The following is a 56,235-nucleotide window of genomic DNA, read 5'->3' as shown; positions in this document are numbered from 1 at the left end:
CGAAGTCGGCGGCGAACGAATCGGGGTCTTCATTGACCAGGAAGTTGACGTCGCCCTGGCGATAGACGGTAATCGGACGCTGCTTGTGCTTGAGCACCGCGCTGAAGCCCATCTTCCGGAAGTACTCGTGCAGCTCCTGGCCACGGCCGGCAGGGGCGGCGAATTCGACGAACTCGAAGCCGTCGATGCCCATCGGGTTCTCGAAGGTGGTGACCTGCATGCCGGGGTTGGGGTGCGAGGCGGTCGGGACTGCGGTATTCATGGCGTGGCTCCGAATCGGTACCGCATCGGTACAAACCAGGTGCGGGCAGGTAGGGACCCGGCGAGAATGCAGGGTCTGGACCCACCCCTTATAGTTACACTTGAAACCACCAGCAAGGTGCACCGCAACATGAGCCCCGATCCCGCCTCGACCCGCCTGCGTGCCTCGCACGTCCTGCTCGACCTGGAACAGTTCCTGCCGTACCGGCTGAGCGTGCTGTCCAACCGGGTCAGCGGCAACATCGCCAAGCTGTACGGTGATCGTTACGGTCTGGCGATTCCCGAGTGGCGGGTCATCACCATCCTGGCGCTGTACCCGGGCTCCTCGGCCAGCGAGGTCTCCGACCGCACGGCGATGGACAAGGTGGCGGTCAGCCGCGCCGTGGCCCGCCTGCTGGAGCGCGGCTTCATCAAGCGCGAGACCCACGGCGATGACCGCCGCCGCTCGGTGCTGGCGCTGTCCGCGGCCGGTTTCGAGGTGTACGAGACCATCGCGCCGATGGTGATCGAGATCACCCGCAAGCTGATGTCGGTGCTGAGCGAGGAGGAGGAACAGCTGCTGGAAAAGCTGATCCTGCGCCTGGCCGGTGACGGCCTGGAGCGGATGGGCGAAGGCGTCTGAAAGAAAAAGGGGACGGAGGGGATTAAGTCGTAATGAGTACAGGTGTGCCTGAAACGACTTAATCCCCTCCGTCCCCTTTTTTCAGCTCAGGTGCTTGCGCCGCGCGTGGATCCACGGCACCGCCAGCGCCGCGATGGCACCACCGGCGAAGCCAAGTGATGCAGCAACCGTGGCCGCCTCGACCGCACCGGGCAGCGCCAGCGCCGCCGCCACCAGCAGCAGCGACGGCAGGCCGACGAAGGTGCCCAGGAAGAAATGCCAACGCGGTGACCAGGTGTTGAGCTGCAGCAGGCTGACCGGTTGCCAGGCTTCGGATGCGGCCTCTTCGGCGATCTTCGCCACGGCCTTGCCCAGATCCACTTCCGGCAGCGCGCGCCCCTGCCGTGCGGTTGCCAACAGCTCGGCCACGGCCTCCACAGGCGGGAAACTGGACGGCCACGCGACCGGCGCCGGCACGCCATACGCGGTCAGCAGCGGCACGCTCAGCCACGGCGCCACCAGCGGGCGCATGCGACGGCGACCATGCACGCACCAGATCTGCGACTGGCCGTGCGCGGTGACGCTGTACAGCGCCAGTTCGTTGGCCGGCGGGTAGCCGAGCATGGTCACCCGTGCCGCCAGGCTGTCCTGGCCCATCGCGCGCAGGAAACCGGGGCGGCTACGCCCCTCCTGCATCCACGCCAGGCCGAGTGCACCCACCAGATAGGCCTCGGCCACGTCCTTGCTGCCGGCGGTGGCGCGTTCGTCGCTAGCCAGGTACCAGGCCAGCGATTTCGGTTCGGCGACATCGTCCAGGCCCCAGCGGCTGTCGTCACCCAGCACATGGCGCACCGGCAGGCGCGCCGGCGCGGTTTCGCCACGTTCGCCGGGTTGCAGGAACGGCAGCACGCCCTGGATGAAGGTGGACAGTTCAATCGCGCGCACGCCATGGCCCTGCCACTCCGGTGGCAGCAGCCCGGCCAGCTGGCCATCGGTGGCCAGTGCATCGAGCCGCGATTTCTGCTCGACCAGTTTCTGCACCGCACCCTTCAGCACCACGTTGTCGGGCAGCGCGATCTGCGGTAGGCGATGGCGCGGCGGTGCCAGGTCGACGGTGGCCTCGCCGGTACCGGCGTCATCCAGCAGCGCCTCCTGCGGCGGCAGGGTCACGCCCTCGCCTGCTCCACCCTCGGCCAGCTCACTGGCGGGTCCGGGCAATCGTTCGGCGTGGTCGCTGTGCATGGGCGTTCCGGAAGGTTGCATCGACGGGATGTCGACTGAGGTCCTTGCCGGTAACGGCGAGCGCGTTGCGATATTGAGATGCCGATTCCGGGAATGTGACCGCAACCACAGTAGATCCACGCCATGCGTGGATGCACTTCTGTGCCGACCAACGGTCGGCACCCACCGGGGATGGCGGTCAGCGGTCGGCATCCGCCGGGGTTGGCGGTCAGCGGTTGGCATCCGCCGGGGTTGGCGGTCAGCGGTTGGCACCCACCCACTACCACCCCTGCCGGCCAGCGGCCGGCGCTCCCCTATTCCGGTTTGTCGGGTGCCCACTGCTTGAGGAACGCGCTCACCCGCGCAGGCTGGAACGCCTCGCCCCTGCGCAGCTCAGCGGTCGCCTGCGACACCAGCAGGCCACCATCGGCGTCCAGCACCAGCAGATGCGGATAGTCGCGTTCCATCACCGGGAACTGGGCAAGGAACGCGGTGTTGGGCTGCTCGTCGCTGGCGTTGACCTTCACCCACACGTAGTGGGCATCGCGGAAGCGACGCAGGTCGCCGTTGCCTTCCACCACATCGTCCAGCGCCCGGCAGCGCTCACAGGCGGCGTTGCCGATCTCCAGCAGGATGCGCTTCTTGCCCCGCTGGGCTTCCACCTTGGCGGTGGCCAGGTCATCGGCGGGGTTGCGGGCCGGGTCGAACTGCGCACCGAGCCCGGCGATGGCGGCGATGTCCGCCGCCACCGGGGTGTTGCCCGAGGCCACCGGTTCGCTGGGGTCAGCGACCGGTGGCTCGGTGGGTCGGGTATCCAGGGGCTGCGTGGGCTCGGCGGTCGCAGGTGGTTGCGGTTGGGAACAGGCGCCGATCAGCGCCGCACAGACCACCACTACCGCAGTACCGAGCTTGCTACGCATGCCTTCTACCCTCTCATCATCATTTGACGCCGTGCATCAGCTTGTTGATCAGCGGGGCGATCAGGAACAGCACCACGCCGGAGCCGATCAGGGCCCAGAACCCGAAGGTATACCCCTTCAGGGCCGACTCGACCGTCATGCCGCCTTCACCACTGACCACGCCAGCGAAGATGCCCGACAGGTTGTTGCCGATGCCGGTGGACAGGAACCAGCCGCCCATGCCGAAGCCGACCAGGCGCACCGGGGCCAGCTTGGTCACCATCGACAGGCCGATCGGCGACAGGCACAGCTCACCCACCGACTGGATGACGTAGACCATGAACAGGGTCCAGAACGGGATCTTGCCGTCCACCACCATCTGCGACAGGGCGAACATCAGCAGCGCGAAGGCGGCGCCGTTGAACAGCAGGCCCAGGCCGAACTTGCGCGGGATGGACGGATTGGCGCGGCCCATGGCGACCCAGATCCAGGCGATCACCGGGGCAAGGGTGATGATCGCCACCGAGTTGACCGACTGGAACCACGCGGTCGGGAAGGTCCAGCTGCCGAACTGGCGGTTGACGATGTTCTCGGCCAGGAAGGTGAACGAGCTGCCGGCCTGCTCGAAGAACATCCAGAACATCACGTTGAAGGCGAAGATGATCAGCATGGCGATCACGCGGTCGCGCTGCACCTTGCCTTCGCGGATGCCCTCGACCAGCAGCAGTACGGCCAGCGCGGTGAACATCGCACCCAGGATCCAGGCCAGCGCGGTGGCGCCGGTGGCCAGCAGGAAGTACGCGACCGGGATGGCAACCACGGCACCGGCCAGCACCATGATGATGCGGCCGAAACCTTCAGCGCCGGCCGGCGGTGCGCCGATGCCCTTCAGGCCGGCACGACCGATGTAGAACCACACCAGCGAGATCAGCATGCCTACGCCCGAGGCGATGAACACGACCTTGTAGGACGGCATCGCATCGGTACCGAACACCTTGCGGGCCAGGTACTCGGTCAGCACCGGGGCGATCATCGCGCCGATGTTGATGCCCATGTAGAAGATGGTGAAGCCCGAATCGCGGCGCTCGTCCTTCAGCCCGTACAGCTTGCCGACCATGGTCGAGATGTTGGGCTTGAACAGGCCGTTGCCGACGATGATCGTGGCCAGGCCGAGCTTGAAGATGTGCTCCTGCGGCAGCGAGATCATGAACAGGCCGGCGGCCATGATGATCGCGCCGGTCAGGATCGAGCGCTGGTAGCCCAGTACCCGGTCGGCCACGTAGCCACCGAAGATCGCCGCGGCGTACACCAGGGCCAGGTAGGCGCCATAGATGCGGCTGGCGTCGCCTTCACCGGCAGCGCTGCCGTTGTAGAACTGGGCGACGATGTACAGCACCAAGGCCCAGCGGATGCCGTAGAACGCAAAGCGTTCCCAGAACTCGGTCATGAACAGCATCCACAACGGGCGCGGGTGGCCCAGCGTGGTCTTGAAGTCCGGCAGCGCCGGCTCTGGGGTGTTCGCAGTGGCGTTTACGCTCATGCGGATTTCCTGGTTCGGTGGATGACGAGCACGTCCGCTGTGCAGTTGAAGCAACGCGCGAGGATCACCGACTTCTGGCGTTCACGTCAAATACACGCCGTTTGAGGCAGGTGGCAGCCTGCTCCCTGAACTTGCATCTGAAACGATCCAGCCGCCGGCTGGGATCCAAGCTGAATGGGGATCAACCCAGCGCTGTCGGGGGCGCGGCCTGCAGGCTGGTGCGCACCTGGAACAGCTCGGGGAAGAAGGTCAGCTCCAGTGCCTTGGCCAGGAAGCCCACGCCGGACGAGCCACCAGTGCCGCGCTTGAAGCCGATCACCCGCATCACCGTGCGCATGTGGCGGAAGCGCCACAGCTGGAAGGCGGTCTCCAGGTCCACCAGGTCCTCGCACAGCGCGTACTCGCGCCAGTAGCGGTCGGTGTCCTGGTAGATGCGTTCGAAGACCGGCTGCAATGCGTCGTCAGCCACGTGCGGCTGGGTCCAGTCATGGGCCTCGTAGACCGCCGGCACGGCATGGCCGAAGCGGGCCAGGTACTTCAGGAACTCCTCGTACAGGCTGGGCGCCTCCAGCACGCTGCGCAGCTGCGCCTGCCCGGCCGCATCGTGCTCGAACACCTGCAGCATCTGCGCGTTCTTGTTGCCCAGCAGGAACTCGATGTAGCGGTACTGCAGCGACTGGAAGCCCGACGACGGGCCCAGCACGTCGCGGAAGCCCATGTACTCGGACGGGGTCAGCGTTTCCAGCACCGACCACTGCTCGGTCAGCTGGCGCAGCACCTGCTTGCTGCGCGCCAGCACCTTGCGGCACTGCCAGACTTCATCGCGCTGCAGGAAGCCGATTGCGGCACGCAGCTCATGGCCCAGCAGCTTCAGCCACAGCTCCGAGGTCTGGTGCTGGATGATGAAGAGCATCTCGTCATGGTGCGGTGGGCTGGACAGCGGCTGCTGCGCGCTGAGCAACTGGTCCAGCCGCAGGTAGCCGCCGTAGGTGAGGCGTCCCTGCAGGTCGGTGTGGATGCCGGCTTCGAGATCGCGTTGGTTGTTGTCGACGGACATGGGCGGGACCAGATCGGGGGCGGCAAGGGTAGCGCGTTGCCGCCGCGCTGGCAGCCGCCGGGTCCATACCGGAGCGTGCGGTTGGCCGTGGAGCATCGGCCGATCCCGGGCCTGCGCGTGGAACCGTCCAGGCCGTTGTACTGGCGGTCAGCCAGAGGCGTATTCTGATGCTTTGCAGCAACGACTGAATACGTTGTTGTTATTGGCCCCCCACCCGCCGGCAGGGGTAAAACGGGGAATCCCCGTGTTGCGGCGCAGGAAGGCTATTCCGTACGCGTTCCTTAACATGGCGATTCATATCATTTGTAACTTCTCTGTCGAAGGTGCAGTACGCAATGACGGTTGCCGCTGAATTCAAGATCGAATACCTGCAGTACCTGGACACGGACGGCACGCTCGTCCGTGACGACCTGCCCGCGTCGCTGCGCGACCCCAAGGTCCTGGTACCGCTGTTCAAGCAGATGCTGTTCGTACGCACGTTCGACAGCAAATCCATCGCGCTGCAGCGCACCGGCAAGCTGGGCACCTATGCCGCCTGCCTGGGCCATGAAGCCGCGCACGTGGGTATCGGCGCGGCGATGCAGAAGGACGACGTGTTCGCGCCTTCGTACCGCGAGTATGGCGCGATGTTCATGCGTGGCGTGCGCCCGCACGACGTGCTGATGTACTGGGGCGGCGACGAACGCGGCAACGATTACGGCGGCAACGCGGCCAAGGACTTCCCGTTCTGCGTGCCGATCTCCACCCAGTGCCTGCATGCCGCAGGCGCGGCGCTGAAGTTCAAGCTCAACAAGGAACCGCAGATCGCGGTGGCGGTGTGCGGCGACGGCGGCAGCTCCAAGACCGACTTCTACGCAGCACTGAATTCGGCCGGCGCCTACAAGCTCCCGCTGATCCTGTGCATCGTCAACAACGGCTGGGCCATCTCGGTTCCGCGTTCGGCCCAGACCGGTGCCGAAACACTGGCGCAGAAGGGCCTGGCCGGCGGCCTGCACTGCCTGCAGGTGGATGGCAATGACCTGATCGCGGTGCTGGCGGCCATGGAGCAGGCGCGCGAACGTGCGCTGGCCGGCGACGGCGGCACCGTGCTGGAACTGATGACCTACCGCCTGTCCGACCACACCACCGCCGACGACGCGCGCCGCTACCGCGACGACGCCGAAGTGAAGGATGCCTGGCAGCGCGAGCCGATGCTGCGCCTGCGCAAGTACCTGATCAACGCCGGTGTGTGGAGCGAGGACGAGGAAAGCGCCTGGGTCGCCGAGTGCGGCACGCGCGTGGACGAGGAAGTGAACCTGTACCTCAACACGCCGGTGCAGCCGGTCGAGGCGATGTTCGACTTCCTGTATGCCGATCCGCCGCCGGACCTGCTGGCCCAGCGTGCCCAGGCGATCGCCCTGGAGAAGCGCCATGGATGAGATCAAGAACGGCGCGCCCGGCGCGCACACCAACGCCGCCGACAGCGCTGCGGTCGCGCGCGGAGAAGAGAGCATGACCACCACCCCGATCACCCTCATCGAAGCCATCACCCAGGCGCTGGCCTGGGAGCTGGAACACGACCCGTCGGTGCTGGTGCTGGGCGAGGACGTGGGCGTCAACGGCGGCGTGTTCCGCGCCACTGCCGGTCTGCAGCAGCGCTTCGGCTCGGACCGCATCCTCGACACCCCGCTGGATGAAACCACCATCGCCGGCCTGACGATTGGTCTTGCCGCGCAGGGCATGAAGCCGGTGGCAGAAGCCCAGTTCGATGGCTTCATGTACCCGATGGTCGACCATATCGTCTGCCACGCCGCACGCCTGCGTTACCGTACCCGTGGCCGCCTGCACTGCCCGATGGTGCTGCGCGTGCCGTGGGGCGGTGGCATCCGCGCGCCGGAACACCACAGCGAAGCCAACGAGGCGATCTTCACCAACGTGCCGGGCCTGCGCGTGGTGCTGCCGTCGTCGCCGCAGCGCGCCTACGGCCTGCTGCTGGCCGCGATCCGCGAGCCGGATCCGGTGATCTACATGGAGCCCAAGCGCATCTACCGCCAGTACAAGGAAGTGGTCGTCAACGACGGCGAAGCCTTGCCGCTGGACGTCTGCTTCGTGCTGCGCGACGGCACCGACGTGACCCTGGTGACCTGGGGCGCGCAGGTGAAGGAAGCGCTGGAAGCGGCCGACAAGCTGGCCGGCGAAGGCATCAGTGCCGAAGTCATCGACGTGGCCACGCTGCGTCCGCTGGACTTCGCCACCATCGCCGAATCGGTGGCCAAGACTGGCCGCTGCGTGATCGTGCAGGAGGCCCCGAAAACCGCGGGCTTCGGCGCCGAGATCGCCGCGCGCCTGGCCGAGGAATCGATCTACGACCTGCTGGCCCCGGTCGAGCGCGTCACTGGCTACGACACCCACATTCCGCTGTTCCGCCTGGAAATGAAGTACCTGCCGAGCGTTGAGCGGATCGTGGCTGCGGCCAAGCGCGCGGTGGCGGCCGGCTGACATGCGGGCCCGCCTTCTGGGGGCTTACCGCAGCCAGTATCCCAACCCGCTCCGGTTCCACACCGGCCAGATCGTCGAAGTAGGTGTGCGTGACGAGGAATGGCCGGCGTTTGCCTGGGTACGCACCAACGATGGGCGCGCTGGCTGGGCGCCCATCGCCTGGTTGCAGCTGCTGGACGAGGGTCGCGCCGAAGCGCTGTGCGACTACGACGCCCGCGAGCTGGATGTGGAAAGCGGCGAGATGGTGAAGCTTCATCACGAACACGGCGGGTGGTGGTGGTCCGAGCGCGCCAATGGCGCGACGGGTTGGCTGCCGGCCCGCGAACTGGAACTGCTGGAAGAGAACTGCAAATGAGCCAGACCAAGAACTTCAACCTGCCCGACCTGGGCGAAGGCCTGCCGGACGCGACCATCGTCGAGTGGTTCGTCAAGGAAGGCGATGTGATCAAACTGGACGAGCCGCTGGTGTCGATGGAGACCGCAAAGGCCGTGGTGGAAGTGCCCTCGCCGTTCTCCGGCAAGGTGCTGAAGCTGTCCGGCGGTGCCGGCGACATCATCCCGACCGGCTCGGTGCTGGCCAGCTTCGAACTGGACCCGAACCTGCCGCAGCGTGCCGATGGCCAGGACACCGGCCACAGCCATGGTCATGCCGCACCGGCCACGCCGGCTGCCGCACCGACCCCGCCGCCGCTGCCGGCTGCGGCCGCTCCGGTTGCCGCCGAGGAAGCCAAGCCCGCCGCTGCCGAGCGCGATGATGCCGGTACTGTGGTCGGCGCCATGCAGAGCTCCAACGCCGTGCATGCCGAACAGGCGCTGGCCGTCGGTGGCGTCAAGGCCGTGCCGGCCGTGCGTGCGATGGCGCGCAAGCTGGGCGTGGACCTGAGCCGCGTGGCCGCTACCGGGACCGATGGCGCGGTCACCATGGCCGACGTCAAGCAGGCCGCCGCCAACGGCACCGCCAAGCTCGGCGCAGCGCCGGCACCGGTTGCCGCTGCTGCCTATGCCGCGCCGGCCCCGGCGCAGGTGTCTGCCCCGGTGCAGAGCGAAGCCCGCACCCCGCTGTCTGCCGCCGGCAAGCCGATGCGCACCCAGCCGCCGGGCGTGGTCGCCAAGGGCCAGCCGGAACCGCTGAAGGGCGTGCGCCGCAACATGGCCCGCGTGATGGCCGATGCGCACAGCAAGGTCGTGCCGACCACGCTGAACGACGACGCCGACATCCACGCCTGGCTGCCGGGCAACGACGTCACCGCGCGCCTGGTGCGCGCCATCGTCGTTGCCGCACAGAAGGTGCCGGCGATGAACGCCTGGTTCGACGGCGAAGCACTGACCCGCACCCTGCACGCGCAGGTGGACATCGGCATCGCCGTGGACACCGACGACGGCCTGTTCGTGCCGGCCCTGCGCAATGCCGACATGCTCGATGCACGCGGCATCCGCGAAGGCGTCAATCGCCTGCGCGAGCAGGTGGAATCGCGTTCGATCGCCGCCTCGGAACTGAGTGGCTACACCATCTCGCTGTCCAACTTCGGCATGTTCGCCGGCCGCTACGCGACCCCGGTCGTGGTGCCGCCGTGCGTGGCCATCGTCGGTGCCGGCCGTGCCCGCCACCAGATGACCCCGGTGATGGGCGGCGTGGAAGCGCACAAGGTGATCCCGCTGTCGGTCACCTTCGACCACCGCGCAGCCACTGGCGGTGAAGCCGCCCGCTTCCTGCGCGCGATGATGGACGACCTGGCACTGGCCAGCTGATCGGCCACCTGACCGGTGGGTGCCAACCGTTGGTTGGCGCATGAAACTGACTGGTGAGTGCCAACCTTGGTTGGCACATGAATTGGAGAAACGCCGGGCACTGCCCGGCGTTTTTTTGTGCCCGCTCCACTGTAGAGCCGAGCCCATGCTCGGCTTGCTTCATGCTTTCATCTACGCATGGCGTGGATCTACTGAAAAGCGGCCGAGCATGGGCTCGGCTCTACAGAATTCGTGCGATCAATCGCGCGCGACCAAACCCTCGGCGCGACTGTAGACACGCAGGCGGTGACCATCAGGGTCGGCACCGACGAAGGTGTGGCCGAATTCCAGTGTCACCGGTTCCAGCAGAATCCGCACGCCGAGCCCGCGCCACGCATCGTGCATCTGCTGCACGGTCTCCGGGTTGGCGACCACCATCGCCAGTTCGGCGGCACCGGCCTGCGCGGACACCGGCGGTTGCACGTCGTCGCGCTGCCACAGGCCCAGTGCGGCGCCATCGCCGAGCAGGAACAGGGCGAAGCCGGGCGACTGCTCGACCGGCGGCTTGCCGAGGATGCCGCTGTAGAAAGTGGCGCTGGTGGCGACGTCGCGCACGTACTGCAGCAGGGTGCTGGGCGTGAACATGGGGAAGCTCCGTTGTTGGGAGCGCTCATGGTGGTACTGGCCTGCTGACAGATTCTGTCAGCATATTCGACTGTCGGTAGAGTCGTCTGTCGGTAGAGTCGACTGTTAGTCGACTGCTCTTCCTTCAACGCGCTTGAAACCCCGCGCTGCGCGCGATAGTCGACTAACAGTCGACTCTACCCCGCCGCCCGCTCCCCGCTGTTGCTGTGGCTACGAACGGTCCAACCAGTCCGGCGCGATGCCCTGCGCCTTCTGCCAGCGCCGCAGCAGCGTGGCGCGCGGCACGAGGTAGCGATCCTCCAGCACGCGCACCTGGCGGATGCGGTCCAGGCGGAAATGGCGGAAGTCCTCGCGGCCTTCGCACCACGCCGCCAGCATCGGCACTTCATCGAAGTAGCCCAGCGCGAACGGCCAGACAATGCGCTCGGTACGTTGGCCCTGCGCATCCTGGTAGCCGAACTGCAGGCGTTGTTGCGCGCTCACCGCTTCGCGCACAGCCTGCAGGCGTGCAGCAGGTACCTTGGCCGCAGCGCGCGAAGGGCCAACGCGCAGGCCGCTATCACGCAAGGCTTCCCGGCGTGCTGCGGGCAGCACATGCGCGATACGCGCCAAAGCATCACGCGCGGCCTCAGCCAGCGCCGGCTCGGTGCGGGCCGCAACCCAGCGCAGGCCAAGCACCAATGCATCGATCTCGGCGGGCGGCAGGATCATCGGCGGCAGGGTATCGCTCGGCGCCAGCTGGTAGCCGACGCCGGCCTCACCACGCAGGTCGGCGCCTTGCTCGCGCAGGGTCTCGATATCGCGATACAGCGTGCGCAGGCTGATGCCCAGCGCTTCGGCCAGCACCTGCCCGGCCACCGGCCGCCGATGGCGGCGCAGCAGCTGTTGAAGCTGGGTCAGACGCAGCGCACGCGACATCAGCCGGCCAGCGCGCTCGATGCCACCACGTGTTCACCCGGTTGCGGGGCGAGTGCGGCCTCGACCAGTGCCTTGGCAATTTCGCTGGCCGGATTGATCCGCCACGCCCGTGGCAGTACTGGCCCCAGTGCGCCGAGTACCGTCAATGCGAAACGCTCGCCGCGACGCACCTCGTTGCGCTCACCCCCGATCAGCCCTGGGCGGACCAGGGTCAACGAGTTGAAGCCCTGCGCACGCAGGTCACGCTCCAGCTCGCCCTTCACCCGGCTGTAGAAGATCGACGACTGCGGGTTGGCACCGGCTGCGGAATTCAGCACATAGGTCTGCGCCCCCTGTGCTTTTGCCAGGCGTGCGAACGCCAGCGGGTAGTCATGATCGATGCGATGGAAGGCCTCGCGGCTGCCGGCCTGGGCCATGGTGCTGCCCAGCGCGCAGATGATCGCGTCCACGCGCGCCCATTCGGGCGAAGTAGGCAACGCGTCGAATGCCAGTACCGGGTTCTCCAGCTTCCCGTGAGTCAACGCCAGCGGGCGGCGGGTCGGGGCAACCACGGCGCCGCAGCGCGGGTCGTCCAGCAGCCTGCGCAGGGTCAGCCCACCGACCAGGCCGGTCGCCCCCAGCAACATCACGCGCATCACCACCTCCACTGCGGCATCCTGTCGCCCATCCTAGCCGTTCAAGCCCTCGGCGGCCGCGCCGATATGCTGGAACCAGTCCCTGCCAGCCCCAGGATTCGCTCCATGACGGACCAGCCCGACCACCGCCCTGCCCCCGGTACCGCCCTTGGGCCGCCGGCACGCGTGCGCGCGGTGGTGGACGATGGGCGGGGTGACCGCGTAGTGCTGCAGGGCGGCGGTGGCGTGGCGCTGCAGCAGCTGTTCGCGGGCGCCGATGCGCCGGAACCGCTGCTGGCGGCGTTCGCCAACGGCATGGCCACCCTGCCCGGCGAACTGGGCGACATGGGCGACCGCCTGCAGTCCGCACAGGCCAGCGCCGATTGGCCGCGCTATGGGCGCGCGATGCGGCAGCTGATCGACAAGTACATCCGCACCATCGAGCAGCATTCGCCGGACGGGCAGCCGGAAAGCCTGCGCCTGTCCGAGCAGTTGCGGCTGCTGCTGGGCGGTGCGGTGGTGGCCCTGCTGCAGCACGACCCGGATCTGCGCGAACAGGCGCAGGCCCTGGCCACGCGCCTCCGCCAGTGGCAACCGGGTACCGCACTGGAGCCGATCGAACAGGGCGTGCGCGAACTCGGCCACCAGGTCGGTGTGCGTGCCGAGAGCTGGCAGGAGCAGCAGGCGCTGCTGCTGGAGCTGTTCGCGTTGCTGCTGGAGAACGTGAGCGAGCTGCTGGATGACCGCAGCTGGCTGCAGGGCCAGATCGCGGCGGTGCGCCAGTTGCTGGACGGTCCGTTGGAAGCCGAAGCGGTCGAGCGCACCCGCGCCGAGTTGCGCGAAGTGATCTACAAGCAGGGCCTGCTGCGCCAGGGCATTGATGATTCGAAGGCCGCGATGCGCGGGTTGATGGGCGAGTTCATCGAGCGCATGGATGGCATGGCCACCAGCACCGGTGAATACCACGACCGCATCGGCAGCTACGCGCTGCAGCTGCGCGAGGCACGCAGCATCGCCGACCTCAACCAGCTGCTGCAGGAGGTGATGCGCGATACCGGCAAGGTGCAGCAGCAGGCTGCGCAGGCCCGCGATCACCTGGCCAGCGCGCGGCAGGAAGTGGAACGCGCAGAGCAACGCATTGCCGAGCTGGAGCAGGAACTGCGTGCTGCCGGTGACCTGGCGCGTATCGATCCGCTGACCCAGGCACTGAATCGCCGCGGCCTGGACGAACTGCTGCAGCGTGAACTGGCGCGTGCCGCGCGCAACAACTCACCGCTGGGCGTGGCCGTGATCGACCTGGATGATTTCCACCTGACCAACGAGGCGCACGGTCACGCGGGTGGCGATGCTTTGCTGCAGCACCTGGTGGCCGTGTGCAAGCTGCTGCTGCGCGCCACCGACGGCATCGCACGGTTGGGCGGCGACGAGTTCGTTCTGGTACTGCCGGAAACCCAGGGCGCCGACAGCATGGCCACCGTGCAGCGCCTGCAGCGTTCGCTGGCGCATCGCGTGCTGACCGTGCAGGACCGGCGCGTGCCGGTGCATTTCAGCGCCGGGCTGGCGCAGTGGCAGCCCGGTGACGATACCGAAACCCTGCTGCGCCGCGCCGATGACGCGCTGTATGCGGCCAAGCGGCAAGGCAAGAACCGGGTGCAGGCGGGCTGATGATCCAGCGTGCAGACGCTGTAGCGCCCGAGCCCATGCTCGGGCGGCGGCGCGCAGCGCCGTAGAGCAGCCGAGCGTGGGCTCGGCTCTACAGATCATTTCCCGCGCAGCTTCTGGAACCCGGTCACCGCTGCCAGCACGATGGCGCCGGCGATGATGCCGACCACCATGTTGCCCACCGCGCTCACCAGCCAGCCCCACTGCCCCTCGCCGCCCAGCGCCTGCACCGCGTGGTGCAGCGCCGGCACGTTGTGCACCAGGATGCCGCCACCGACCAGGAACATGGCGATGGTGCCAGCCACCGACAGGAACTTCATCAGCCACGGCGCCGAGGCCACCAGGCCGCGACCGAAGGCGGCAATGGCACCGCCCTTGCGCGACAGGTACAGCCCAACGTCATCGAGCTTGACGATGCCCGCCACCAGTCCGTAGACGAACACGGTCATCGCCAGTGCGACCACGCTCAGCGTGAGGATCTGGTTGGTGAACGACGCAGTGGCGACCACGCCCAGGGTGAGCACGATGATCTCGGCCGAAAGGATGAAGTCGGTGCGGATCGCGCCCTTCACCTTGTCCTTCTCCCACGCGACCATGTCCACCTGCGCGTCAGCCAGCGCCTTGCGGCGTTCGGCCTGGCGCTCGGCATCGTCGTCGGAGGAATGCAGGAAGCGGTGCGCCAGCTTCTCCACGCCTTCGAAGCACAGGAAGGCGCCGCCGATCATCATCAGCGGCACGATCAGCGGCACGTTCCAGCCGCGGCTGCGCAGCCAGGCTTCCAACGCACTGATCGCCAGGGCCGCCGGCACCAGGATGACCTTGTTGACCAGCGAGCCCTTGGCCACCGCCCACACCACTGGCAGCTCGCGGTTGGCGTTGACCCCGGTCACCTGCTGCGCGTTCAGCGCCAGATCGTCGCCCAGCACACCGGCGGTCTTCTTCGCGGCGACCTTGGTCAGCACCGAGACATCGTCGAGGAGGGTGGCGATATCGTCGAGCAGGGCGAACAGGCTGGCACCGGCCATGGGAAGTCCAGAGAGGGAATGAGCGGATTCTGACCGATCCGGTGTGGACTGCGGAAGACGTCGGATTCACCGCGTGCCCACCGCCCCCCGGCGACACTGCGGAATCCGGACATTGCCGGCCCGTGGCCGGCGCTACCTGTCTTCGTCGCATGGGAGTTCCGCTTGAGCAATCCGCCCACCGCCAATGGCAATCCTCCGCTGGTCAAAGGCATGAACCGGCGCAGCCAGATCCTGCGCCTGCTGATGCGCTATCGCCATTCAGGGGTGTTCTCGGGCATGAACCTGGATGCCGCAGGCAATCCAGCCGACGTTCCCGCGGACGGCAACCCGGAACAGTTCGTCAGCGATCTGGAAGCGCTGGGCCCGACCTTCGTCAAGCTGGGCCAGATGCTGTCCACGCGCCCGGACATGGTGCCGGTAGAGTTCGCCACGGCGCTGGAGCGCATGCAGGAAAAGGTAGCGCCGATTCCCGTCGAGCGCATCCACGCCATCATCGAGCAGGAGCTGGGCGTAGGGGTGAACAAGCTGTTTGCCGCGTTCGACCCCGAGCCGCTGGGCTGCGCATCGATCGCGCAGGTGCATCGGGCCGTGCTGCACGACGGACGCCAGGTGGCGGTGAAGGTGCAGAAGCCTGAAGTGGCCGCACAACTTCGCTCGGACCTGGAGGCGCTGCGCAGCTTCGCGCTGGCCGCCGACCACCTGACCCAGGTGGGCCGCCGCGTGCGTCTGCGCGACTGGCTCAACGAATTCGCCAAGACCCTGATGCAGGAGCTGGACTACCACGCCGAGGCCGAGAACCTGGCCCGTTTCGGCCGGCACCTGAAGCCGTTCCGCCGCCTGTGGATACCGCAGCCGCTGTGGGACTACAGCAGCCAGCGCGTGCTGACCATGGAACTGGCCACCGGCGTGCGCGTGGATGCGATTCCCGATGTGCGCCGCACCGAACAATCGATGGACCCGCTGGCGGCGGCGCTGATCCGCGGCTACCTGGACCAGATCTTCGTGCACGGCGAGATCCACGCCGACCCGCACCCCGGCAACCTGCGGGTGATGCCCGATGGACGGCTGGCGATCTTCGACCTGGGCATGGTCGCGCACATGCCGCCGCGCCTGCGCGAGCGCCTGCTGAAGATCCTGTTCGCCGCGGTCGATGGGCGTGGCGAGGAAGTGGCTGACGACCTGATCAGCATCAGCACGCGGCTGGAGGCGTTCGACGAGGAACGTTATCTGCGCGAGACCGGCCAGTTGATCGCGCGTTACGCCGCCAGCGGCACGTTCTCCGAAGGCCGCGTGGTGTTGGACATGGTGCGCATCGCCACCGCCTGCGGGCTGCGCACGCCGCCGGAACTGAGCCTGCTGGGCAAGGCACTGCTCAACCTGGAAACCGTATGCCGCTTGCTGGCACCCGAACTGGATACCCGCCGCATCGTCGAGCGCCAGCTGCAGCATGTGATGCGTGCGCGCCTGAAAAAATCACTGTCCGCAGCCAACGTCGCCAGCGAGGCGATGGAGCTGCAGCAGCTGCTGCGTGATGGGCCGCGCAAGCTGTCGGACATCATGGCGCTGCTGGCCGAGAACCGCCTGCAGATGAAGGTGACGGGCCTGGAAGAATCGCGGCTGATGGAGAACCTGCAGAAGATCGCCAACCGCGTGGCGGCCGGCATCATCAGCGCGGCATTGATCATGGCCGCCGCGATGATGATGAAGATCGACACCGGCTGGCACCTGTTCGGCTATCCGCTCATCGCCCTGATTCTGTTGTTCATCGGCGTGGTGCTCGGCCTTGGCATCGTAACCAGTGCATTGCTGTTCGACCGTCGTGCGCGGGCACGCGAAGAACGCGGGCATCGCTAGCGAATCTGGGAAAAAACACGCATTCATGCGGTTTTTAATGTAATCCAACGAAGCCTTTCACGCTCGTTTTACCTTCTGAGCGCGATTGCGCGCGCGTCATTTCAACAAACATTTCAGTCAGGTTCGTGCATGCACTATCGGGTCATCGGCCTGTCACATGCATGTGCTTGCGGCAGCGCCGGTCGGATGGACACGCGTCGGTACGACGTCCATCACCACCACCCCGTCACTGCCGAAGCTGCCTATGCTCTGGATACTGCTGCTGTCGTTGTTGCTGCTGTGCTGGTTGTTCCTCGCGTCCGAGAAATGGGTGTGGTGGAAGGCCAGTGCGTTCTCGCTGCTGCTGCTCATGCTCAGCGCATGGTGGCTGATCGACAAGCTGTCCGGTGATGGGCTCAACGCTGCCACCCTTTATCACCTCGGCGCCGACATGGAAGGCGCCGGTGTCTCCGACTTCAAGGGCTACATCGCCGGCTTCATCGTGCTGGCGCTGGTCTCGCTGCTGCCGCTGTTCGCCACGCGGGTGAAGCGCTGGCGCCGGCCCGGCCACGGTGGCGCGCTGTTCGCGGGCTTCGCGGCCGTGTGGGTGGCCACGATCATGATCAGCCCGCTGGCCCGCGACGGCCAACGCCTGTACCAGCAGCTGCGCCCGGTCGACTTCTCCCGCATCGCCCCCGAGTATCAAGTGCCGACGCAGCCCTTGCAGCGCCCACGCAACATCGTCTGGATCTACGGCGAGAGCCTGGAGCGCACCTACCTGGACGAGAACGTGTTCCCGGGCCTGATGCCCAATCTCAACCGCCTGGCCACGAAGTCGCTGGACGTGCGCGGCCTTGCCTCGGCCGAAGGCAGCGGCTGGACCATCGCCGGTCTGGTGTCGTCGATGTGCGGCGTGCCGCTGACCACCTCGCAGGGCGATGAAAACAGCATGGACCGGATGGGTAGCTTCCTGCCCAAGGCAGTGTGCCTGGGCGACTACCTGAAGCAGCAGGGCTATACCAACCATTACCTGGGCGGAGCCAACGGCCAGTTCGCCGGCAAGGGCCAGTTCCTGGCCAGCCACGGTTTTGACGAAGTGCATGACCTCGCCTGGTTCAAGCAACAGAAAAAGATCGGTCGCATCCACTACTCGGCCTGGGGCGTGCACGACGACGTGCTGCTGGATACCGCCTACCAGCGCTTCGAACAGCTCTCGCGCGCCGGCTCGCCGTTCATGCTCACCACGCTCACCATGGACACCCACCACCCGGCGGGCCATCTGCCGGTGTCGTGCAAGGGCGAGCGCTACCAGAGCCAGTACGGCAACATCAACATGCTCAACGCGCTCAAATGCAGTGACCGGCTGATCTCGCAGCTGGTCGAACGCATCCAGGCCAGCCCGTACGGCAAGGACACACTGATCGTGATCGCCTCCGACCACCTGGCGATGCCCAACGATCTGACCCACATCCTGACCCGGCAGAAGCGCGAGAACCTGCTGCTGTTCCTGGGCGATGGCGTTGCGCCGCAGCAGCTCAGCGCCGACGCCGGCACCACGCTGGATTCGGGTGCGACTCTGCTCAGCCTGCTGGACCCGAACCTGAAGACGATGGGCTTCGGCCGTTCACTGATCGACCCGCAACGCGCGCCCAGCGCCAGTGTGGCCGCCCAGCGTGATGGCGGCCGAGATTACCCGCAGTACCTCGCCTTCGCCCGCTCGCTGTGGCTGGGTGAGCCGACCCGCGAACTGAGGATCGACGGCGATGACCAGGTGGTGGTGGGCCTGCAGCACGTGCAGCCGCCGGTGCTGCTAGAGTACGACAAGGACTGGGGCCTGAAGTCCGTGTATCTGGAGAACACCTCGCGCCAGTTTGATGATGCCGACCCGGACAACACCCTGGCCTATGTCGATCGCTGCACCGCGTTCGAGGACGGCTCGGCCGACGGCGACTGGTGTGCGCTGCTGGTCAACCGCGACAACGGCATCAAGCTGTACCGCGACAACGATCTGCGCGGTGGCATCGCGGTGGATGCACCGCTGGATGCGCTCCAGGGCCCGCGCCCGAGCGTGCGCCAGGCACACATGATCACCCAGAAGGGCCGCCGCACCCGTGCCGGCCAGTACATGCTGCAGCTGGTGGCGAGCACGCGCCCGGATCGCGGCTTCTGGATCGAAGCAGTGTCGTCGCAGCGCAAGGTGGTGCTGGCCCAGCAGTGGGTGCAGCCCGATGCCGACGGCAAGATCAACGTGACGTTCGGGCTGGACCACGAAGTGGATGATCTGGAGATCCGCGCGTGGTTGAACCATGCCGAGAAGCTGGCGGTGGATACGTTCGCACTGGTGCCGTCGCGCAGCCGACCGCGAGGATAGGGTTCTTTGCAGGGCTGCGCCCTGCACCCGCCGAAGCAACGGCCGAAGCAAGAGCAACAGCAACGGCAACAGCGGGCATTCCGTGGTTTGGCGGTGTGGGTCCGGTTGCGGGGGGCGCTGCAAGTACGTCCATGTAAGCTCGGTCGCCGCATCCATGCGGCTCACGCCCCCGCAACCGGCCCCACACCGCCTTCGACAGTTTGCTGCGGTCTGTTGGACATGCCGATGGGATCAGATCCGTTTTCCGGAGAAAAACGGATCTGATCCCAGATTGATTTCGATATCTGACAGAAATGTCGACCAAGGTCGACACCTACCGACAGCCGCAGGAATCTGTCAGAGGTGGGGCGATGTCGGAGTGCGGGGTGTCAGCCGCATGGATGCGGCTGCCAAGCCTCCATGGACGGATTCACGGCGTCCCCGCACTCCGACATCGCCCCACCATCCCACGGAATGCACGCTGTTGCTGTTGCTTCTGCTCGTAGCGGGTGCAGGGCGCAGCCCTGCAGAACACCCCCTACTCCTGCGGATCGCGGGTGATGTGGATGTCGGTCGGGGTCGACAGCGGGATGTTCCGCTCCGCCAGGATCTGCAGCAGGCTGAAGTACAGATCGCTGCGGGTTGCATACACCTGCCGCGGGCTGGCCACGTAGGCAAAGCTGTTGATGGTGATCTGGCCACCGGCAATGCTGTCGATGTAAACCGTCGGTGCCGGCTGCTGCAACACGTTGGTGTGCGCGGTATACGCATCCAGCAGCGCCTGCCGCAGGTTGCCGACATCAGTGCTGGGCGGCACCGCGAACTGGATCTGGATGCGGCCCTGGTTGTTGCCCATCGTCATGTTGCGCACGGTCTTGGTGACCAGCTCGGAGTTGGGCACGATCAGCGTCGACTTGTCGCCCACCTGGATCTCGGTCGATCGCAGGCTGATGCGGCGGATGTCGCCCTCCTGGTCACCCAGCTTCACCCAGTCGCCGATCTTCACCGGCCGCTCGGCCAGCAGGATCAGGCCGGAGACGAAGTTCTGGGTGATCACCTGCAGGCCGAAACCGATACCCACCGACAGCGCGCTGACCAGCAATGCCAGCTTGCTCAGCTGCAGGCCCATCGCCGACAGCGCCCAGATCACCGCGATGATGATGCCCACATAGCGGGCAACGGTACTCACCGAATTGCGCGCGCCCAGGTCCAGCTCGGTCTTGGGCAGGTAGGTGTCGGTCAGCCAGCGCTGTACCAGCTGGGTAACGGCCAGGCCAGCCAGCAGCACCAGCACCGCCAGCACGATGCGCACCGGCTCCAGCTTGGTTCCGCCAATGTCGAATCCAGAGGTGAACAGCGAGGAGAAGCGCTCCACCACCGCGCCGATGTTGCCGAACGGTGCCACCAGCGCCAGCAGCGCGATCAGTACGACGATGGTGCGCAACGCCGCCGACAGCAGCACGCCCGCCTGTTCCAGCCGCGACACGCTCAGGCCGGTGCTGAGCAGGATGGTCTGGCCCACCTTGCTGTCGGCATTGAGCGCCCACGTGCTCAGGTCATCGACGAACTTGAACAGCAGGGTCGCGGCCAGCACCACGATGCTGCCGCCGATCAGCTGCTGGTTCACGAACTTGGCGAAATTCAGGTAGCCCATCAACGTCGCGGCGATGGCGGCCACCACCGCGACGTTGCCCGCTACGCGTGCCAGTACCAGCCAGCTGCTGCGACGCACCGGCGTTGCCGCACCCACGCCATCGGCCTGTGCCTCCAGCTTGGCCTCGGCTTCGGCGGTCTGCCGCCGATGCAGGCGCGCCAGGGTCACCAGCATGGCCATGATCAGGCCGAGGTAGGTCAGGGCAATCAGGCCGTCCAACGCCACCGTGGTGACGTCGCTGGTGCGCGTAGCCTGGTCGAGGGCCACCAGCACCGTGCTCAGCCAAGCCAGCGCCGCCGCGCCCCAGGCGTATTTGCGCAGCTTCAGCGCGGCGGTGTCGTCCAGGTTCAACAGCCGCCATGACGAGCGCTTGGGCACCAGCAGGCAGGCGCTGAGCGCGGCAATGAAGGCGGCGCGGAACGTGGCCGTCTCCAAGCCGTCGGCCACCGCCTGCAGGCGCGGCGCGATGGCATCGATGGCATCCAGCGCCGCCATCAGTACCACCGCGGCATAACCGGGCAGCAGCGTGCCCACCAGCAGCAGCCACATCGCCAGTCCGGACCGGCGCAGGCGACCGTCCGGCGCGCGCTCGGACGCGGCGAACTGCCGCCCCAGCCTACGCAGCCACAACCGCAGCGGGAACATCATCACCAGCGCGGCCAGCAGGCCCAGCAACGGCGTACCCCAGCCATTGGTGCGGATGCCGGCGACCAGCGCGTCACGCCCCTGCTCGGCCAACGGCGCAACGCGCGCGATATCGATCGGCAGGCGCTCGGCCACCTTGCTCCACAACGCAGGCGACAGCGGCGAGGCGACCTTCTGGCCCAGTTCTTCCGTACGTTGTGCGGTGCGCTGCTGCTCGATGTCCGCCGCCAGCTGCTGTGCACGCACGGCACTGGCCTTGGCCTGCGCCACCGATGCGGCCAGCCCATCGCGCTGCTTGTTGAGGGTGCGCCGCTGCGCCGCCAGTTCGGTCGGCTCGGTGGCGCCCTCGGCAGGCGTGCCCAACTGCGCCAGCTGTTCGTCGAGGCGGTCCAGCTGCGGCTGCAGCGACTTCTCCAGCGCCTCGGCGTCACGCCGGGCCTTCGAAGCATCCTCGGACAGCATGGCCAATGTTTCGATGGCCGCGGCATCACCACGCTTGCGGTCGACTTCCTTCAGCTTCGCATCGATATCCGCCAACTGCTGCTTCGGCGTGGGGTCCTCATCCTGTGCCAGCACCGGTGCGGACAGCAGGAAGGCAGTGCACAGCAGCAGGGCCAGCCAGGGCCCCCGTGCACGGATCGATCGCAGGAAAGAAGACACGCCAGACATACCAGTTCGCGCGGACCACCGCGCCTGCGCGCGACTATACGGCACAGGCGGTCAACAGCGGATGGGCGGCCCCGTCAGCGTCGCGCGTCAGTACTTCAGGCGCAACTCTTCCACCGTCGGCTGTTGCAGGGCATACCAGTCCTGGAACTCTTCCTCGGTAATCTCATCGGGCGCGTACACCGCCACCGGGTGCCAGTCGTGGTCGGTGGGCAGCGGCTGGCGCGGGCCGGCGCGCAGGCTGTAGCTGACGCCCTCGTAGTCGACCAGGTCATCGACCTGCGGCCACTGCTCGCGTGCGAACGCGGATTCACTCTTCAACAGGATCACCTGGTACATCGGCACCTCCACCTCGGTTGGATCAGGAAAACACGGCGCTGGCGGCAGCATACCGCCACGCCGGTGACAACGGACACGCCGCAGCGGCGACGGAACGTTCTGGACACGGCCATCGCCCCGGCTTCACCCGCCCATGGCAAGGCCATCGGCATCGTGGAGGCCCACCCCTGCCACGACCGCCGATGACCGACCACCCGCCGCTGAAGACCGTCGCCGACCTCAAGCTGCCCCGCTACCTGGGCACCTGGTACGAAATCGCACGCCTGCCGATGCGCCACGAGCCGGAAGGCTGCACCGATGTGTCGGCGCACTACACCCTGCTCGACAACGGCAACGTCGGCGTCACCAACCGCTGCCGCATGGACGGCGAGATCGAAGAGGCAACCGGCGAGGCCTGCGCCGTCGACAACGACAGCGCGCGCCTGGAAGTCAGCTTCCTGCCCAAGGGCCTGCGCTGGCTGCCGTTTGCCAAGGGCGACTACTGGGTGATCCAGATCGCCCCGGACTACAGCGTTTCGCTGGTGGGCAGCCCGGATCGCAAGTACCTGTGGCTGCTGGCACGCGAGCCGCAGCTGGACGCCACCGTGCAGGAACATTATCTGGCCGCAGCGCGCCTGCAGGGCTTCGATCTGTCCGAACTGATCCAGACCCCGCATACCGGCCACCCGACCGCCTGAGCAGCACACTTCATGGACCTGAAAAGTGGCTACCCGTGGTGGGCCATACGCAACGGACTGATCCAGGCGTTCCCGCCGCTGGAAAAGGACCTGCGCTGCGACGTGCTGGTGGTCGGTGGCGGCATCACCGGTTCACTCATCGCCGACGAGCTGTCCCGGCATGGCCATGACGTGGCCTTGATCGAGCAGCGCGACATCGGCTGGGGCAGCACGGCCGCGAGCACCGCGCTGCTGCAGTACGAGATCGACACCCACCTGCTGGAGCTGGCCCAGCGCTATGGCAACGATGCGGCCGCCCTGGCCTACCGTGCCTGTGCCGATGCGATCCCGGCATTGGGCGAAGTGGCACGTGGGCTGAAGGACGTGGATTTCCAGCAGATGGACAGCCTGTATCTGGCCAGCCGGCGGCGCGACGTGCCGCGCTTGATGGCCGAAGGTGCTGCGCGCCGCGGCATTGGACTGGACGCCCGCTGGCTGGACCGCGAAGCCCTTCGCGAACGCTTCGACGTGGACGCCGGCGGCGCCCTGCTGACCCGCCAGGCGGCCCGGGTTGACCCCTACTGCCTTACCTACGGCCTGCTCAAACGGGTGCGCCGGCGCGGTGGCCATGTGCACGACCGCACGGTGCTGCACACGCTCAAGCCCGGCGCGCAGGGCGTAACCGCAATGACCGAGGCCGGCGCCACGGTCCGCGCCCGCCATGTGGTCCTGGCGATGGGCTACGCCAGCCAGCGCTGGCTCGAGCAGCGGGTCGCACGCAACCGCAGCAGCTATGCCTTCATCACTGATCCCATCGATGCGGGCGCGCTCGGCCGGCTGCGCAACACCATGGTGTGGGAGAGCGCACGCCCGTACCTGTACCTGCGCGCCACCGGCGACCGCCGCCTGCTGGTGGGCGGGCAAGATGACGCCATCGACATTCCGGCTCGCCGCGACCGGCGCGTGCAGCACAAGGCCGACAAGCTGATGGATCAGCTGCTGCACTGGTTCCCGCGTCTGGCTCCGGTACCAGCGTTCTCCTGGGCCGGCACCTTCGCTGAAACCGCCGACGGCCTGCCGTTCTTTGGCCCGCACGACCAGTGGGGGCCGCGGGTGCATTTCGCCATGGCCTACGGCGGCAACGGCATCACCTATTCGATGATCGGCGCGCAGCTGCTGCGGGCCCGGATCGAGCGGCGCAGGCATGCGCTGGAGGGATTGTTCGGATTCGGGCGGTTGTGACCTGCGGCCAGGCACGGCCTGGCTCTACCCCAATCCGGTGCCGACAGGCATCATTCAAGCAACCCCTGCTAGCGTCGGCCTGTACCGCCGCGTGTTGCGTGGCCACCTGTCCGCTGGAGCGCCGTCATGATCCGCCCCCTGACCCTGCTGCTGTGCCTGGCCCTGCCGGGAACCGTGCTGGCCCAGTCCGCCGCTGGCGCCACTGCGCCGCAGGCCGCTGGCCTGGACCTGACCCTGCCGCAGGCGCCAATGCGCTACCTCAACGACCCGGCCCTGCAGCAGGACCCGCCGGGCACGTACTACGGTGACAAGAGCGGCCCGCGCGTGCACGACGACGCGAAGATCGCCGACGTCACCGACGACAAGGTCAAGGTATCCGGCAGCTTCACCACCGGCATCGGCTATTCCAAGAACGGTGGCAACAGCCACTACAACGCCGCCACGCTGAACCTGAGCAAGAACTACACCACCGATGAGGGCAAGACCCACGGGGTCAACGTCAACATCCACGTGAGCGAAGGCAAGGGACCGGGGTTCTTCGGTCCGTATGGCGGCTACTACGGCCGCGGCCCGGGTTACTGGGATTACCCGCCGCCGTTTGGCTGGTAAGCCAGCTCCTGTAGAGCCGAGCCCATGCTCGGCTACGGTTGGCCGCAAAGCCGAGCATGGCTCGGCTCTACATGGGCAAACGTCAATCCAGCCAGCCATCGCGCTCGCTGTGCAGGATGCGGCCGTCATAACCGCTCAGGCGCACGTCCACCTTCTGGTTGCGTGCATTGCGGGCCTCCATCGACCAGGTCGCACCATCGCGTTCCAGCGAATGGATCTCGCGCAGGCCATGCGCCTGTGCCCGTGCCAGCACCTGCTCGGTGGTCAGCAGCGCGCGGCCGCTGTGCTCGTCGAAGATCTCGCCGGTCTTCGGGTCCACATAGACCTCGCTGAAGCGGCCATCAGCGCGGCTCACGTCGGCCTCCCACAGGCCGTCATCGCGCTCGATCTCGTGGATCTGGGTGTAGCCGGCCTTGCGCAGGGTCTGTTCAACCTGGGCCATGCCCAGCGGCGCGGCCTGTACGGCCGGCGCGACGGCCAGCAGGGCAACAGTGGCGAGGGTGAGTGACTTCAACATGGGGGTTCTCCTGTTCGAGTTCGTGGCCGGACCATCCCGGCAACGCCACGATGCACCCCGTGGTTAACAGCGCCTTAGCCGGCACTGTTAGCCAGCTGTTAGTCACTCCCTCCACACTCGCGCCTGTTCCTAAGCCCTGCGCCCCGATGCTCTCCACCCTGCCCCTGCTGCTGGCCCTGGCCAACGCCCCGACCGCCGCCGCGCCCGCACAGGACCCGGCGCAGCAGGTCGCGCGCCGCGCCGTGCAGCAGGGCCGTTACGTGCCGCTGGAAAGCGTGGTGCGCGATGCGCTCAAGCGCTACCCGGGCCAGCTGCTGGAAGTGGAGCTGGATGACGGCGTCTACGAAGTGGAGATCCTGCGCGGCGACGGCGTGGTGGTGGAGCTGGACTATGATGCGCGCAGCGGAAAGCTGCTGAAGACGGAGCTCGACGACTGATGCGCATCCTGTTGGCCGAAGACGATGCCGCACTGGCACAGCGCTTGGTGCCCCTGCTGGAACAGGCCGGCTATGTGGTGGAGTTGGTTGCCGATGGTCGCCAGGCCGAGGAGATCGGCCAGATCGAAGACCTGCAGGCCGCCATCGTCGACCTCGGCCTGCCCGGGCTGGACGGACTGAGCGTGATCGAGCGCTGGCGCGGCAATGGCCGCAGCTTTCCGGTGCTGGTACTGACAGCGCGCGGGCGCTGGCACGACAAACTGGCCGGCTTCGACGCCGGTGCCGACGATTACCTCACCAAGCCATTCCAGGCCGACGAACTGGTGCTGCGCCTGCGCGCCCTGATCCGCCGCAGCCATGGCCACGCCAGCCCGCGCCTGCACTGCGGCCCGCTGCAGCTGGACGTCAATGCCGGCCGCTTTGAACTGGATGGGCAGGCGCTACCCCTCAGCCCGCAGGAGTTCCGCCTGCTCAGCTATTTCATCCACCACAGTGGGCAGGTGATCGGCCGCGACCGCCTGGGCGAACAGGTGTTCGACGGCGGCCATGACCCGGACTCCAACGCACTGGACGTGCTGCTCGGACGGGTCCGCCGCAAGCTCGGCATCGACCTGATCCAGACCGTGCGCGGCCAGGGCTGGCGGCTGGCTGCGCCATGAACCGGCAACCGTCGCTACGACGGCGCCTGCTGCTGGCCGGCGGCGTCGGCCTGCTGCTGGTCTCGCTGCTGGCCAGCGCGCTGCTGGGCGAGCTGTTCAAGCGCAGCGCGCGCGACCGCCTCGACCACGAACTGCAGCAGGACATGCTGACCCTGCTGGCACAGGCCGAAGTGGATGCGGACGGGCAGCTGCGCCTGCGTCAGGAACCCAATGACGCACGCTTCCAGCGCGTGTTCTCCGGTGCCTACTGGCAGATCGCCGGTGCCGATGGCCGCGTGCTGCTGCAGTCACGCTCGCTGTGGGATGAAAGCCTACCGACGCCGGCTGCCGGCCCGGCCACGCGCAACCTGCACGGACCGTTGCAGCAGTCCCTGCGCACACGCGTGCAGCAGGTGCGACTGCCACGCGCCAGCGAACCGTTCGTAGCCGTGGTCGCCACCGATCGCAGCGCGCTGGATGCCGATGTCGCCGCGTTCCGCAAGCGCAGCGCCATCGCCCTGGGCGTACTGGTTGCGGCGTGGCTGGCGGTGCTGGCAAGCCAGGTGCACTTCGGCTTGCGCCCGCTGCATCGCCTCGGTGCGCAGCTGGAACGGGTGAGTCGCGGCGATGCGCAGCGCATCGACACGCAGGGGCTGGGCGCGGAAGTCGCACCACTGGGTGAAGAACTCAACGCGTTGCTGGACCACCAGCAACGCATGGTCGCGCGTGCGCGCACCAGTGCACAGGATCTGGCGCATGCGCTGAAGACCCCACTGAGCGTATTGGCCACCGAAGCTGACAGCGACGGCACACACTGGCGTGCCACCGTGTGCGAACAGAGCGCACGCATGCAGGCCAGCATCGACCGTTACCTGGCCGCCGGGCTGGCCGCCGACCATCGCCAGCGCACCGACGTGGCCGCTGTCGCGCAGGCGCTGTGCCGGCTGATGGCACGCGTGCATGGCGAACGTGGCATCACGTTCACGGCGGCAGGCATCGATCCGGCACTGCAGTTCGCCGGCGCCAGTGCGGATCTGGAGGAGATGCTGGGCAACCTGCTGGACAACGCCGGGCGCTGGGCGCGACAGCAGGTAGACATCACCGCAGACATCAGCGACGGACAGCTACGCATCGAAGTACGCGACGACGGCCCGGGCTTGGCCGCAGAGTCACTGTCACAGGTCACCCAGCGCGGTGTGCGGCTGGATGAGCGCGAGGGCAGCAGCGGGCTGGGCCTGGCAATCGTGGGCGATATCGCCGCCAGTTATGGCGGGCGCGTGGCGCTGGAGAATGTACAGCCGGGCCTGCGCGCGACGTTGTGGTTGCCGGTGGGGTGACGCGACCAACCCAACAGTGGGTAGTGCCGGCCGCTGGCCGGCATCCACGTGATCACCGGGAACACCCGGCGGAAGCCGGCCAGCGGCCGGCTCTACCAAGCGCCAATCCGACCGGTCGCCGTGCACCCGGTAGGTGTCGACCTTGGCCAACCCAACGGTGGGTAGTGCCGGCCGCTGGCCGGCAACCACGTGGTCGCCGGGAACGCCTTGGGGAAGCCGGCCAGCGGCCGGCTCTACCAAGCGCCAATCCGACCGGTCGCCGTACACCAAGCATCAACGGTGATGCATCCACCAGCAATCAATCGCGTCCAGCACGATGTGGATGATCAGACCGATACCGAACAACCGCGTTTTCTTCGGCACGCACAGCCCGGCATAGACCGCGATGGCCGGTGCGGTGTGCAGCGGGTGGAACCCGATGCTGCAGCGGTTTGGTGCATAGATCGGGTCGGCCAGCAGATGGTCCAGGTCGATGATCCAGCCCAGCAGCATCAGCAGCCACGCCGAGGCAAAGCGCTTGCGCCAGAACAGCCATGCCAGCAGAGCTGGCACGGCGGCATGCAGGAACAGGTGGAAGGTCGCGCGGGCGCTCATCGGCAACGGTGGCACCGGGCAGGCCCGGTGCCGTCCATCACACCAGCGGTTCGTCGGACAGGTAGGTGTAACCGGTCAGGCCGGCTTCCAGCGCGTCCGACAGTTCCTGCGCGCGTTCCGGCGACAGCTGCGCTGCAGCCACGCGCTGCGCATAGGTTGCACGCAGTTCGTCCAGGCGGTAACCCACGTAATCCAGCATCACGTCGGTGGTGTCGCCACGGCGCTGCTGGGTGATGGCGTAGCCATCGGCATCGGCCAGCACTTCCACCGCGTCGGTATCGCCGAACAGGTTGTGGATGTCGCCCAGGATTTCCTGGTAGGCGCCGACCATGAAGAAGCCGATGCGGTAGCTCTCGCCCGGCTTCATCTTGTGCAACGGCAGCGAGCTGTCCAGGCTCTCGTTCTCGACATAGGTTTCCACCATGCCGTCCGAGTCGCAGGTCATGTCGGCGATGATGCCGCGGCGGTCCGGGGTTTCGTCCAGGCGCTCGATCGGCACGATCGGGAACACCTGGTCGATCGCCCACACGTCGGGGATCGATTCGAACACGCTGAAGTTGACGAAGTACTTGTCGACCAGGCGCTCGTTCAGTTCGTCCAGCACCGGGCGATGGCTCTTCTCGTCATAGCTCAGGCGCGCACGCACGCCGTGGGCGATGGCGTAGAACAGATCGTCGATGCGCGCACGCTGCGGCAGGTCGATCTGGCCCAGCGCGTAGCTGGCCAGGCCTTCGGCATGGAAATGCTGGGCTTCCTGGAACAGTTCCACCGCCGGGCGCACGTCCAGCTCGTCATGGATCTCGCGCAGGTGGCGGATCGCCGCCGGCTCGTCGTCGTGCTGGTCCGGCACGCGGCCTTCCTGCGCCTCTTCCACTTCCGAGACGTTGGCGATCAGCACCGCGTGGTGCGCGGTCATCGCACGGCCGCACTCGGTGACGATGCGCGGCGGGGTCAGGCCGAACTCTTCGCAGGCATTGGCCAGCGGCTGCACGATGTTGCTGGCGTAGGAATGCAGGCCGTAGTTGATCGAGCAGAAGCTGCGCGAACGGGTGCCTTCGTAATCCACGCCCAGGCCACCGCCCACATCGACGTGGGTGATCTTCGCGCCCAGGCGCGACAGCTCCACGAAGTAGCGGGTGGCTTCGCGCATGCCGTTGGCGATGTCGCGCACGTTGGAGATCTGCGAGCCCATGTGGAAGTGCAGCAGGTTCAGGCAGTCGGCGTACTCGGTGTCACGCAGCGACTTCCACAGGTCCAGCAGCTGGCGCGGCGACAGGCCGAACTTGGCCTTGTCGCCACCGCTGTTCTGCCACTTGCCGGCGCCCAGCGAGGCCAGGCGCATGCGCACGCCCAGGCCCGGCTTCACGTCCAGCGCCTTGGACTCTTCCAGCACCAGCTTCAGCTCGGACGGCTTCTCGATGACGATGAAGGTCTGCAGGCCCAGCTTGCGGCCGATCAGGGCCAGGCGGATGTACTCGCGGTCCTTGTAGCCGTTGCAGACGATCAGGCCACCCGGGCGCGACAGCGCCAGCACGGCCATCAGTTCGGGCTTGCTGCCCGCTTCCAGGCCGAAGCCTTCGCCGTGGTGGCTGGCCAGGGTGCCGGCCACGCCGCGGGTCTGGTTGACCTTGATCGGGTACACGGCGGTGTAGCCGCCGCTGTACTCCCAGTCCTGCTGGGCCTGGGCGAAGGCCGCCTGCAGCTTGCCCAGGCGCTGGCCGAGGATGTCCGGGAAGCGCACCAGCAGCGGCAGCTTGGCACCGGCCGCGCGCGCAGCGTCCACCACCTTGGGCAGCGACACCACCGGGCCGTCCGCCCCGGTCGGTCTCACCACCATGTGCCCGGCCTGATCCACGTCGAAGTAACCGTCCGCCCAATGCGGGATCGAGTAGGTCTTGCGGGCTTGGTCGAGGGACCAATCGGTCATTTCAGTCGGCCTTGTTGGCAATAAAAGGGGGGGCATGATAACGCCTATGTGCCCACAGGTTCGTTATCATGCGCGCCCGCGCCCGTGACAGGTTCCAACCTGAACGGGCCGATCCGTCCGGATGTGGCATCTGTGCCACGCGGCCCCGCCCGCCAGCCCGGCTCCACCCCTCCGAACAGGACTGTTTTCCCATGACTGACAGCAACAACTGGTACATCGAACACTTCGAGCGCACCGGCTCGGCCATCGGCTACCGCATCACCGGCAAGCTGGACGAGGTGCAGTCGCCGTTCCAGAAGATCGAGATCTTCCAGACCACCGACTGGGGCAACCTGATGACCATCGACGGGGCCATCATGCTGACCAGCAAGGACAACTTCTTCTACCACGAGATGATCAGCCACCCGGTGCTGTTCACCCACGCCGCGCCCAAGCGCGTGGTGATCATCGGTGGCGGCGACTGCGGCACCCTGCGCGAAGTGCTCAAGCACAAGGGCGTGGAGAGCGTGACCCAGTGCGATATCGACGAGCAGGTCACCGTGATGGCGCGCAAGCACTTCCCGGAACTGTGCGACTCCAACGACGACGCCCGCGCCGAGCTGCTGTTCGACGACGGCGTGGCCTACATGGCCAACTGCCCGGCGGGCAGCGTGGACGTGGTGATCGTCGACTCGACCGACCCGGTCGGCCCGGGTGAAGGCCTGTTCAACAAGGCCTTCTACGAGAGCTGCTTCAAGGCCCTGAAGGACGACGGCATTCTGGTGCAGCAGTCCGAGTCGCCGCTGATGCAGCTGGAGCTGATCAACGAAATGCGCACCGAGATGGGCAAGGCCGGCTTCGGTTCGTTCAAGACCCTGCCGTTCCCGCAGCCGTGCTACCCCACCGGCTGGTGGAGCGTGACCATGGCGCGCAAGGGCGACAGCAGCTTCGACTTCCGCCAGGCCGACTCGGCCGCCAAGACCTTCAACACGCTGTACTACACCGCCGCGCTGCACACCGGCGTGCTGGTGACCCCGCCGTTCGTGCAGGCGGCACTGAAAGGTTGATCCAAACAAAAACCCGCGCTGTCGCCAGCGCGGGTTTTTGCTTTCTGTAGAGCCGAGCCATGCTCGGCTGCTGTTCGGACAGGTTGCGATAAATCAAGCCGAGCATAGGCTCGGCTCTACAGTCACAGCGCCCAGATGCCCGCGATCACCGCCACCACCAGGCCCCACTTGATCAGCTGATACGCCACCACGCTGCGCTCGCGCAGTGCCTTGGCCTTCAGGCGCACTTTGTAGACGCTGCCAAATGCCTTGTTGACGCCACCGGTCGGGTCGCCCGGCAGGTTCGGCGATGCACCACCGGCCAGCAGCGTGGCCGCCACCGCGCGGTTGAACAGCCCCGGCAGGCCGAAGCGCAGCGGGCGGGCGATATCGCAGAACAGGATCACGCGGTCCTGCTGCGTCTCGTTGTGTGCATGGTGGATGTAGGTCTCGTCGAACATCATCCACTCGCCGTCGCGCCAGCTCTTCTTGATGCCGTCCACTTCGATGTAGCAGGCATCGTCGTTGGGTGTGCTCAGGCCCAGGTGCAGGCGCAGCGAGCCGGCGAAGGGGTCGCGGTGCGGGCGCAGCTCACTACCCGGCGGCAGCTGCGCGAACATCGCCGCACGCACATCCGGGATCGACTCGATCAGCGCCGTGGTCTTCGGACACAGCGTCTTGGCCGACGGGTGCGACGGGCCGTACCACTTCAGGTAGAAGCGCTTCCAGCCACGACGGAAGAACGAATTGAAGCCGGCATCGTTGAACGTGCTGGAGGCAGCGATCTTCTGCGCGTCGCGCAGCGCCAGCGCCTCGTCGCGGATCATCTGCCAGTTCTGGCGCAGCGGCTCCAGCTGCGGGAACTCCTTGCCCGGGTCCAGGAACGGCGTGGTCGGCACCTTCGAGAACATGTACATGACCACGTTGATCGGGGCCATGAAACTGGAGTGGTCCAGCAGCTGGCGCGACCAGCGCGCGCGGACCTTGCCACGGAAGTGGATGTACAGCACGCAGGCCACGAACAGCGCTGCAATGACGATTTTGATGATCAAAGCACTTTCCTCCAGCCGCGGCCGGAACGGGAAACGGGGCGATGCACGGCCAGGCGGCCAGCACCGGTGGGGAACGCGGCAGGGGACGGGGACGTGCCGGAGGGGGCGGCCGCCGATGTCGCGGATTAACAGCTTATGGTCGGCAGGCCGTGCGCCGGGGTCAAGTTGCCCGTGCGCCGTGTTCATCCGGTTGCGAAGGAGGCGCAGGGCTGGGCGCGCAAGCTGTTGATGCTAAAGGCCAGCTGGAATAAGTGAGACAGAATTGTCCGATTCTGCGCGACGAACTGTTCCAGCCACGACCCCGACATTTCTCCGACAAATCGTGGAATAGCGAACTGGCGAGTACTAAAATTAACGAAAACTTAGTAACTCCCTGTAACACCGGTTCGTAGACGGGCAACCATAGGTTTGCGTTTTGGCTGAACCTATGGTTGCGCAAGGGCTGAGAACCTATGGTTGCAGTGACTTAGGGGCAGAGCTGACGTCCGCGGCTGATTGGCCCTCGCCAACAGCCCAGGAGGCAAGCGCCGCCGTGACATCGGTCCAACCTTGTCGGTCCTTAACAAGTAAGGAGCCCCTTTATGTGCCCTACGAGGGTTCGCGGGGAGTCGGACGAAGCATGCGGTTGGCCTTAGCGACTCAGGACTAGTAGTGGTCGACATCGCTAGAGTCTCGTCCGCTACGGGCCGTACGCTGACGCGCCTCGCTCCTCTTGAAGTTCACGGCTGCTTCATGCCAGAAGCTGACATCGCTAGGCTACCTCCGACGCTTCTCAGAGGCCTTAATATCAAGCCCGCCTTAACGCTGCATGCGGCTAAGACCGGCGGCACTCCATCTACTAAATGGGCCCTGCGTCGGGCCGGCATTGTGGAGCGTTGCCGAAGGGCTATGGAAGGTGCCGGACGACCTGGCCGAGCGTGGCCGCCAGTACGACGCGCAGCGCCTGGGCGGCGTGGCCGTGGAGCTGAAATCGCACTTGCCCATCGAGCGGCAGGCCCGCGTGATCGGGGCCACGTGGCTCGACCAGCAGTTGATCGGCGGCGGCTCGGGCCTGGGCGACCTAGGCTTTGGTGGCGAGGCCAGGCCATGCAACAGCGCGCCGACTTCCTGGCCGAACAGGCGCTGGCCGAGCGGCGCGGGCAGCGCGTGATCCTGGCGCGCAACCTGCTGGGCACGCTGCGCAACCGGGAACTGGCACAGGCCGCGAAGGACATTGCCGCTGAAACCGGCCTGGAGCATCGCCCGGTGGCCGACGGGCAGCGTGTGGCTGGCATCTACCGGCGCAGCGTCATGCTCGCCAGCGGGCGCTACGCGATGCTGGACGACGGCATGGGATTCAGGTTGGTGCCGTGGCGGCCGATGATCGAGCAGCGGCTGGGGCAGCATATCGCCGCCGTGGTGCGCGGTGGCGGCGTATCTTGGGAGCTTGGACGGCAGCGCGGGCCAAGTATTTCTTGAGACCCTTCATCTACTTGTCGAACGGCCGAGCGCCTTCATCAGCCCCGGCTTCTGGCTCGCAAAGGTGCCATAGAAGACCTCATTACCGATGAGCGTGATCGGAGCCACGCGCACGCCGGTTCGTGACTTGGCTTCCGCAGAAATCTTCGGGTCGGTCAGGTCGCGTTCTTCAAACACGATGCTCTGCTGGGACAGCCACTCCTTCAGCACCCGGCAGTCCGGGCAGGCTGGAGTGCTATAGATGATGATGCGCGGGGTGCTGGCTTGGTTCATGGTCGTGCCTTCACTTTCCCCGAGCGGCAAGCCAGCTCTTCATCATGGCGATCTCTCCTTCCTGCGCAGAGATAACCTCCTGAGCCAACTCGCGGACCTCCGGGTCCTTGCCGTACTGCAACGCCACCTTGGCCATGTCGATCGCGCCCTGGTGATGCGGGATCATGCCGCGCATAAAGTCCACATCGGCATCGCCGCTGAAGTCAATCATCATGTCGGCGTGCATGCGGTCATTGCCGGCACGGTAGGCGGTCGTCGAGGCGTCGCCCGAGCTGCCGGTCCCCGCCTGTTGGCCGCGTTCTCCAAGCCACTTATTCATCATGGCGATCTCGCCTTCCTGCGCAGAGATAACCTCCTCGGCCAACTTGCGGACCTCCGGGTCCTTGCCGTACTGCAACGCCACCTTGGCCATGTCGATCGCGCCCTGGTGGTGCGGGATCATGCCGCGCATGAAATCGACGTCGGCGTTTCCAGTGAACTGCGCTCCCATCCCCGCGTGCATCTGGTCGTTCACGGCGCGATACGCGGTCGTGGAAGGACTGTCATTGGCCGAGGCGCTGGAGGGCATCGCGTGCCCATGGTGACCTCCGCTCGCATTGGCCTGCATCACTTCACCCGACGGGACCACCTTCTTCTGAACGGCCCTCAGGCCGATGGCGACCACGACGGCGCCCGCAATGAACAACAGGCTGAACTTGTTGACTCTCATGAAAAACTCCTTGAATGAGGTTGATGGAGTCACTGTAGGGCCTCCCATTGTTGGAAGGTCAAGGCCCTCATTTCGCCGTTGATGCCGATGAAAACCCTCGGCGCAAGATCCAGTCCTTCACTTCCGCCGCCTACGACAACGCGCTGTCGAAGCTGCAGCGGTGGAGGCAGGTGATGTAGCGCCTGAGGTGACCGCTAGATGGAACACCTTCCGCATCGGCCCGATCAGCCCGGACCTAGCCGCACCGGCTTTCGCGCGGTCTGCCACAGCAGCGGCACCAAGATCAGCGCCAGGGCCGGGAAGATCATCCAGTTGACCGCCTGCCAGCCCGAGTTGTGCAGGATCGATCCCGCGAGGAACGACACGGCCGCCGTGGCGGCGAAGACGAAGAAATCGTTCATGCCCTGCGCCTTGCTGCGCTCGGCCGGGGTGTGGCAATCGGTGACCATCGCCGTCGCGCCAATGAAGCTGAAGTTCCAGCCGATGCCCAGCAGCGCCAGCGAGCCCCAGAAGTGGGACAGGCCGAGCCCGCCCAGGGCCACCACCCCGGAGGCGGCGAGCAGCACCATGCCCACGGCGGTCACGCGCTCCTTGCCGTAGCGCACCATCAGCCGCCCAGTGAAGAAGCTCGGCCCGAACATCGCCAGCAGGTGCCACTGGATTCCCAGGGCGGCGTTGTCCACCGAATGCCCGTGGTTGACCATCGCCACCGGCGCGGCGGTCATCACGAACGCCATCACCCCATAGGACACCACGCCTGCGGCCACGGCCAGCGCGTAGCGCGGCATCGCCAGGAGCTGCAGCACCGTGCGGCCGCTGTCGGCGGCGGCTTCGGCCGGGGTCTGGCGCGGCGTGCGCAGCATCAGCAAGATCGGCAGGGCGATCAGCGGCAGCAGCGCTTGGCTGAGGAAGCTGCCGACGTAGGGCGTGCCCGCTACCGCGTCGCGCGTGAAGATCACCAACTGCGGCCCGATGATGGCACCCGCGAGAGCCCCCACCATCACCCAGGAAATCGCCTTGGCCTTGAGCGCGTCCTCGGCGGTGTCGGCGGCTGCGAAGCGGTAGCTCTGCACATACGCGCCGTAGAAGCCCGCCAGGAAGGTGCCGGCGCAGAAGATCCAAAACGAGGCCAGCATGATGCCCAGCGCGGCGATCAGGCCCGAGGCCACGCCGAAGCCGACCCCGACCACGTATCCGTTGCGGCGGCCATGGCGCCGCATGATGAACGCCGCAGGCAAGGTGCCGATGGCAAGACCCAGGCCGAACAGGCTCACAGGCAAGGTGATCGAGGCCGAGTCCTTGGCAAGCTGCTGGCCGACCAGCCCGCCCAGCGACATCACGATGGGCGCGCTGGCGCCACCGAGCGCCTGCGCGGCGGTGAGAACGCCGATGTTTCGGCGCGTGATGCTCTGGTCGGTCATGGGCGGTCCTTCTTGTTCGTTTGTCTGGCCGGAATTATTACACGCATGAATATATGTTCAGTTATTAGACCATGATTCGGCCATACGATGCTCATGAACCGCCGCAGCCTGGTCGCTCCTCGCAAATCTCCCGAGCGGCAGAAGGAACAGCCTGCCGTTCCAATGCGAGCAGGTGCTCTTTCACCCGGGTCAGTTGCGCCATGCGTTCCTCGACACAGGCGAGATGGTCCCGGACAGCCTGCGTCAGCAGCTCGGGTTCCGGGGACTCGCGATGCGTCCAGCCCAGCAAGTTGCGCATGTCATCCAGGCCGATGCCCGGCGCGCGGTAGTTGCGAATCAGGTAAAGCCGCTCGACATGGGCCGGGCCATAGCGCCGGTAGTTGTTGCGGGACCGCTCGGGAGCGGGCAGCAGGCCCTCCCGTTCGTAGAACCTGATGTTCTCAGGGGCGTGCCGGTCAAGCGCGCGAGTTCACCAATCCTCATCCAGCTCTCCGCGCGCAGCGATGGGGGACGCCACCGCTGCGCGCCGGCCCTCATCCCGGCGACCGGGCGGGCTGCTGCGCCGTGGCGCCCGATTGCACCGTGTGCTCAGTCCAGCCGCCGCCCAGCGCCTTGTACAGATGGATGAGGTTGTTCAGCCGCGTCAGGCGCGTGCGCACCAGGGTCTGCTGCGTGCCGTAATGCGTGCGCTGCGCGTCGAGTACAGTGAGGTTGTTGTCCACGCCCTCCTGGAAGCGCTGCTCGGCCAGCTCGTAGGCCTTCTGGCTGGCCGCCACCAGGAGCTGCTCCGCGCGGATCTGCTCATCGAGCGTGCGCTTGCCCGCCAGGCCGTCGGCCACCTCGGCGAAGGCCGCCTGGATGGACTTCTCGTAGTTGGCGATCTCGATGCGCTTCTGTACGTGCGCCACGTCCAGGTTGGCGCGCAGCGCGCCGCCGCGGAAGATGGGCAGCGTGATCTGCGGCAGGAAGCTCCAGGCCCGCGAGCCCGAATCGAACAGGCCGTCCAGCGAAGCGCTGGCCGTGCCCGCCGAGCCCGTGAGGCTGATCATCGGGAAGAACGCGGCCCGCGCCGCGCCGATGTTGGCGTTGGCGCCGATCAGCATCTGCTCGGCGGCGCGGATGTCCGGCCGGCGCGCGAGCAGTTCGGACGGCAGGCCGCTCGGCAGGCCGGTCGGCACGATGTCGTCCGGCAGCGCCATGGCCTCGTCAAGCTGCCGGGACAGCTCCGGCGTCAGCGGCTGGCCCAACAGCAGCACCAGCGCGTTGCGGTCCTTGGCCGCCTGCCGCGTGTAGGCGGCATGGTTGGCCTCGGCGGTGCGCAGCGCGATCTCTGCGCGGCGCAGGTCGAGCTGCGTGGAGTTGCCCGCTTCCACCAGTTGGGTGGTCAGCCCGTAGGAGCGCTTCTGCGTGGCGAGGGTGTCGCTCGTCAGGCGCAGCAGTTCCTGGTCGGCACGCAGCGTGAGGTAGGCGCTGGCCACCTCGGACACCAGGCTCATCTGCGTGGCGATGCGGGTCTCGTCGAGGGCCAGGTAGGACGCCAGCGCCCGGTCGCTGAGGCTGCGGACGCGGCCCCACAGGTCCAGTTCCCAGGCGGCCGTCACCCCGGCCACGTCGTAGCGCCGGAGCACGTCGCTTTGCCCCGTGGTGCTGAGGTCGGCCGGTGCGCGCTCTGACGCGCCGCGGGCGGAAACGCCCAGGTTCGGCAGCATCTCGGCACGCTGGATACGGTACAGCGCCTGAGCCGCCTCCACGTTGAGCGCGGCCTTGCGCATGTCGCGGTTGTTCTCCAGTGAAATGCCGATCAACTGCTGCAGCAGCGGGTCGCGGAAGAAGTCCCGCCAGCCGATCTCGGCCGTGATCGCGTCGTCGGGCGTCGCGGCCGCCGGTTCCACATAGGCCGCGCCCGAGGGATAAGCCGTGTCGATCGGCGCTGCGGGCCGGTCATACTTCGGTGCCATGGAGCAGCCAGTCAACGCCGCCGCGAGGGCGAGCGGCGCCAGCGTCCTGGCGGGTCGTGTGAATGCGAAAGATGTTTTCATGTCGTATGTCCTCCTGGCCGTCATGCGTGCTGGTCGGTCATGCCGACACGGGCATGGCGCGCTTCGCGGCGCAGCGCCAGCTTGCGCACCACGACGTAGAACACCGGCGTCAGCACCAGGCCGAATACCGTCACGCCCAGCATGCCGGCGAACACCGCGATGCCCATGGCGTGGCGCATCTCGGCGCCCGCACTGCTGGCCAGCACCAGCGGCACCACGCCAGCGATGAAGGCGAACGACGTCATCAGGATCGGGCGCAGCCGCAAGCGCGCGGCTTCAAGCACGGCTGCCAGCGGATCGGCCCCTTCGCTTTCCTTCGCGCGGGCGAACTCCACGATCAGGATCGCGTTCTTGGCGGCCAGGCCGACCAGCACCACGAAACCGATCTGCGTGAAGATGTTGTTGTCCCCCCCAGAGAGCCAGACGCCGGCGATCGCCGAGAGCAGCGCCATGGGTGCAATCAGCAGCACAGCGAACGGCAGCGACCAACTGTTGTACTGGGCCGCCAGGAACAGGAAGGCGAGCAGCACCGCCAGCGCGAAGATATAGATAGCAGTATTGCCAACTCGCTTTTCCTGGAAAGTCAGGTCCGTCCATTCGTAGGTCATACCGTCCGGCAGCGATTCGCTCACGATCTTCTCAATCGCGGCGGTGGCCTGGCCGGATGAGTAGCCCGGCGCTGGCCCGCCGCTGATGTCGGCCGAGGGGAAGCCGTTGTAATGCATCACCCGGTCGGGGCCGGAACTGCGCTCGATGGTCGCGATCGCGCTCAGCGGGATCATGTCGCCCGCTGCATTGCGCACCTTGAGCATGCCTATGTCCTCAGCCTGCATGCGGAACTGCGCATCGGCTTGGGCCATTACCCGGTAGGTGCGACCGAAGCGGTTGAAGTCGTTGACGTAGAGCGAGCCAAGGTTGACCTGCAGGGTGTCGAACACCTCGGTCAGCGACACGCCCTGCGACTTGGCCTTCACCCGGTCGATGTCCACCTGCAACTGCGGCGCATTGGTCTGGAAGCTGGCGAGCATGTTCGCCAGCTCGGGCGCCTGCATGGCCTTGCCCATGATCTGGCCCTGTGCTTGTGCAAGCGCCTCGGGACCCAGGCCCGCCCGGTCCTCAATCTGCAGCTTAAAGCCGCCCATAGAACCCAGGCCCGGCACCGGCGGCGGCGGGAAGATGCCGACGAAGCCGTCCGGGATCTGGCTGAACTTGCCCATGAGCTTGCCCTGGATGGCGAAGGCCGACAGCGACGGGTCCTTGCGCTCATCGAAGGGCTTGAGCATGGCGAACATCAGCGCGGTGTTCGGCTGGTTCACCGGTCCATTGACCGACAGGCCCGGGAAGGCCACCACGCTCTCGACGCCCGGCTCAGCCAGTGCGATCTTGGTCATCTCCTTGACGACCGCCTCGGTGCGATCCAGCGAGGCGCCGGTCGGAAGCTGGGCGATGCCCACGAGGTAGTACTTGTCCTGGGCGGGCACGAAGCCCGCAGGCACCTTGTGGAAGCCCAGCCAGGTCAGGCTCAGGAAGCCGACGTAGAGCAGCAGCACGATGGCGCTGCCGCGCACCGCGCGGCGCACGCCCCCGACGTAGGAATTCGAGGCGCGGTCGAAGAAGCTGTTGAAGCGGCGGAAGAAGCCGCCGAACACGCCATCGATGATGCGCGTGACGCGATCGGGCTTGGCCGCGCCGTGGTGCGGCTTGAGCAGGATGGCGGCCAGCGCTGGCGACAGCGTAAGCGAGTTGATCGCCGACAGGATGGTCGAGAACGCGATGGTTAGCGCGAATTGGCGATAGAACTCGCCCTGCAGCCCCGACAGGAACGCCGAGGGGATGAAGACCGCTGCCAGCACCGAGGTGATGGCCAGGATCGGGCCAGTCACTTCATCCATCGCCTTGCGCGCCGCGTCCTTGGGTGATTCGCCCAGCGCTATGTGGCGCTCCACGTTCTCCACCACCACGATGGCGTCATCCACCACGATGCCGATGGACAGCACCAGTCCGAACAGCGACAGTGTGTTCAGCGAGAAACCGAACATGTGCATCACCGCGAACGTGCCGACCAGCGAGACCGGCACGGCGATCAGCGGGATGATCGACGCGCGCCAGGATTGCAGGAACAGCACCACCACGATCACCACCAGGAAGATGGCCTCCAGCAGCGTGACGGCGACGGACTGGAGCGAGGCGCGCACGAAGACCGTGGGGTCGTAGGCGACGCTATACTCAATGCCGTCGGGGAACTTGGCTTGAAGTCGGTCCATTGCCGCGCGCACCGCGCTAGACACATCCAGCGCGTTCGCGCCCGGGCTCTGGATGATCTGTATCCCCACCGCCGGCTCGCCATTGAGCAGGCTGCGCAAAGAGTAGGAATCGGCCCCCATCGAGATGCGGGCGACATCCCGCAGGCGAGTTACCTGGCCGTCGGCGCCCGTCTTCACGACGATCTCGCCGAATTGCTCCTCGCTCGACAGTCGGCCCAGAGTGTTGACCGTGACCTGGAACGCCGCCGAGGCATCCGGCTGCTGACCAACCGAACCAGCGGCAACCTGTATGTTCTGCTCGCGGATGGCGGCAACCACGTCGCTCGCGATCAGCCCACGAGCAGCGACCTTGGCGGGTTCGAGCCAGACCCGCATCGAATACTCCCCGGCGCCCCAGACTAGGACATCGCCGACGCCTGGCGTACGAGCCAGCTCATCCTTCACATGAAGTGTGGCGTAGTTGGAGACGTACAGCGGATCATATCGACCTCCAGGCGAAAGCAAATGCACCACCATGAGAACGTCCGGCGACGTTTTCTCGGTGACAACACCGATGCGCTGAACTTCAGGCGGTAGGCGCGGCAACGCCCGCGAGACCCGGTTTTGCACCTGGATCTGCGCAATGTCGGCGTTGATATGCTGCTCGAAGGAGACGGTGAGCACCATTTTCCCGTCGGTGGACATCTGAGACTGCATGTACATCATGCCTTCTACGCCGTTGATCGCCTGCTCCAGCGGTGATGCCACGGTATCGGCGATCACTTGCGGGTTGGCACCGGGATAGCTAGCGGTGACCTGCACCGTGGGAGGCGTGACCTGCGGGTATTCGCTCAGCGGCAGCTGGAAGTAGCTGATCGCGCCCGCGATCAGCATCAGCAGCGACAGGACGATGGCGAAGACCGGCCGGTTGATGAAGAAGCGGGGGAAATTCATTTGCGGGCCTCCGCCGAGCCGGCCGCGCCGTCAGCCTTGGCGGGGTCCGCGCCACCGGCCTTGGCAGGCGCCGCAGCGGGAGCCGGAGCGTTTGCCGCAGCCTTGGTCGCGCCGGCCGCGCCTGCGGCCGGTGCCGCGGGCGCCTGCATGGGCACCATGCGCGGCGTGACCGCCATGCCGGGGCGCACGAGGCCCTTGATGATGATCTTCTCACCGGCCTGCAGGCCGCCGTTGATGACGCGCAGCCCGTCCACCACCGGCCCCAGTTCGATGGGCCGGTACTGGGCCTGGTTGTTCTCGCCCACAACCAGCACGTAGTTGCGCCCTTGGTCGGTGCCCACGGCCTGATCGTCGATCAGGACGGCCTCGCGCGCCGCGCCGGTGGACAGCTTGGCCCGGACGAACATGCCGGGTGCCATGCGCCCATCCGGATTGGGCACAACGGCGCGCACGCGGATCGTGCCGGTGCTTCGGTCAATGGTGTTGCCCACGAAGTCGAGCGCGCCCCTGTGCGGGAAACCCTTGTCCGTGGTCAGCCCGACCTGCACGGGCAGCGAGGCCTTGCCGCCGGCGCCCGCAGCGGGCCGCGAGCGGCTCACGACGTTGAGGTACGTGGCTTCGTCGATGTCGAAGTACACGTGCAGCGGGTCGATGGACACGACCGTGGTCAGCAGCGTGGCCGCGCCGGCGACACCGCCGCTGACCAGGTTGCCCTCGGTCACGAGCACGCGGTCAACGCGCCCGGCGATGGGCGCCGTGACGCGGGCGTAGGACAGATCCAGCCGCGCCGCAGCGACGGCGGCCTTGGCCGCTTGCACCTGGGCCTGGCGCGCACTGCGCGCGGAGACGGCATCGTCGTAGGTCTTGCGCGCGACAGCGCCGGTCGCCACCAGGCGCTCGGCGCGGTCGAAGTCGGCCTGGGCCTGACTGGCCAGCACCTCGGCCTGTTGCAGTTGCGCCGCAGCCGTGTCGAGCGAGACCTGGAACGGCCGGGGGTCGATCTGGAACAGCAGTTGTCCCTTGCGCACCAGTCTGCCCTCGGGGACGCTCACAGCATCGACGGCGCCGCCGACCCGCGAGCGCAGCTCGACGGTCTTGGGCGCGGCCAGGAAGCCGGTGTACTCGGCCGATGGCGCGACCGTGCGGGTGATGACCTCGGCCACGGGCACCTGCGGCGCCATCGGCGCGTCCGCCGGGGGTGCCGCGGCCTTGCCCTCGTCCTTGGCGTCGCGGGCGGCAATCGCTATGCCCCCGACGGCTGCGATGACGCCTGCCACCACAACGATTCTGATTTTTTTACGCATGGAAGTGCCCCTTTCTTGGATGCAGGACTCCGGCCCTTCCGAAGCGCTCTGCAGAAATTTGTGTGGAGGCTGGGCGTTACAACGAAGGCAAGGTCAAGCCCTTTGGGTTGCCCTAGCGGGCAGGCTGCATGGACAAGGTGGTGGGGAACCCCGCGTCGTCGCCGTGGCCACTCCGACATCCAGCTCACGAATGCCGTTATGCGGTTGAACCGGTCGGTCTTGTGGGTGATTGCGAGCGCGGGAGGCTCAGGCGTCCAAGCTGCCGCCGCCCATTGCTGTGCCTGCGCGGCATCCCGGCGCCCAGGCAGGGCCCGCGATTCAGGCTGTTGCGCCCAGGCCGCATCGAGGACGTCCTTGAGGCTAACCGGCGGCGTGGGTACCGGCGCCTCGCAACCTGCCATTCGCCTGGGTGCTTGGGCCTGGTCAGTCGTCGGCTTTGTCCTCGGAAATGTGGACCGCCATGTCCTGCAGCACCTGGCTGACGTGCTGGTCCGCGATGCTGTAGAAGATGTGCTTGGCTTGGCGTTCGCCGCGCACGAGGCGCGCTCCGCGCAGCAGCCGCAGGTGATGGCTGACCAGAGACTGCGACAGGTCGAGCGCTTCGGCGATGTCCCCCACGGCGACCGAGCCATGCATGCACTGCAGCAGGATCTTCAATCGCGATTGGTCGCCCAGCAGGCGGAAGGTCTCGGCCAGAACAGCGACGTCACTTTGCGACATTGCGAGGGCATCGGTCGCCGCGTCGTGGCTGGTGGTCGAGCATTGCGCGGTGTCGGCGCTGGTGGTTTCGCGGGACGTCATGGATGCAAATCCTCAAGTGGAGTGCGAGCCGGCTCGCGCGGCCTCAATGCCTGTGACCAGGAGCGGAATGGTCGTGGTCATGGCCGTGGCTGTGCCCGCCGCCATGCTTGTGATTGCCATGATCATGGCCGCTGTGGTCATGACCGCTGTGATCGTGGCCGCTGTGGTCCTGACGCTCCGACGTGGGCTGCAAGCTGCAGACGTTCTCGTCGGTGCCCGAGTTCCAGTCGATCCCGACCGTGGCGTGTTCGATGCTGAATTGCTCTCGAAGCACCGCTTCGACGCGTTTGACCACGGCGCGTGCTTCCTCGTCCACGTTGGGGCGAACGTGCAGCGTGGCCATCGTGCGCCCGGAGGTGAGCTGCCACACGTGAACGTGGCTGACGGCCGCCAGGCCCGGCACGGCGCCCATCAGGCCTTGCTCCACCTTCTCCGGCGAAGCATCCTCCGGCGCGCCTTCCAGCAGGATGTGGATCGACTTGGCGAGCAGCTTCCATGCGCTGCGCAGGATCAGCGCCGCCACCAGGACCGACAGGATGGGATCTATCGGCGTCCAGCCCGTGAGGTAGATGACGATCGCAGCGACGATGGCGCCGACCGAGCCGAGCAGGTCGCCCATCACGTGCAGGATGGCCCCCTTCACGTTGACGTGATCGGTCTCTCCGCGGGTCATGATCCACAGCACGAGCACGTTCACCAGCAGGCCGAGCACGGCGACGATCATCATCGGGCCGGCAAGGATCACGGGCGGCGCCTGCAGCCGCTCCCACGCCTCGTAGGCGATCCAGGCGACGATCGCGAACAGGGTCACGGCGTTCAGGAAACCGGCGATGACCTCGAAGCGCAGGTAGCCGAAGGTGCGCTTGCTGTCGGCCGCGCGGCGGCCGAACCGGAATGCTGCGTAGGCCAGTGCGAGCGCCGCGGCGTCGGTCAGCATGTGGCCCGCGTCGGCCAGCAAGGCCAGCGAGCCCGACAGCACGCCTCCGACGGCCTCCACAACCATGAAGCCGAAGATCAGGAAAAAGGACAGCAGGACCTTGCGCTCGTTGGCGCTGGTCACGGTCGGGGTGTGGTCATGATCATGGTCGTGATCGTGATCGTGACCATGGTCATGTGCGTGGGATTGGGACATGGGGCCTCGGGAAACTGGGTCTTTGACTGTGGCTCAAAATATAACACATGAATATGTGTTCATGTGAATTGATTTGCACATTTGTGTCCGCGTCTCACCACGGCCGGGATGCCGCTCCGGGCAATTGCCTTAGCCTGGCTCGGCGACCATTCCCCACGCCTGGCAAGCAGCCGTTGATCTAACATCCAGTGGCAATATCCCCCCTGGGGGGATATGATTTCAGCATGGAAGACATGCATAAGCACACCACCCATCCCGACCTGGTGAAGCGGCTCAAGCGCGCCGAGGGGCATCTGCGGCACGTCATCGGGATGATCGAAGGGGGAGAAACCTGCCTCGACATCGCCCGCCAGCTCGCGGCGGTGGAAAGCGCGGTGACGGCGGCCAAGCGCGTCCTGATCCACGACCACATCGACCACTGCCTGTCCCATGACGAGGACTCCGTTCTGACCGAAATGAAGGCGCTGACCAAACTGCTCTGAGGCCGTCCGATGCTCTCCGTGCTGAAGAACCGCACCTACCGCCACCTGTTCACCGCCCAGGTGATTGCGCTCGTCGGCTCCGGCCTGATGACGGTGGCGCTCGGCCTGCTGGCCTACGAGCTGGCCGGCGCGGATGCAGGCGCGGTGCTCGGGACGGCGCTGGCCATCAAGATGCTGGCGTACGCGGGGGTCGCGCCGGTCGCGCAGGCCTTCGCCGACCGGCTCCCGCGGCGCTCGCTGCTCGTGGCGCTGGACCTCGTGCGAGCGGCCGTCGCGCTGTCCCTGCCCTTCGTCACCGAGGTCTGGCAGATCTACCTGCTGATCTTCGTTCTGCAGGCGGCGTCCGCCGGCTTCACGCCGACCTTCCAGGCCACCATCCCGGACATCCTTCCCGACGAAGAGGACTACAGGAAGGCGCTGTCGCTGTCCCGGCTGGCCTACGACCTGGAAAGCCTGATTTCCCCGATGCTGGCCGCCGCGCTGCTGACCGTCATCAACTTTCACAACCTGTTCGCAGGAACGGTGCTCGGTTTCCTCGTTTCAGCCGCTCTCGTGGTCAGCGTGCGGTTGCCCACGTCCGTCCCCGGCCGGCGCCGCGGCATCTGGGAGCGAACGACGCGCGGCACGCGCATCTACCTCGCCACGCCACGCCTGCGGGGCCTGCTGGCGATCAGCCTGGCCGTCTCGGCGGCAGGCGCGATGGTGTTCGTGAACACGGTGGTGCTCGTGAAGGCGCGTTTCGGCCTGGGCGAAGTCGAGGTGGCGTGGGCACTGGCGGCGTTCGGAGGCGGCTCGATGGTGGCCGCCTTCGTCTTGCCGTCCCTACTGGAGAAAGTAGCCGACCGACCCGCGATGCTCACCGGCGCCGCTGTCCTCGTCGTGGGCACGGCGATCGGCGCACTGCTGCCGAGCTATGTGCTGTTGCTGCCGCTGTGGCTGGTGATCGGCTTTGGCTACAGCGTGGCGCAGACGCCATCCGGCCGTCTTCTGCGCCGCTCGGCCCACGCCGAGGACCGTCCAGCGATCTTCGCGGCCCACTTCGCGCTGTCGCACGCCTGCTGGCTCATCTGCTACCCGCTGGCCGGACGCTTCGGCGCGGCCACGGGGCTGCAATCGACGTTCGTCGTCATGTCCTTGATCGGCCTGGCTGGCGTGGCGCTGGCGCTTCGGCTGTGGCCGGCCAGCGACCCGTCGGACTTGGCCCATGACCATCCGAACCTGTCGGCGGATCACCCCCACTTGCGTCAGCACGCGAACCAAGGCGGGCACCATCACGTGCTGGTCGTGGATGACTTGCACCGGATCTGACCGAAAGGATAGGCCTCACGGGACGCGGTAAGGGCTGTTTCGCACCAAGGCTAGTCGTCGCTGTTGTCCTCAACGATGTGGATGGCCATGTCCAGCAGCACCTGGCTCACGTGCTTGTCCGCTACCTCATAGAAGATCTGCTTGGACTGGCGCACGCCCCTGACCAGACGGGCTCCACGCAACAGTCGAAGGTGATGGCTGACCAACGACTGCGAGAGTTCGACGGCTTCCGCGATGTCGCTTACCGACGTGGACCCCTTCATGCAGCACAGCATGACCTTGAGCCGCGACGGATCGCCCAGGAGCCGGAAAGTCTCGGCCAGGATGGTCACGTCATTCTGTGACAGGGAGGCCAGATCGGTGCTTGGGCCCTTCGGTGGGGCACTGACTGGTTTGCGTGGAGTCATCTCTCAAAAATTCCTACCCTCGAACGGCTGTTCGTGCCCTTCAGGATCAACGAGGCTGCGACCGCTTGAGCGCGCGCACAGCCCGGGACCAGGGCGAGCCTGGCGACCAAGGCCCCTCGTTTCCCCCGTGCGCCGGGCCATTTCTGAAACCTGACAGTACCCGAAAAAAGCGCTTGACCTTCCCACGATGGTAAACCCCAAGCTCCCCCCGTGTCGAATATCAACTATGGGAAACAACCATGAGCATGCCAATAACGAGTGATGCTCGTGCCACCGCAGCAGCGATCAGCCTACCCATCGAGGGCATGACCTGCGCGAGCTGCGTCGGCCGAGTCGAGGCCGCCCTGGCCAAGGTGCCGGGCGTGGACAGCGTTTCCGTCAATCTCGCCAACGAGCGGGCGGACATCCGCCTGGCCGGTCCTGTCGATCGCATCGCGTTGATCCAGGCGGTCGAGAAGGTCGGCTACGACGTGCCGGCTGGCACCGTCGAACTGGCGGTCGAGGGCATGACCTGCGCCTCCTGCGTGGGCCGCGTCGAGAAGGCACTCAAGGCCGTGCCCGGCGTCACCGAGGCCACGGTCAACCTCGCGACCGAGCGTGCCACCGTGCGCGGCGTGGCCGCCGTGGCGGACCTGATCGCGGCCATCGAGAAGGTCGGCTACGAGGCCAACCCGGTGGATACCGGCGCGCAGGCCGACGAGGAAGCCGCCGAGAAGAAGGACGCCGAGCGCGCCGAACTCAAGCGCGACCTGACCCTGGCCGCCGTGCTGGCGCTGCCTGTGTTCGTGCTCGAAATGGGCTCGCACATGATTCCCGGCATGCATGAGTGGGTGGCTTCCACCATCGGCATCCAGCAGAGTTGGTATCTGCAGTTCGTGCTGACCCTGCTGGTGCTCGCCATTCCGGGCTGGCGCTTCTACGAGAAGGGCTTCCCGGCGCTGTTCCGCCTGGGTCCCGACATGAACTCGCTGGTCGCGGTCGGCACGGCCGCGGCCTTCGGCTATTCGATGGTCGCCACATTCGCGCCCAGTCTGCTGCCGGCCGGCACGGTGAACGTGTACTACGAGGCGGCCGCCGTCATCGTGGCGCTGATCCTGCTGGGCCGCTTTCTTGAGGCACGGGCCAAGGGCCGCACCTCCGAGGCCATCAAGCGCCTGGTCGGCCTGCAGGCCAAGGAGGCGCACGTGCTGCGCGACGGCCGCATCGTGGACATCCCGATCAACGACGTGGCGCAGGGCGACATCGTGGAAGTGCGCCCCGGCGAGCGCGTGCCGGTCGATGGTGAAGTGACCGAGGGCCGCAGCTTCGTGGACGAGTCGATGATCACCGGCGAGCCGATTCCCGTCGAAAAGGCGGAAGGCAGCACCGTGGTCGGCGGCACCGTCAACCAGAAGGGTGCGCTGACGCTGCGTGCCACCGCCGTGGGCGGTCAGACCATGCTGGCGCAGATCATCCGCATGGTCGAGCAGGCGCAAGGTTCCAAGCTGCCGATCCAGGCCGTGGTGGACAAGGTGACACTGTGGTTCGTGCCCGCCGTCATGCTGGCCGCCGTGCTGACCTTCTTGGTCTGGCTGGTGTTCGGCCCGTCGCCCGCGCTGTCCTTCGCGCTGGTCAATGCCGTGGCGGTGCTGATCATTGCCTGCCCGTGCGCCATGGGTCTGGCGACGCCGACCTCCATCATGGTCGGCACGGGCCGCGGCGCCGAGATGGGCGTACTGTTCCGCAAGGGTGAAGCCCTGCAACTGCTCAAGGACGCCAAGGTGGTGGCCGTGGACAAGACCGGCACGCTGACCGAGGGCCGCCCGGTCCTGACCGACCTGGAGATTGCCGACGGCTTTGACCGCAACCAGGTGCTGGCGAAGGTCGCCTCTGTCGAATCGCGCTCGGAGCATCCGATCGCACGCGCCATCGTCGAGTCGGCCGTGGAAGGTGGCATCGCGCTGCCGACGATGACCGACTTCGATTCGGTCACGGGCATGGGTGTGCGTGCCACCGTGGACGGCGCGCGTGTCGAGGTCGGTGCCGATCGCTTCATGCGTGAGCTGGGTTTGGACGTGAGCGGCTTCGCTCGCACGGCCGAGCGCCTGGGCAATGAGGGCAAGTCGCCGCTGTACGCCGCGATCGACGGCCGACTGGCCGCCATCATCGCGGTGGCCGATCCGATCAAGTCCAGCACGCCCGTGGCCATTGCCGCGCTGCACCAGCTCGGCCTGAAGGTGGCGATGATCACCGGCGACAACGCGCGTACCGCGCAGGCCATCGCCAAGCAACTGGGCATCGACGAGGTGGTGGCCGAAGTGCTGCCCGAGGGCAAGGTCGAAGCCGTGCGCCGCTTAAAGGCCACCCACGGCCAGATCGGCTACGTGGGTGACGGCATCAACGATGCGCCGGCGCTGGCCGAGGCCGACGTGGGCCTGGCGATCGGCACCGGCACCGACGTGGCGGTGGAGTCGGCCGACGTGGTGCTGATGTCCGGCAACCTGCAGGGTGTGCCCAACGCCATCGCGCTGTCCAAGGCCACCATCGGCAACATCCGCCAGAACCTGTTCTGGGCGTTTGGCTACAACACGGCCCTGATCCCGGTAGCTGCTGGCGTCCTATACCCCGCATACGGTGTGCTGCTGTCCCCAATTTTCGCGGCCGGAGCGATGGCGCTGTCCAGCGTGTTCGTGCTCGGCAACGCGCTGCGCCTGCGCCGCTTCCAGCCGCCGCTGGCGGCGGATACCGCTCATTGAGAAAGGAGGAACACCATGAACATCGGTGAAGCATCCAAGGCCTCGAAGGTCTCGGCCAAGATGATCCGCTACTACGAGCAGATCGGCTTGATTCCCCCGGCCGACCGGAACGATTCGGGCTACCGCGCCTATAGCCAGGACGACGTACACCGGCTGCACTTCATCCGGCGTGCGCGCGACCTCGGCTTCTCGGTGGCCGAGATCACGGACCTGCTGGGACTGTGGAACGACAAGTCGCGCCAGAGTGCCGACGTCAAGCGCCTGGCGCAGCAGCACATCTCCGAGCTGGACCGGCGCATCGCGAGCATGTTGGAGATGGCCGAGACGCTCAAGGCGCTGATCCGGTGCTGCGCCGGCGACGAACGGCCCGACTGCCCGATCCTGCACACGCTGGAGCAACTCGATACCAGCGACGACGAGCCCGAAGCGCGCACCGGCGCCGTGCCACGGCGTACAAGTGGCAACGCAGCGGCAACGAAGCCGCGTGCGCACTGAGCAGCCGGGAGAGACATGCCCAAGATCACCGTATTGCCCCATCCTGAACTGGCGCCCGAGGGCGCCGAGCTGAACGTGCCGGTCGGCACCTCGATCTGCGAGGCGCTGCTAGACAACGGCATCGAGATCGAACATGCCTGCGACATGAGCTGCGCCTGCACGACCTGCCACTGCATCGTGCGCAAGGGGTTCGATTCCCTCAACGAGGTCGAGGAGTGCGAGGACGACCTGCTTGACCGGGCCTGGGGGCTAGAGGCGCAATCGCGCCTGAGCTGCCAGGCCATCGTGGCGAACGAGGACCTGACCGTCGAGATCCCGAAATACACGATCAACCATGCCAAGGAGAACCACTAGGACCCAGCGTGCCGCCGCGGGCGCGCCGGCCTGCGGCGGGGTTGCTCTGGCAGACGGAGGACTGACGGCGTTGCAGCCTGACGACCGACCCGCGAGCCAGATGTCTACACCCCCTTGCACCACCGCCGGTTAGGCTGGAAATGTCGTCAAAGTCCTTCAATCCGTGATAGTCGGCGCTGCGGCCGGCCCGTGAAAAGTCCCACAGGAGAAGTCCAGCATGTCTGCGCCCAAACAAGCCACGCTCTACCGGATGGTCATGCCCGGCCATACCTGCCCCTACGGGCTGAAGTCGCTCGATCTGCTCAACCGCAAGGGCTACGAGGTCGAGGACAAACACTTGGCGAGCCGCGAGCAGACGGATGCGTTCAAGAAGGAGCATGGCGTCGAGACCACGCCCCAGGTCTTCATAAACGGGCGGCGCGTGGGCGGCTACGACGACCTGCGCAAATTCTTCGGCATGTCCGTGAAGGACAAGAACGCCGTGACCTACATCCCTGTGATCGCGCTGTTCGCCATGGCGGCCGCGATGGCGCTGGCGGCGAGCTGGGCGGCCTTCGGCCAGCTCTGGAGCATTCAGGCGGCAGAGTGGTTCGTGGCCTTTGCCATGTGTCTCCTGGCGCTGCAGAAGCTCAAGGACGTGGACGGCTTCGCGACGATGTTCCTCAACTACGACCTGCTGGCCAAGCGCTGGGTTCGGTATGCCTATTTCTACCCGTTCGCGGAGGCCATCGCAGGCGTCCTGATGGTCGCGGGCGTGGGGATGTGGGTGTCGATTCCGTTGGCGCTGTTCATCGGGACCGTCGGGGCCGTGTCGGTTTTCAAGGCGGTCTATGTCGATCGCCGGGAACTCAAGTGCGCCTGTGTGGGCGGGGACAGCAACGTGCCGCTGGGCTTCGTGTCCCTGACCGAGAACCTGATGATGGTGGCGATGGCCCTGTGGATGTGGGCCAAGGTCGCCTACCTTGGGATGCACTGAGCGCCGCGCCAGGTACGGCACAGCGCACGTGCTCGCATCGGCCGTCCTGTGTGCAGGCCGGCCACGACGCGGTGTTACTACGCGCGCGGCGGGAAGCCAGCTTCGCTCAGGGCCGCGGCGATCTGCTCTTGCGAGGCCGAGGTCTGGACCTCGACACGGCGGGTCGGCGGGTCCGTGACGATCTTAGCGTTGGGGTCGATCGTTTGGATCGTTTTCGTAACGGTGCGGGCGCAGCCGCCGCAGGTCATGTCTTCGAGATGGAATTGCATGGAAAACTCCTTTCGGGTTTGGGTGTTTGAAGTCTGGTCCTTGCCAAGGTTGGAAGGTCAAGCGCTATTTGCATCCCCGCTACACCAATCGGCCGAATGCTCATAGGGGCAAGGCCGTGGTGCTCTTTACCCGATCCAGCACGAAGCTTGTCTTGCAGTCCTGCACGCTGGGGTGCTTGAGCAGCGTGTCGAGCACGAAGCGAGAGTAGTGAGCCATGTTCTTGACGACCACCCGCAGCAGATAAGGCGTGTCCAAATCCAGCATCGTCGCCGCCGCCTTGGCGTCCTGGCTGTCGCCGGACGCGGCCGACCAGCGCGAGGCAGCCATCGCCAAGCGATTGGATCGGCTGTCGCGCCAAGCCGAGCGCATGGAGCGCGATCAGAACATCGCCATCGAAACGCTGGCTCTGTTCATCCGCTACTACCTCACCGTCAGCACGCCGGTTCCCGAAGCGCACCAAGAAGCGGCCCGCGCGCAGGGCAAGGCGCGATTCGAGCAGTTCACCGAGCAGCTTGGCCGCCACCTGATGCGCGGGCGCAGCCTGGCGCGTGACGTGGTGGAGGAACTGCACCCCGACCCGATGCGGATGGAGGACGCAGCGGCAGCCGCTCAAGCACGGGAGCGTGCGTCATGAGCGCCGTTCCCCAATCCATGAGCGCCACGTCGCTCGACCGGCGCATCCAGATGCTGCGCACGGCAATGGGGCCGCTGAACGCCACCGCGCTCGAAGACCCCGACGTCGTGGAAATCATGCTCAACCCGGACCGCACCCTTTGGGTGGATCGCCTGTCTGTAGCCACCTCGCATCCATGGCAGTGTTCGCTTCGGGTCGAATAGGGGCCCTAGCATTCCTGATCGCGTCGTCGGCGCCAGCTCGTCTGCTTTCGGCCGGAACCTACGCGTATGCTAGCAATCACAGTCCACAAAACCTTGTGGCGATTCAACTTGAATGGACTGCTATGCGCCAGCTTTGGATTGAAGACGAGTGATGTGGTCGAAGGCAGCGAGTTTCGCCTCCGCTTGAGACTTGTAGTTGCGGCGAGCGTGCAGGACAGTTGAGTCGTCTAGCGCAGCCAAGGTACAGGCCCATTCTCCGCCGCGCGGGTAAACGGTAATGCGGAATCCATCCGAAGTGATATGCGGATTCCCCTTTGCCGAAACTTTCCACGCACGCGCAGTCCAACGCTTGCGCTTTGCTGCGCGGCTTTTCATAGAGGCTTCACGGGCTCGCGAGGCCGCCAGGTCGCCTTCCATGTGGCCGGCACATACACACCCAACCTCGAGAACGTTCGGGTAATCTGGGTGCTCCATGTGATGGACGTAGCGGATGGTTTGCGACTCGCACATCTCGCAATCGATCTGCGGCTCTCCAAGATCCTCAATATCTACGCAAGTCCAGCCGCGATGCGGCACTCCGGCTACAGACCACTTGCCTCGCCTATGCGCGACCAGCTCTTATTCTGTCAGAGGATTAGTTACTGCCATAGACCCTGACTACCTAGTAGCCGGACCCTAGAGTCCGGTCAAATGAATTATTCACAGCGCACCTTGTGGCAGGCTATCCCCTGATACCGCTCGATCTTATGTCCGCTGCGTCCGGGTATCAAGCACATGCATACCCCCACCACGAACAGGGCGGGAGCGAGCCCTTCAGCGGAGGTCTCCCTGGAGTCGAAACTGGAGGCTAGCATCGCTCGGGCCGAAACCTGCCTCAGTGCCCGCTTCTGGCCAGAACCGGACGTTCTGCACGAGTAGCGAGCATGTCTGCAGAGAGATGGCGGTTAGGTGGTCGGGTCCCGACGCTGTACCTTACTTGGCTCCAGCGGGCTGATCCGACGAAGCGGTGGTTGGGGCCTCGGCCAGTTCAGGCGAAATGAAGTTGGCATGCACCAAGGCAAGCTGCCCACCTTCAGCAGCGTAGTACTCGGTGACCCCGCAGTTGGGCACATCGCCTTCGCGGTCAAGGTCGAGGATGGCATCCTCGTCCATGCCTTCTAGAAGGTATCGCATGCAATTCACAATCACTTGGTGCGCGACGATCATCACGCGTGCACCGGCGTGGTTCCGTTGGAGATCCCCGACAACGCCGCGTAGCCGCAAGATGACATCACACCAGCTTTCTCCGCCCGGTGGGCGAAAGTAGAACTTTCCAACCAGCCGTCTCTGCGCGGCCAGTTCCGGGAAGGTAGCGACGATGCCACTGGAGGTGTAGCGGTCCAGAACGCCGAACTCCTTCTCACGCAGGCGCTCATCAATGATTAGACGGTGGCCAGGGCCAAGCGCGTCGGCCACGGCTTGGGCGGTCTGCCTTGCACGCATGTATGGAGAAGTCAGCACGATTTGCGGGCGTTGGTGCTCGGCAAGTCCCAGTACCCAAGCACCCAGTGCTTGCGACTGGCGCTCCCCCAGCGAGGAGAGAGGCACGTCCGCGTCGCGGTGTTCCAACTCGATTAAGGTGATGTTATTTGCCTCAGCGTGGTCTCGCGCAACGTTTCCGGCGCTTTGGCCATGCCGTACCACCCAGATCCGCTCTGGCCACCGCGCGGCAACCCCCTCCATCGCACTGTTCTGCTGCATATCAATCTCCCGCTTATCTGTCCGGGCGTTGTAGCGGGCATAAAGTCCTGCAAACGACTGGGTTGAGACATGGTTGAGACCTTGTCGACGACCGAGCCACCTTATCCCCGCTTGACGAAAAGCCGATGTCCGCTGCAAGCGCTCCCTTTCGCAGCGAAGCGCTATGCCTTTGCCTAAGCCTCCACATCGCGCATTGTTAGCGCCGTTTCAAGGCCGGTTTAGTGTCGGCTGCATCGGGCACATGCGCGGCGCAAGAAGGAAGTTCTGTATGTCATTGGGGGAGAGCGCGACACTGTCATAGCATTCGAATTGACTGCACCCCAAGCGAAACCTTTCAACTTTGAAGTCTTCCCGAGCTGCTTCAATGCCCTCCCCCAAGCGAGAGCTGAGCTAGTCGCTCATCGATTCTTAACCGCGCCAGATCCAACCCCGTGTCATCGTTGGCGTAGGGTGAGCCAAACAACGGGACCTCTACCCACCAGCATTCCTGACCGGGGTGTACGTAAGGCGCATGATCGTCTAGCAGAAGGGCCTCCCCGGCGTGAGATGTAACAAATCGCAGGTCCTTAGTTGGTCCGTACCATGAAACGTAGTGAAGCTTCCCAAACCAGCTCGGGGCCACACCCTCCGCCACGAGAAGCCTACAGATTTCTCGCACTCTTGACTCCGGAACAGTCGTAAAGAGTACTAGCTGACTGAACTTGATCCGCATCGCTTCCAGGAACGCGAACAGGCCAGGGCGTGGGATCTGGCTGACCGCATTTGAGATCAGCGTTCCTTCTAGGTCCATTGCAAGAATGGTTGGTCTCATACATCCCTCTGATCTTTAGCCAGACCTGCACGAAAGTCAGACCGCTTCAGGTGCGCATGAACAACAGTCAGCAGTACGACCGTATTCCAGCGTCCATGGTAAATGGCACCCCTTGCCTAGGTGCTGACGTGCTGCCCATCCAAGTAAGATCGCACATCCCGAAGTTCGCGCAAGCCTCCGCGACAAATAAAATCCAGCACGGTGTTACCAGCAAACATGGGCGCCATGTTAGGTCGCCTTATCCAGCCATCCGCCTGAACGGGGTCAGGCAGAAGGATATGAAGAGCTTTGTAAATGCCGAGTAGATAGCTAATCCGCACCAGGACCTCGGCATCGATATGCTCGTAGGCCCCTCGCGCCCATGCCTCATAAAAAGCATCGGGTGGGCTTCCAAGCAAAGCTCTCTGCTGAGGTCCGGACAGTTGCCATCGCGCAGCGAGGTTGAAGAACGCTCTCAATGCTGAGCCTGAAAGCTCTTCGCGACTGAGCTCATCTGTAGGGATGGTCATCATGTACTCATCTTCCAATCAACCTCCCTTAGAGGCACATCGTGGCGCAGCACAACCCCACGCCTACAGGTGCGCCGACATCTCTTTCAACAGTCGGCAGCATGCCCATGCTAGCGCAATCCACAAACTGTATTGCGTACTAAATCATCTGACATGCCAGCCGCTGTAGCAGCATGCATATCAGATGATCTGATACGTGATCAGATAATCTGCGCCCCACAAGCAAGAAGATGTGCTCGCTGTTTGCAATATGAAAGAGAGTGAGTGATGCTCGCCTACATGGTGCCCTTGTCGATACAAACGCTAGCACTTCGCGCAACGACTCCTGACCAGCTCGCCGAGCAGGTGGCGGAGGAGTACGGGCTCTATGTCCGGCTCTCAGAAGTGTGGATGCTGCTTGGCTACAACAGCATCAGCGCGGCCAGGCGCGCGGCGTATGACAACCGCCTGGGAATAGCAACCTCGACCATTCCCGGCAGGAAGGGGCGCATGATCCGATCCAGGGATCTCGCCCAATGGTTGTTCAATGCATCACGCGGCGCAGATCCCGTAACCAGTCGGCGGACCGCTCAATGATCCCAATCTGCCCATGGAGGTCCTCCAGATGAGCTAAGAAGACTCTCTGGGGCAGAAAAGACAAACCCCGGCTGGCAGGCCGGGGTCTGTTTAAGGCGCAGCGATGAGAACCGCTATGCCGAATCTACCCCCTTACCCCGATAAGAATCAACCCCTAGGCATTCCGGGAGGGAGGCGGCTGCCCGCCTCCCAGTAGATAGGCAGGGTTCCATGAATCAAGAAGAACTGGCC

At 65.9% G+C, this 56,235-nt stretch carries 51 protein-coding genes and 5 pseudogenes (2 of these 56 running past the window's edge); 26 read left to right on the top strand and 30 right to left on the bottom strand.

The window, feature by feature from the left end; genetic code table 11:
* On the bottom strand, positions 1–262 hold the 5' end (the start) of the coding sequence (hppD, locus tag VG543_RS07570; RefSeq protein WP_021202657.1) for a 4-hydroxyphenylpyruvate dioxygenase. The gene continues 851 nt to the left of window position 1, outside the view; only the first 262 of its 1,113 coding nucleotides appear in the window; it begins with the start codon at positions 260–262; its stop codon lies beyond the left edge, outside the window.
* A 129-nt stretch (positions 263–391) separates the two neighbouring features.
* On the opposite strand from hppD, the gene VG543_RS07565 reads away from it, so the two are divergent.
* Positions 392–883: a MarR family winged helix-turn-helix transcriptional regulator gene (locus VG543_RS07565; protein ID WP_026347199.1), complete on the top strand. Its 492-nt coding sequence runs from the start codon at positions 392–394 to the stop codon at positions 881–883.
* 81 nt (positions 884–964) lie between these two features.
* Here VG543_RS07565 and VG543_RS07560 read toward each other — a convergent pair whose 3' ends face one another.
* From VG543_RS07560 to VG543_RS07545, 4 genes are all read right to left on the bottom strand, one after another.
* A complete protein-coding gene (locus VG543_RS07560; RefSeq protein ID WP_423178226.1) occupies positions 965–2,104 on the bottom strand; it encodes a hypothetical protein in 1,140 nt (379 codons plus the stop codon).
* Between the two features lie 293 nt (positions 2,105–2,397).
* Positions 2,398–3,003: a thioredoxin family protein gene (locus tag VG543_RS07555; RefSeq protein ID WP_019661528.1), complete on the bottom strand. Its 606-nt coding sequence runs from the start codon at positions 3,001–3,003 to the stop codon at positions 2,398–2,400.
* Between the two features lie 19 nt (positions 3,004–3,022).
* Complete coding sequence (locus tag VG543_RS07550) at positions 3,023–4,522, bottom strand: peptide MFS transporter (protein ID WP_005419890.1); 1,500 nt, start codon at positions 4,520–4,522, stop codon at positions 3,023–3,025.
* 181 nt (positions 4,523–4,703) lie between these two features.
* The gene (locus VG543_RS07545; protein WP_312542458.1) at positions 4,704–5,579 is read right to left on the bottom strand and encodes a tryptophan 2,3-dioxygenase; all 876 of its coding nucleotides are present in this window, start codon (positions 5,577–5,579) and stop codon (positions 4,704–4,706) included.
* 335 nt (positions 5,580–5,914) lie between these two features.
* Here VG543_RS07545 and pdhA point away from each other — a divergent pair, with 335 nt between their 5' ends.
* From pdhA to VG543_RS07525, 4 genes are read left to right on the top strand one after another with little or no spacing between them, the layout of a single operon-like run.
* Positions 5,915–6,997, top strand: coding sequence for a pyruvate dehydrogenase (acetyl-transferring) E1 component subunit alpha (pdhA, locus tag VG543_RS07540; RefSeq protein ID WP_021202655.1), 1,083 nt, complete (start codon positions 5,915–5,917; stop codon positions 6,995–6,997).
* On the top strand, positions 6,990–8,057 hold the full coding sequence (locus VG543_RS07535; RefSeq protein ID WP_005414714.1) for an alpha-ketoacid dehydrogenase subunit beta: 1,068 nt from the start codon (positions 6,990–6,992) through the stop codon (positions 8,055–8,057). The genes pdhA and VG543_RS07535 overlap by 8 nt, the downstream gene beginning before the upstream one ends.
* A 1-nt stretch (position 8,058) precedes the next feature.
* Complete coding sequence (locus VG543_RS07530; protein ID WP_005411349.1) at positions 8,059–8,412, top strand: SH3 domain-containing protein; 354 nt, start codon at positions 8,059–8,061, stop codon at positions 8,410–8,412.
* A complete protein-coding gene (locus tag VG543_RS07525; protein WP_329846332.1) occupies positions 8,409–9,806 on the top strand; it encodes a dihydrolipoamide acetyltransferase family protein in 1,398 nt (465 codons plus the stop codon). Before VG543_RS07530 ends, VG543_RS07525 begins: the two co-directional genes overlap by 4 nt.
* Positions 9,807–10,043: 237 nt before the next feature.
* Here VG543_RS07525 and VG543_RS07520 read toward each other — a convergent pair whose 3' ends face one another.
* The 3 genes from VG543_RS07520 to VG543_RS07510 all read right to left on the bottom strand — a co-directional run bounded on the left by VG543_RS07520 (position 10,044) and on the right by VG543_RS07510 (position 11,983).
* The gene (locus tag VG543_RS07520; protein WP_423178230.1) at positions 10,044–10,430 is read right to left on the bottom strand and encodes a VOC family protein; all 387 of its coding nucleotides are present in this window, start codon (positions 10,428–10,430) and stop codon (positions 10,044–10,046) included.
* Positions 10,431–10,640: 210 nt separating this feature from the next.
* The gene (locus tag VG543_RS07515; RefSeq protein WP_423178231.1) at positions 10,641–11,348 is read right to left on the bottom strand and encodes a helix-turn-helix transcriptional regulator; all 708 of its coding nucleotides are present in this window, start codon (positions 11,346–11,348) and stop codon (positions 10,641–10,643) included.
* A complete protein-coding gene (locus VG543_RS07510) occupies positions 11,348–11,983 on the bottom strand; it encodes an NAD-dependent dehydratase (protein ID WP_423178233.1) in 636 nt (211 codons plus the stop codon). Before VG543_RS07510 ends, VG543_RS07515 begins: the two co-directional genes overlap by 1 nt.
* Before the next feature lie 105 nt (positions 11,984–12,088).
* Between VG543_RS07510 and VG543_RS07505 the strand changes: the two genes are divergently transcribed.
* Complete coding sequence (locus VG543_RS07505; protein WP_423178235.1) at positions 12,089–13,627, top strand: diguanylate cyclase domain-containing protein; 1,539 nt, start codon at positions 12,089–12,091, stop codon at positions 13,625–13,627.
* Between the two features lie 95 nt (positions 13,628–13,722).
* Here VG543_RS07505 and VG543_RS07500 read toward each other — a convergent pair whose 3' ends face one another.
* On the bottom strand, positions 13,723–14,649 hold the full coding sequence (locus VG543_RS07500; protein WP_423178236.1) for a DUF808 domain-containing protein: 927 nt from the start codon (positions 14,647–14,649) through the stop codon (positions 13,723–13,725).
* Between the two features lie 207 nt (positions 14,650–14,856).
* Between VG543_RS07500 and VG543_RS07495 the strand changes: the two are divergent.
* Together VG543_RS07495 and VG543_RS07490 are read left to right on the top strand one after the other, a co-directional pair.
* Positions 14,857–16,503: pseudogene (locus VG543_RS07495) on the top strand (ABC1 kinase family protein); the annotation flags it as partial.
* A 244-nt stretch (positions 16,504–16,747) separates the two neighbouring features.
* Positions 16,748–18,853: a phosphoglycerol transferase I gene (locus tag VG543_RS07490; RefSeq protein WP_423178238.1), complete on the top strand. Its 2,106-nt coding sequence runs from the start codon at positions 16,748–16,750 to the stop codon at positions 18,851–18,853.
* Positions 18,854–19,370: 517 nt separating this feature from the next.
* Here the strand turns inward: VG543_RS07490 and VG543_RS07485 are convergent.
* Both VG543_RS07485 and VG543_RS07480 read right to left on the bottom strand, forming a co-directional pair.
* On the bottom strand, positions 19,371–21,800 hold the full coding sequence (locus VG543_RS07485) for a DUF3772 domain-containing protein (RefSeq protein WP_423178240.1): 2,430 nt from the start codon (positions 21,798–21,800) through the stop codon (positions 19,371–19,373).
* Between the two features lie 87 nt (positions 21,801–21,887).
* Positions 21,888–22,136, bottom strand: a complete 249-nt coding sequence (locus tag VG543_RS07480) for a hypothetical protein (RefSeq protein ID WP_006474562.1) — start codon at positions 22,134–22,136, stop codon at positions 21,888–21,890.
* A gap of 182 nt (positions 22,137–22,318) precedes the next feature.
* On the opposite strand from VG543_RS07480, the gene VG543_RS07475 reads away from it, so the two are divergent.
* The 3 genes from VG543_RS07475 (at position 22,319) to VG543_RS07465 (ending at position 24,643) form a co-directional block, all read left to right on the top strand.
* On the top strand, positions 22,319–22,813 hold the full coding sequence (locus tag VG543_RS07475; protein WP_021201924.1) for a lipocalin family protein: 495 nt from the start codon (positions 22,319–22,321) through the stop codon (positions 22,811–22,813).
* Positions 22,814–22,825: 12 nt separating this feature from the next.
* On the top strand, positions 22,826–24,034 hold the full coding sequence (locus tag VG543_RS07470) for an NAD(P)/FAD-dependent oxidoreductase (RefSeq protein ID WP_423178242.1): 1,209 nt from the start codon (positions 22,826–22,828) through the stop codon (positions 24,032–24,034).
* A 126-nt stretch (positions 24,035–24,160) separates the two neighbouring features.
* Complete coding sequence (locus VG543_RS07465; protein WP_005411364.1) at positions 24,161–24,643, top strand: hypothetical protein; 483 nt, start codon at positions 24,161–24,163, stop codon at positions 24,641–24,643.
* A gap of 82 nt (positions 24,644–24,725) precedes the next feature.
* On the opposite strand, the gene VG543_RS07460 is transcribed toward VG543_RS07465, so the two are convergent.
* The gene (locus tag VG543_RS07460; protein ID WP_423178243.1) at positions 24,726–25,160 is read right to left on the bottom strand and encodes a PepSY domain-containing protein; all 435 of its coding nucleotides are present in this window, start codon (positions 25,158–25,160) and stop codon (positions 24,726–24,728) included.
* Between the two features lie 146 nt (positions 25,161–25,306).
* Here VG543_RS07460 and VG543_RS07455 point away from each other — a divergent pair, with 146 nt between their 5' ends.
* From VG543_RS07455 to VG543_RS07445, 3 genes are read left to right on the top strand one after another with little or no spacing between them, the layout of a single operon-like run.
* Positions 25,307–25,597, top strand: a complete 291-nt coding sequence (locus VG543_RS07455) for a PepSY domain-containing protein (RefSeq protein WP_423178245.1) — start codon at positions 25,307–25,309, stop codon at positions 25,595–25,597.
* Positions 25,597–26,256: a response regulator transcription factor gene (locus VG543_RS07450; RefSeq protein ID WP_423178247.1), complete on the top strand. Its 660-nt coding sequence runs from the start codon at positions 25,597–25,599 to the stop codon at positions 26,254–26,256. The genes VG543_RS07455 and VG543_RS07450 overlap by 1 nt, the downstream gene beginning before the upstream one ends.
* Entirely contained in the window at positions 26,253–27,572 is a 1,320-nt protein-coding gene (locus VG543_RS07445; protein ID WP_423178248.1) for an ATP-binding protein, read from the top strand. Before VG543_RS07450 ends, VG543_RS07445 begins: the two co-directional genes overlap by 4 nt.
* A gap of 273 nt (positions 27,573–27,845) precedes the next feature.
* Here VG543_RS07445 and VG543_RS07440 read toward each other — a convergent pair whose 3' ends face one another.
* A complete protein-coding gene (locus VG543_RS07440) occupies positions 27,846–28,166 on the bottom strand; it encodes a DUF6122 family protein (protein ID WP_021201930.1) in 321 nt (106 codons plus the stop codon).
* Positions 28,167–28,203: 37 nt separating this feature from the next.
* Positions 28,204–30,093: an arginine decarboxylase gene (gene speA, locus VG543_RS07435; protein ID WP_061480252.1), complete on the bottom strand. Its 1,890-nt coding sequence runs from the start codon at positions 30,091–30,093 to the stop codon at positions 28,204–28,206.
* Positions 30,094–30,284: 191 nt separating this feature from the next.
* Between speA and speE the strand changes: the two genes are divergently transcribed.
* Positions 30,285–31,139, top strand: coding sequence for a polyamine aminopropyltransferase (gene speE, locus VG543_RS07430; RefSeq protein ID WP_103282140.1), 855 nt, complete (start codon positions 30,285–30,287; stop codon positions 31,137–31,139).
* Positions 31,140–31,261: 122 nt separating this feature from the next.
* On the opposite strand, the gene VG543_RS07425 is transcribed toward speE, so the two are convergent.
* A complete protein-coding gene (locus tag VG543_RS07425; RefSeq protein ID WP_032954620.1) occupies positions 31,262–32,167 on the bottom strand; it encodes an aspartyl/asparaginyl beta-hydroxylase domain-containing protein in 906 nt (301 codons plus the stop codon).
* A gap of 849 nt (positions 32,168–33,016) precedes the next feature.
* Here VG543_RS07425 and VG543_RS07420 point away from each other — a divergent pair.
* A pseudogene (locus tag VG543_RS07420) lies at positions 33,017–33,628 on the top strand (DUF3363 domain-containing protein); the annotation flags it as partial.
* 6 nt (positions 33,629–33,634) lie between these two features.
* On the opposite strand, the gene VG543_RS07415 reads toward VG543_RS07420, so the two are convergent.
* The 10 genes and pseudogenes from VG543_RS07415 to VG543_RS07370 all read right to left on the bottom strand — a co-directional run bounded on the left by VG543_RS07415 (position 33,635) and on the right by VG543_RS07370 (position 44,504).
* Positions 33,635–33,901 (bottom strand): glutaredoxin family protein, encoded by a 267-nt coding sequence (locus tag VG543_RS07415; RefSeq protein ID WP_008786730.1) that lies wholly within the window; start codon positions 33,899–33,901, stop codon positions 33,635–33,637.
* Positions 33,902–33,911: 10 nt separating this feature from the next.
* Positions 33,912–34,610, bottom strand: a complete 699-nt coding sequence (gene copM, locus VG543_RS07410; RefSeq protein WP_071228802.1) for a CopM family metallochaperone — start codon at positions 34,608–34,610, stop codon at positions 33,912–33,914.
* 224 nt (positions 34,611–34,834) lie between these two features.
* The gene (locus tag VG543_RS07405; protein ID WP_049462200.1) at positions 34,835–36,031 is read right to left on the bottom strand and encodes an MFS transporter; all 1,197 of its coding nucleotides are present in this window, start codon (positions 36,029–36,031) and stop codon (positions 34,835–34,837) included.
* A gap of 91 nt (positions 36,032–36,122) precedes the next feature.
* Complete coding sequence (locus VG543_RS07400; protein ID WP_239518967.1) at positions 36,123–36,329, bottom strand: hypothetical protein; 207 nt, start codon at positions 36,327–36,329, stop codon at positions 36,123–36,125.
* A 45-nt stretch (positions 36,330–36,374) separates the two neighbouring features.
* Positions 36,375–36,440: pseudogene (locus VG543_RS07395) on the bottom strand (MerR family transcriptional regulator); the annotation flags it as partial.
* 124 nt (positions 36,441–36,564) lie between these two features.
* Positions 36,565–38,070, bottom strand: coding sequence for an efflux transporter outer membrane subunit (locus VG543_RS07390; protein ID WP_149909466.1), 1,506 nt, complete (start codon positions 38,068–38,070; stop codon positions 36,565–36,567).
* A gap of 20 nt (positions 38,071–38,090) precedes the next feature.
* Complete coding sequence (locus tag VG543_RS07385) at positions 38,091–41,267, bottom strand: efflux RND transporter permease subunit (protein ID WP_134952122.1); 3,177 nt, start codon at positions 41,265–41,267, stop codon at positions 38,091–38,093.
* Positions 41,264–42,571 carry an efflux RND transporter periplasmic adaptor subunit gene (locus tag VG543_RS07380; RefSeq protein ID WP_164171306.1) on the bottom strand — a complete coding sequence of 436 codons (1,308 nt, stop codon included), beginning with the start codon at positions 42,569–42,571 and terminating at the stop codon, positions 41,264–41,266. Before VG543_RS07380 ends, VG543_RS07385 begins: the two co-directional genes overlap by 4 nt.
* Before the next feature lie 423 nt (positions 42,572–42,994).
* Positions 42,995–43,372 (bottom strand): ArsR/SmtB family transcription factor, encoded by a 378-nt coding sequence (locus tag VG543_RS07375; protein ID WP_134952144.1) that lies wholly within the window; start codon positions 43,370–43,372, stop codon positions 42,995–42,997.
* Positions 43,373–43,415: 43 nt separating this feature from the next.
* Positions 43,416–44,504: a cation diffusion facilitator family transporter gene (locus VG543_RS07370; RefSeq protein ID WP_134952143.1), complete on the bottom strand. Its 1,089-nt coding sequence runs from the start codon at positions 44,502–44,504 to the stop codon at positions 43,416–43,418.
* A 224-nt stretch (positions 44,505–44,728) separates the two neighbouring features.
* On the opposite strand from VG543_RS07370, the gene VG543_RS07365 reads away from it, so the two are divergent.
* The gene (locus VG543_RS07365; protein WP_019396551.1) at positions 44,729–44,986 is read left to right on the top strand and encodes a metal-sensing transcriptional repressor; all 258 of its coding nucleotides are present in this window, start codon (positions 44,729–44,731) and stop codon (positions 44,984–44,986) included.
* 9 nt (positions 44,987–44,995) lie between these two features.
* Positions 44,996–46,294: an MFS transporter gene (locus VG543_RS07360; protein ID WP_149909468.1), complete on the top strand. Its 1,299-nt coding sequence runs from the start codon at positions 44,996–44,998 to the stop codon at positions 46,292–46,294.
* 50 nt (positions 46,295–46,344) lie between these two features.
* Here the strand turns inward: VG543_RS07360 and VG543_RS07355 are convergent, their stop codons facing one another.
* Positions 46,345–46,701, bottom strand: coding sequence for an ArsR/SmtB family transcription factor (locus tag VG543_RS07355; RefSeq protein WP_049462207.1), 357 nt, complete (start codon positions 46,699–46,701; stop codon positions 46,345–46,347).
* Between the two features lie 239 nt (positions 46,702–46,940).
* Here VG543_RS07355 and VG543_RS07350 point away from each other — a divergent pair, with 239 nt between their 5' ends.
* The 4 genes from VG543_RS07350 (at position 46,941) to VG543_RS07335 (ending at position 51,261) form a co-directional block, all read left to right on the top strand.
* Positions 46,941–49,436: a heavy metal translocating P-type ATPase gene (locus VG543_RS07350; RefSeq protein WP_134950776.1), complete on the top strand. Its 2,496-nt coding sequence runs from the start codon at positions 46,941–46,943 to the stop codon at positions 49,434–49,436.
* Positions 49,437–49,451: 15 nt separating this feature from the next.
* The gene (cueR, locus tag VG543_RS07345) at positions 49,452–49,931 is read left to right on the top strand and encodes a Cu(I)-responsive transcriptional regulator (RefSeq protein WP_049462209.1); all 480 of its coding nucleotides are present in this window, start codon (positions 49,452–49,454) and stop codon (positions 49,929–49,931) included.
* 15 nt (positions 49,932–49,946) lie between these two features.
* Entirely contained in the window at positions 49,947–50,285 is a 339-nt protein-coding gene (gene fdx, locus VG543_RS07340) for an ISC system 2Fe-2S type ferredoxin (RefSeq protein WP_008786744.1), read from the top strand.
* 217 nt (positions 50,286–50,502) lie between these two features.
* Positions 50,503–51,261, top strand: coding sequence for a MauE/DoxX family redox-associated membrane protein (locus tag VG543_RS07335; RefSeq protein WP_049462210.1), 759 nt, complete (start codon positions 50,503–50,505; stop codon positions 51,259–51,261).
* Between the two features lie 77 nt (positions 51,262–51,338).
* Here VG543_RS07335 and VG543_RS07330 read toward each other — a convergent pair whose 3' ends face one another.
* Positions 51,339–51,530, bottom strand: a complete 192-nt coding sequence (locus VG543_RS07330) for a heavy-metal-associated domain-containing protein (RefSeq protein WP_049462211.1) — start codon at positions 51,528–51,530, stop codon at positions 51,339–51,341.
* 100 nt (positions 51,531–51,630) lie between these two features.
* Positions 51,631–51,747, bottom strand: coding sequence for an Lrp/AsnC ligand binding domain-containing protein (locus tag VG543_RS07325; protein WP_239684509.1), 117 nt, complete (start codon positions 51,745–51,747; stop codon positions 51,631–51,633).
* A gap of 28 nt (positions 51,748–51,775) precedes the next feature.
* Between VG543_RS07325 and VG543_RS07320 the strand changes: the two are divergent.
* A pseudogene (locus tag VG543_RS07320) lies at positions 51,776–52,165 on the top strand (CopG family transcriptional regulator); the annotation flags it as partial.
* Positions 52,162–52,323: pseudogene (locus VG543_RS07315) on the top strand (P-type conjugative transfer ATPase TrbB); the annotation flags it as partial. The pseudogenes VG543_RS07320 and VG543_RS07315, both read left to right, overlap by 4 nt.
* A 1,017-nt stretch (positions 52,324–53,340) precedes the next feature.
* On the opposite strand, the gene VG543_RS07310 reads toward VG543_RS07315, so the two are convergent.
* On the bottom strand, positions 53,341–54,108 hold the full coding sequence (locus VG543_RS07310) for a histidine phosphatase family protein (RefSeq protein ID WP_134950774.1): 768 nt from the start codon (positions 54,106–54,108) through the stop codon (positions 53,341–53,343).
* A gap of 927 nt (positions 54,109–55,035) precedes the next feature.
* Positions 55,036–55,431, bottom strand: a complete 396-nt coding sequence (locus tag VG543_RS07305; protein ID WP_134950773.1) for a hypothetical protein — start codon at positions 55,429–55,431, stop codon at positions 55,036–55,038.
* Positions 55,432–55,695: 264 nt separating this feature from the next.
* Here VG543_RS07305 and VG543_RS07300 point away from each other — a divergent pair, with 264 nt between their 5' ends.
* Both VG543_RS07300 and VG543_RS07295 read left to right on the top strand, forming a co-directional pair.
* Entirely contained in the window at positions 55,696–56,004 is a 309-nt protein-coding gene (locus VG543_RS07300) for a hypothetical protein (protein ID WP_049462213.1), read from the top strand.
* A 210-nt stretch (positions 56,005–56,214) separates the two neighbouring features.
* Positions 56,215–56,235 carry the 5' end (the start) of a transposase gene (locus VG543_RS07295; RefSeq protein WP_223224733.1) on the top strand. Its footprint extends 2,373 nt past the window's final position, so 21 of the gene's 2,394 nt are visible here — the first part of the coding sequence; its start codon is at positions 56,215–56,217; the stop codon falls past the right edge of the window.

Source organism: Stenotrophomonas sp. CASM101, assembly GCF_049384845.1.
GTDB classification, from domain to species: domain Bacteria; phylum Pseudomonadota; class Gammaproteobacteria; order Xanthomonadales; family Xanthomonadaceae; genus Stenotrophomonas; species Stenotrophomonas hibiscicola.
This window is presented reverse-complemented; position numbering and strand designations above follow the sequence as displayed.

Coding starts and splice junctions, on each gene's coding strand:
- VG543_RS07525 (WP_329846332.1), top strand. CDS start 8,409: ATGAGCCAGACCAAGAACTTCAACCTGCCCGACCTGGGCGAAGGCCTG.
- VG543_RS07535 (WP_005414714.1), top strand. CDS start 6,990: ATGGATGAGATCAAGAACGGCGCGCCCGGCGCGCACACCAACGCCGCC.
- VG543_RS07530 (WP_005411349.1), top strand. CDS start 8,059: ATGCGGGCCCGCCTTCTGGGGGCTTACCGCAGCCAGTATCCCAACCCG.
- VG543_RS07510 (WP_423178233.1), bottom strand. CDS start 11,983: ATGCGCGTGATGTTGCTGGGGGCGACCGGCCTGGTCGGTGGGCTGACC.
- VG543_RS07505 (WP_423178235.1), top strand. CDS start 12,089: ATGACGGACCAGCCCGACCACCGCCCTGCCCCCGGTACCGCCCTTGGG.
- VG543_RS07550 (WP_005419890.1), bottom strand. CDS start 4,522: ATGAGCGTAAACGCCACTGCGAACACCCCAGAGCCGGCGCTGCCGGAC.
- VG543_RS07385 (WP_134952122.1), bottom strand. CDS start 41,267: ATGAATTTCCCCCGCTTCTTCATCAACCGGCCGGTCTTCGCCATCGTC.
- pdhA (WP_021202655.1), top strand. CDS start 5,915: ATGACGGTTGCCGCTGAATTCAAGATCGAATACCTGCAGTACCTGGAC.
- VG543_RS07365 (WP_019396551.1), top strand. CDS start 44,729: ATGGAAGACATGCATAAGCACACCACCCATCCCGACCTGGTGAAGCGG.
- VG543_RS07455 (WP_423178245.1), top strand. CDS start 25,307: ATGCTCTCCACCCTGCCCCTGCTGCTGGCCCTGGCCAACGCCCCGACC.
- VG543_RS07325 (WP_239684509.1), bottom strand. CDS start 51,747: ATGGCTCACTACTCTCGCTTCGTGCTCGACACGCTGCTCAAGCACCCC.
- VG543_RS07470 (WP_423178242.1), top strand. CDS start 22,826: ATGGACCTGAAAAGTGGCTACCCGTGGTGGGCCATACGCAACGGACTG.
- VG543_RS07335 (WP_049462210.1), top strand. CDS start 50,503: ATGTCTGCGCCCAAACAAGCCACGCTCTACCGGATGGTCATGCCCGGC.
- VG543_RS07405 (WP_049462200.1), bottom strand. CDS start 36,031: ATGACCGACCAGAGCATCACGCGCCGAAACATCGGCGTTCTCACCGCC.
- speE (WP_103282140.1), top strand. CDS start 30,285: ATGACTGACAGCAACAACTGGTACATCGAACACTTCGAGCGCACCGGC.
- VG543_RS07460 (WP_423178243.1), bottom strand. CDS start 25,160: ATGTTGAAGTCACTCACCCTCGCCACTGTTGCCCTGCTGGCCGTCGCG.
- cueR (WP_049462209.1), top strand. CDS start 49,452: ATGAACATCGGTGAAGCATCCAAGGCCTCGAAGGTCTCGGCCAAGATG.
- VG543_RS07555 (WP_019661528.1), bottom strand. CDS start 3,003: ATGCGTAGCAAGCTCGGTACTGCGGTAGTGGTGGTCTGTGCGGCGCTG.
- VG543_RS07440 (WP_021201930.1), bottom strand. CDS start 28,166: ATGAGCGCCCGCGCGACCTTCCACCTGTTCCTGCATGCCGCCGTGCCA.
- VG543_RS07360 (WP_149909468.1), top strand. CDS start 44,996: ATGCTCTCCGTGCTGAAGAACCGCACCTACCGCCACCTGTTCACCGCC.
- VG543_RS07500 (WP_423178236.1), bottom strand. CDS start 14,649: ATGGCCGGTGCCAGCCTGTTCGCCCTGCTCGACGATATCGCCACCCTC.
- VG543_RS07465 (WP_005411364.1), top strand. CDS start 24,161: ATGATCCGCCCCCTGACCCTGCTGCTGTGCCTGGCCCTGCCGGGAACC.
- VG543_RS07310 (WP_134950774.1), bottom strand. CDS start 54,108: ATGCAGCAGAACAGTGCGATGGAGGGGGTTGCCGCGCGGTGGCCAGAG.
- VG543_RS07380 (WP_164171306.1), bottom strand. CDS start 42,571: ATGCGTAAAAAAATCAGAATCGTTGTGGTGGCAGGCGTCATCGCAGCC.
- VG543_RS07480 (WP_006474562.1), bottom strand. CDS start 22,136: ATGTACCAGGTGATCCTGTTGAAGAGTGAATCCGCGTTCGCACGCGAG.
- VG543_RS07485 (WP_423178240.1), bottom strand. CDS start 21,800: ATGTCTGGCGTGTCTTCTTTCCTGCGATCGATCCGTGCACGGGGGCCC.
- VG543_RS07400 (WP_239518967.1), bottom strand. CDS start 36,329: ATGCGCAACTTGCTGGGCTGGACGCATCGCGAGTCCCCGGAACCCGAG.
- VG543_RS07305 (WP_134950773.1), bottom strand. CDS start 55,431: ATGATGACCATCCCTACAGATGAGCTCAGTCGCGAAGAGCTTTCAGGC.
- VG543_RS07330 (WP_049462211.1), bottom strand. CDS start 51,530: ATGCAATTCCATCTCGAAGACATGACCTGCGGCGGCTGCGCCCGCACC.
- VG543_RS07390 (WP_149909466.1), bottom strand. CDS start 38,070: ATGAAAACATCTTTCGCATTCACACGACCCGCCAGGACGCTGGCGCCG.
- VG543_RS07445 (WP_423178248.1), top strand. CDS start 26,253: ATGAACCGGCAACCGTCGCTACGACGGCGCCTGCTGCTGGCCGGCGGC.
- VG543_RS07355 (WP_049462207.1), bottom strand. CDS start 46,701: ATGACTCCACGCAAACCAGTCAGTGCCCCACCGAAGGGCCCAAGCACC.
- VG543_RS07415 (WP_008786730.1), bottom strand. CDS start 33,901: ATGAACCAAGCCAGCACCCCGCGCATCATCATCTATAGCACTCCAGCC.
- VG543_RS07490 (WP_423178238.1), top strand. CDS start 16,748: ATGCTCTGGATACTGCTGCTGTCGTTGTTGCTGCTGTGCTGGTTGTTC.
- copM (WP_071228802.1), bottom strand. CDS start 34,610: ATGAGAGTCAACAAGTTCAGCCTGTTGTTCATTGCGGGCGCCGTCGTG.
- speA (WP_061480252.1), bottom strand. CDS start 30,093: ATGACCGATTGGTCCCTCGACCAAGCCCGCAAGACCTACTCGATCCCG.
- VG543_RS07475 (WP_021201924.1), top strand. CDS start 22,319: ATGACCGACCACCCGCCGCTGAAGACCGTCGCCGACCTCAAGCTGCCC.
- VG543_RS07350 (WP_134950776.1), top strand. CDS start 46,941: ATGAGCATGCCAATAACGAGTGATGCTCGTGCCACCGCAGCAGCGATC.
- fdx (WP_008786744.1), top strand. CDS start 49,947: ATGCCCAAGATCACCGTATTGCCCCATCCTGAACTGGCGCCCGAGGGC.
- VG543_RS07560 (WP_423178226.1), bottom strand. CDS start 2,104: ATGCACAGCGACCACGCCGAACGATTGCCCGGACCCGCCAGTGAGCTG.
- VG543_RS07300 (WP_049462213.1), top strand. CDS start 55,696: ATGCTCGCCTACATGGTGCCCTTGTCGATACAAACGCTAGCACTTCGC.
- VG543_RS07370 (WP_134952143.1), bottom strand. CDS start 44,504: ATGTCCCAATCCCACGCACATGACCATGGTCACGATCACGATCACGAC.
- VG543_RS07450 (WP_423178247.1), top strand. CDS start 25,597: ATGCGCATCCTGTTGGCCGAAGACGATGCCGCACTGGCACAGCGCTTG.
- VG543_RS07565 (WP_026347199.1), top strand. CDS start 392: ATGAGCCCCGATCCCGCCTCGACCCGCCTGCGTGCCTCGCACGTCCTG.
- VG543_RS07515 (WP_423178231.1), bottom strand. CDS start 11,348: ATGTCGCGTGCGCTGCGTCTGACCCAGCTTCAACAGCTGCTGCGCCGC.
- VG543_RS07375 (WP_134952144.1), bottom strand. CDS start 43,372: ATGACGTCCCGCGAAACCACCAGCGCCGACACCGCGCAATGCTCGACC.
- VG543_RS07545 (WP_312542458.1), bottom strand. CDS start 5,579: ATGTCCGTCGACAACAACCAACGCGATCTCGAAGCCGGCATCCACACC.
- VG543_RS07520 (WP_423178230.1), bottom strand. CDS start 10,430: ATGTTCACGCCCAGCACCCTGCTGCAGTACGTGCGCGACGTCGCCACC.